Origin of the sequence: Streptacidiphilus sp. ASG 303 (assembly GCF_020991365.1) — a bacterium.
Classification (GTDB): domain Bacteria; phylum Actinomycetota; class Actinomycetes; order Streptomycetales; family Streptomycetaceae; genus Peterkaempfera.
In genome coordinates this window covers 284,343-336,915 of sequence record NZ_JAJLRA010000006.1, presented here as the reverse complement: position 1 = coordinate 336,915, position 52,573 = coordinate 284,343, and the positions used below count along the sequence as shown (strand labels likewise).

35 protein-coding genes, 1 pseudogene and 1 riboswitch (1 of these 37 running past the window's edge) are annotated in these 52,573 nt (G+C 76.0%); of the genes and pseudogenes, 3 read left to right on the top strand and 33 right to left on the bottom strand.

Annotated features, from left to right (window positions below):
• Positions 1 to 133 (top strand): annotated as a pseudogene (locus LO771_RS11790) (ATP-binding protein); the annotation flags it as partial.
• A 132-nt stretch (positions 134 to 265) separates the two neighbouring features.
• On the opposite strand, the gene cimA reads toward LO771_RS11790, so the two are convergent.
• The 11 genes from cimA to LO771_RS11735 all read right to left on the bottom strand — a co-directional run bounded on the left by cimA (position 266) and on the right by LO771_RS11735 (position 20,676).
• A complete protein-coding gene (gene cimA / locus LO771_RS11785) occupies positions 266 to 1,894 on the bottom strand; it encodes a citramalate synthase (RefSeq protein ID WP_230650939.1) in 1,629 nt (542 codons plus the stop codon).
• Between the two features lie 338 nt (positions 1,895 to 2,232).
• Complete coding sequence (locus tag LO771_RS11780; RefSeq protein WP_230650937.1) at positions 2,233 to 2,799, bottom strand: Uma2 family endonuclease; 567 nt, start codon at positions 2,797 to 2,799, stop codon at positions 2,233 to 2,235.
• A 134-nt stretch (positions 2,800 to 2,933) separates the two neighbouring features.
• Positions 2,934 to 4,052, bottom strand: a complete 1,119-nt coding sequence (locus tag LO771_RS11775) for a branched-chain amino acid aminotransferase (RefSeq protein WP_230650934.1) — start codon at positions 4,050 to 4,052, stop codon at positions 2,934 to 2,936.
• A gap of 351 nt (positions 4,053 to 4,403) precedes the next feature.
• Complete coding sequence (locus tag LO771_RS11770; protein ID WP_230650931.1) at positions 4,404 to 5,447, bottom strand: 3-isopropylmalate dehydrogenase; 1,044 nt, start codon at positions 5,445 to 5,447, stop codon at positions 4,404 to 4,406.
• Between the two features lie 108 nt (positions 5,448 to 5,555).
• Positions 5,556 to 9,434 (bottom strand): S8 family serine peptidase, encoded by a 3,879-nt coding sequence (locus LO771_RS11765; protein ID WP_230650928.1) that lies wholly within the window; start codon positions 9,432 to 9,434, stop codon positions 5,556 to 5,558.
• An 829-nt stretch (positions 9,435 to 10,263) separates the two neighbouring features.
• Positions 10,264 to 11,868 carry a phosphoglycerate dehydrogenase gene (serA, locus tag LO771_RS11760; protein ID WP_230650925.1) on the bottom strand — a complete coding sequence of 535 codons (1,605 nt, stop codon included), beginning with the start codon at positions 11,866 to 11,868 and terminating at the stop codon, positions 10,264 to 10,266.
• Between the two features lie 321 nt (positions 11,869 to 12,189).
• Entirely contained in the window at positions 12,190 to 13,188 is a 999-nt protein-coding gene (gene ilvC / locus LO771_RS11755) for a ketol-acid reductoisomerase (RefSeq protein ID WP_230650922.1), read from the bottom strand.
• 144 nt (positions 13,189 to 13,332) lie between these two features.
• Entirely contained in the window at positions 13,333 to 13,857 is a 525-nt protein-coding gene (gene ilvN / locus LO771_RS11750; RefSeq protein ID WP_230650920.1) for an acetolactate synthase small subunit, read from the bottom strand.
• Between the two features lie 47 nt (positions 13,858 to 13,904).
• Complete coding sequence (locus tag LO771_RS11745; RefSeq protein WP_230650914.1) at positions 13,905 to 15,755, bottom strand: acetolactate synthase large subunit; 1,851 nt, start codon at positions 15,753 to 15,755, stop codon at positions 13,905 to 13,907.
• A gap of 331 nt (positions 15,756 to 16,086) precedes the next feature.
• Positions 16,087 to 19,230 (bottom strand): bifunctional diguanylate cyclase/phosphodiesterase, encoded by a 3,144-nt coding sequence (locus LO771_RS11740; RefSeq protein WP_230651055.1) that lies wholly within the window; start codon positions 19,228 to 19,230, stop codon positions 16,087 to 16,089.
• A gap of 462 nt (positions 19,231 to 19,692) precedes the next feature.
• Positions 19,693 to 20,676, bottom strand: coding sequence for a 2-hydroxyacid dehydrogenase (locus LO771_RS11735; protein WP_230650912.1), 984 nt, complete (start codon positions 20,674 to 20,676; stop codon positions 19,693 to 19,695).
• Positions 20,677 to 20,840: 164 nt separating this feature from the next.
• Between LO771_RS11735 and LO771_RS11730 the strand changes: the two genes are divergently transcribed.
• Complete coding sequence (locus LO771_RS11730; protein WP_230651051.1) at positions 20,841 to 21,959, top strand: sorbosone dehydrogenase family protein; 1,119 nt, start codon at positions 20,841 to 20,843, stop codon at positions 21,957 to 21,959.
• Between the two features lie 65 nt (positions 21,960 to 22,024).
• Here LO771_RS11730 and LO771_RS11725 read toward each other — a convergent pair whose 3' ends face one another.
• The 19 genes from LO771_RS11725 to LO771_RS11635 form a co-directional block, all read right to left on the bottom strand.
• Entirely contained in the window at positions 22,025 to 25,087 is a 3,063-nt protein-coding gene (locus LO771_RS11725) for a helix-turn-helix transcriptional regulator (RefSeq protein WP_230650910.1), read from the bottom strand.
• Between the two features lie 221 nt (positions 25,088 to 25,308).
• The gene (locus tag LO771_RS11720; RefSeq protein ID WP_230650908.1) at positions 25,309 to 25,503 is read right to left on the bottom strand and encodes a hypothetical protein; all 195 of its coding nucleotides are present in this window, start codon (positions 25,501 to 25,503) and stop codon (positions 25,309 to 25,311) included.
• 383 nt (positions 25,504 to 25,886) lie between these two features.
• Positions 25,887 to 27,392, bottom strand: coding sequence for an Asp-tRNA(Asn)/Glu-tRNA(Gln) amidotransferase subunit GatB (gene gatB / locus LO771_RS11715; RefSeq protein WP_230650907.1), 1,506 nt, complete (start codon positions 27,390 to 27,392; stop codon positions 25,887 to 25,889).
• 82 nt (positions 27,393 to 27,474) lie between these two features.
• Positions 27,475 to 27,732 (bottom strand): hypothetical protein, encoded by a 258-nt coding sequence (locus LO771_RS11710; RefSeq protein WP_230650906.1) that lies wholly within the window; start codon positions 27,730 to 27,732, stop codon positions 27,475 to 27,477.
• The gene (gatA, locus tag LO771_RS11705; RefSeq protein WP_230650905.1) at positions 27,729 to 29,222 is read right to left on the bottom strand and encodes an Asp-tRNA(Asn)/Glu-tRNA(Gln) amidotransferase subunit GatA; all 1,494 of its coding nucleotides are present in this window, start codon (positions 29,220 to 29,222) and stop codon (positions 27,729 to 27,731) included. Before gatA ends, LO771_RS11710 begins: the two co-directional genes overlap by 4 nt.
• 2 nt (positions 29,223 to 29,224) lie before the next feature.
• Positions 29,225 to 29,521, bottom strand: coding sequence for an Asp-tRNA(Asn)/Glu-tRNA(Gln) amidotransferase subunit GatC (gene gatC, locus LO771_RS11700; protein WP_230650904.1), 297 nt, complete (start codon positions 29,519 to 29,521; stop codon positions 29,225 to 29,227).
• Between the two features lie 509 nt (positions 29,522 to 30,030).
• Positions 30,031 to 31,752 (bottom strand): bifunctional diguanylate cyclase/phosphodiesterase, encoded by a 1,722-nt coding sequence (locus LO771_RS11695; RefSeq protein ID WP_304944794.1) that lies wholly within the window; start codon positions 31,750 to 31,752, stop codon positions 30,031 to 30,033.
• Positions 31,753 to 32,116: 364 nt separating this feature from the next.
• Complete coding sequence (gene ligA / locus LO771_RS11690) at positions 32,117 to 34,585, bottom strand: NAD-dependent DNA ligase LigA (protein WP_230650903.1); 2,469 nt, start codon at positions 34,583 to 34,585, stop codon at positions 32,117 to 32,119.
• Positions 34,586 to 34,610: 25 nt separating this feature from the next.
• Positions 34,611 to 35,630, bottom strand: coding sequence for a methionine synthase (locus LO771_RS11685; RefSeq protein WP_308188878.1), 1,020 nt, complete (start codon positions 35,628 to 35,630; stop codon positions 34,611 to 34,613).
• Between the two features lie 194 nt (positions 35,631 to 35,824).
• Positions 35,825 to 36,514, bottom strand: coding sequence for an SDR family oxidoreductase (locus LO771_RS11680; protein WP_230650901.1), 690 nt, complete (start codon positions 36,512 to 36,514; stop codon positions 35,825 to 35,827).
• Between the two features lie 66 nt (positions 36,515 to 36,580).
• On the bottom strand, positions 36,581 to 37,123 hold the full coding sequence (locus LO771_RS11675) for a TIGR00730 family Rossman fold protein (protein ID WP_230650899.1): 543 nt from the start codon (positions 37,121 to 37,123) through the stop codon (positions 36,581 to 36,583).
• A 145-nt stretch (positions 37,124 to 37,268) separates the two neighbouring features.
• Positions 37,269 to 38,447, bottom strand: coding sequence for a tRNA 2-thiouridine(34) synthase MnmA (gene mnmA / locus LO771_RS11670; protein ID WP_304944793.1), 1,179 nt, complete (start codon positions 38,445 to 38,447; stop codon positions 37,269 to 37,271).
• Positions 38,448 to 38,472: 25 nt separating this feature from the next.
• Complete coding sequence (locus LO771_RS11665) at positions 38,473 to 39,660, bottom strand: cysteine desulfurase family protein (protein ID WP_230650897.1); 1,188 nt, start codon at positions 39,658 to 39,660, stop codon at positions 38,473 to 38,475.
• A gap of 173 nt (positions 39,661 to 39,833) precedes the next feature.
• Positions 39,834 to 40,493, bottom strand: coding sequence for a trimeric intracellular cation channel family protein (locus LO771_RS11660; protein ID WP_230650895.1), 660 nt, complete (start codon positions 40,491 to 40,493; stop codon positions 39,834 to 39,836).
• Between the two features lie 118 nt (positions 40,494 to 40,611).
• Positions 40,612 to 41,709 (bottom strand): ABC transporter ATP-binding protein, encoded by a 1,098-nt coding sequence (locus LO771_RS11655; protein ID WP_230650892.1) that lies wholly within the window; start codon positions 41,707 to 41,709, stop codon positions 40,612 to 40,614.
• A gap of 111 nt (positions 41,710 to 41,820) precedes the next feature.
• Positions 41,821 to 42,906, bottom strand: a complete 1,086-nt coding sequence (locus LO771_RS11650) for an ABC transporter ATP-binding protein (protein WP_230650889.1) — start codon at positions 42,904 to 42,906, stop codon at positions 41,821 to 41,823.
• Positions 42,903 to 43,907 carry an ABC transporter permease gene (locus tag LO771_RS11645; RefSeq protein WP_230650886.1) on the bottom strand — a complete coding sequence of 335 codons (1,005 nt, stop codon included), beginning with the start codon at positions 43,905 to 43,907 and terminating at the stop codon, positions 42,903 to 42,905. The genes LO771_RS11650 and LO771_RS11645 overlap by 4 nt, the downstream gene beginning before the upstream one ends.
• Before the next feature lie 116 nt (positions 43,908 to 44,023).
• Positions 44,024 to 45,796 (bottom strand): ABC transporter substrate-binding protein, encoded by a 1,773-nt coding sequence (locus tag LO771_RS11640; protein ID WP_230650883.1) that lies wholly within the window; start codon positions 45,794 to 45,796, stop codon positions 44,024 to 44,026.
• 110 nt (positions 45,797 to 45,906) lie between these two features.
• A complete protein-coding gene (locus tag LO771_RS11635) occupies positions 45,907 to 46,911 on the bottom strand; it encodes an ABC transporter permease (protein ID WP_230650881.1) in 1,005 nt (334 codons plus the stop codon).
• A gap of 811 nt (positions 46,912 to 47,722) precedes the next feature.
• On the opposite strand from LO771_RS11635, the gene LO771_RS11630 reads away from it, so the two are divergent.
• Positions 47,723 to 49,237: a DUF885 family protein gene (locus tag LO771_RS11630; RefSeq protein WP_230650878.1), complete on the top strand. Its 1,515-nt coding sequence runs from the start codon at positions 47,723 to 47,725 to the stop codon at positions 49,235 to 49,237.
• Positions 49,238 to 49,300: 63 nt separating this feature from the next.
• Here the strand turns inward: LO771_RS11630 and LO771_RS11625 are convergent, their stop codons facing one another.
• The 3 genes from LO771_RS11625 to LO771_RS11615 all read right to left on the bottom strand — a co-directional run bounded on the left by LO771_RS11625 (position 49,301) and on the right by LO771_RS11615 (position 52,317).
• Entirely contained in the window at positions 49,301 to 50,191 is an 891-nt protein-coding gene (locus LO771_RS11625) for an enhanced serine sensitivity protein SseB C-terminal domain-containing protein (RefSeq protein WP_230650875.1), read from the bottom strand.
• Between the two features lie 154 nt (positions 50,192 to 50,345).
• The gene (locus LO771_RS11620; protein WP_308188877.1) at positions 50,346 to 51,404 is read right to left on the bottom strand and encodes an enhanced serine sensitivity protein SseB; all 1,059 of its coding nucleotides are present in this window, start codon (positions 51,402 to 51,404) and stop codon (positions 50,346 to 50,348) included.
• A 154-nt stretch (positions 51,405 to 51,558) separates the two neighbouring features.
• The gene (locus tag LO771_RS11615; RefSeq protein WP_230650872.1) at positions 51,559 to 52,317 is read right to left on the bottom strand and encodes an AAA family ATPase; all 759 of its coding nucleotides are present in this window, start codon (positions 52,315 to 52,317) and stop codon (positions 51,559 to 51,561) included.
• A gap of 165 nt (positions 52,318 to 52,482) precedes the next feature.
• Positions 52,483 to 52,573: riboswitch (glycine riboswitch) on the top strand; it runs 27 nt beyond the window's last position.

The following is a 52,573-nucleotide window of genomic DNA, read 5'->3' as shown; positions in this document are numbered from 1 at the left end:
CGACGAGGTCCGCGAGGCCCTGCAGCTCGGCCCGGACACGCCGATCATCACCACCGACGCCCGACGCCGCGACAGCGCCAAGTCCGCGCTGATCACCCTCGTCGAGCACGCCCTCCTCGCCCGGCTGCGCTGAGCCGGACCCGGGGACGGGCACGGGGGCGGACCCCACGGGAGCCGGCGGCCTCAGGCCGCCGGCTCCCGGCCGTGTACGGGCGCCTGCCCGCTCCCGTGCGGTTCAGGCCTCCGGGGGCCGCTCCCGTGCGGTTCAGCCCCGTGCGGGCCGGTCCTGGGGCCCGGGCTGCACGCCGGCCCGCAGCAGGCCGTAGGTGTAGGCGTCGTCCAGCGCCTGCCAGGAGGCGGCGATGACGTTGGCCGCCACGCCCACCGTGGACCACTCGGCGGAGCCGTCGGAGGTCTCGACGAGCACCCGGGTCTCCGAGCCGGTGCCGTGCCGGCCCTCCAGGATGCGGACCTTGTAGTCCACCAGCTCCAGTTTGGCCAGCTGCGGGTAGATCCGCTCCAGCCCGGTGCGCAGCGCCCTGTCCAGGGCGTCCACCGGCCCGTTGCCCTCGCCGGTGGCGACGATCCGCTCGCCCTTGGCCCACAGCTTCACGGTCGCCTCGTTGACGGCGCCGCCGCCCGGGGTCTGCTCGACGATGGCCCGCCAGGACTCCACGGTGAAGAAGCGCTCGCGGCGGCCCGCGGCCTCGTCGCGGAGCAGCAGCTCGAAGGAGGCGTCGGCGGCCTCGTAGGTGTAGCCGGCGTTCTCCTGCTCCTTGATCCGGGCGACGATCCGGCCGACCAGGTCGCGGTCGGCGGAGAGGTCGTGGCCGAGCTCCTTCGCCTTGAGCTCCACCGAGGCCCGGCCGGCCATGTCGGAGACCAGCATCCGCATGGTGTTGCCGACCAGCCCGGGGTCGATGTGCTGGTACAGGTCGGGGTCGACCTTGATGGCGGAGGCGTGGAGGCCCGCCTTGTGGGCGAAGGCGGAGACGCCCACGTACGGCTGGTGGGTGGAGGGGGTGAGGTTGACGACCTCGGCGACGGCGTGCGAGATGCGGGTCGTCTCGGCGAGCCGGCCGGGGGGCAGGACCCGGCGGCCCATCTTGAGCTCCAGCGCGGCGACCACGGGGAAGAGGTTGGCGTTGCCGACCCGCTCGCCGTAGCCGTTGGCGGTGCACTGGACGTGGGTGGCGCCGGCCTCGACGGCGGCGAGGGTGTTGGCGACGGCGCAGCCGGCGTCGTCCTGGGCGTGGATGCCGAGGCGGGCGCCGGTCTCGGCGAGGACGTCGGCGACGACCTCGTGCACCCGGCTCGGCAGGGTGCCGCCGTTGGTGTCGCAGAGGACCACCACGTCGGCGCCGGCCTCGTGCGCGGCCCGGACGACGGCGAGGGCGTACTCCCGGTTGCCGCGGTGGCCGTCGAAGAAGTGCTCGCAGTCGACGAAGACGCGGCGGCCCTGGGCGCGCAGGTGGCGGACGCTGTCGCGGACCATCTCCAGGTTCTCGTCCGGGGTGGTGCGCAGGGCGAGCTCGACGTGGCGGTCGTGCGCCTTGGCCACGAGGGTGACGACGGGGGCGCCGGAGGCGACCAGGGCGGCGAGCTGCGGGTCCTCGGCGGCGGTGCCGCCCGCCCGGCGGGTGGCGCCGAAGGCGACGAGCTGGGCGTGCCGCAGGTGGAGCTCGTCGCGGGCGCGGGCGAAGAACTCGGTGTCGCGGGGGTTGGCGCCGGGCCAGCCGCCCTCGATGAAGCCGACGCCGAACTCGTCCAGGTACCGGGCGACGGCGAGCTTGTCCGCGACGGTGAGGTTGATGCCCTCGCGCTGGGCGCCGTCGCGCAGCGTGGTGTCGAAGACGTGGAAGGTGTCGTCCGGGTGGCTGCTGGCCTCGGTCATGGCCGTGGGTCTCCTGTCCGGGTGGATGCTGCTGCCGGGTCTCTCCGGCGCCGCCGTCCTCCTCGCCGCGGGCGCCGGCCGGCCTGCGGGGCCTCCTTGTGGGAGGTCCCGCGCGGCCGGTCCAAAACAAAAGACCCCTCGCGGGTGCGAGAGGTCTGCGCGCGGGTCTGGGACACGGTGGCCGCTCCGGTTCTGGTCGTCGGAGCGGTCTACTGCGGACCGGCGCGCCTGCTGCCGTTAATCACGACGAGCGGGGGCATGGCCGCAGTCTCGCACAGGACGGACGGGGCGCCCCAGTGCGTCTCGGCATGCGGACGCCGTTTCGAGATCATCGGGGGTCAGTCCAGGTCACCGGTGTCGAGGGGGAGGGAGAAGGGGGCCGGGAGCTCCAGGACGTCGCCGAGCGGGACCCAGGCGCAGCGGTGGTAGTCGCCACCGCGGGGCTCGCTGTGGAGCACGGCGCGGGACCGCTCCCGGTCCACGAGGAGGTAGAGCGGGATGCCGGCGGCGGCGTATCCGCGGCGCTTGGCGTCGCGGTCCCGCTCGGGGCGGGTGGAGGTGACCTCCAGGACCAGGAGGACGCCGTCGGGCTCGGCCCAGGAGGGGCGGCCGGCGAAGGCGCCGCGCCGGGCGAAGGTGCCGTCGGGGATGAAGCGGCCGGCCGGGAGGGACAGTCCCTTGTTGGGGGCGAAGTCGATGTCCTCGGGAGAGGAACGGTAGACCTGGCGGACGATCCGGCCGATCACCGTCTCGTGGTCGCCGTCCGGTGGCGGGGTCACGACGATCTCCCCTTCGACGAGCTCCGCGCGGAATCCCTCAGGCGTGTCCAGCGCCAGGAAGGCCGCCAGCAGGTCGTCGCCGTCGCCGCCGTGTCCTGCGGTGACGTGGTGCGGGGCCGCGGTCATGCTCTCCTCCTCCCGGCGTCAGCCGGTCCAACGAGCAGCGGGCTGGGGAGGACACCATCGTCGCACGGCGCCCCGGGCCGGGGCGCCGTGCGGGAGGGGCCGTGCGCCGGGGCGCGGCGCACGGCGGGGGCGCGTCAGCAGATGGTGTGCATCCAGCCGTGGGTGTCGGGGGTCCGGCCGGTCTGGACGGCGAGCAGCGCCTCGCGCAGCCGCATGGTGACCGGGCCGGGCTCGCCGGTGCCGACCGTCCAGTCGGCGCGGGTGGACTTCACCGAGCCCACGGGGGTGATGACGGCGGCGGTGCCGCAGGCGAAGACCTCGGTGAGGGTGCCGTCGGCGTTGCCGTCCTTCCAGTCGTCGGTGGAGATGCGGGTCTCGGCGGTCCCGTAGCCGAGGTCGGCGGCGAGGCGCAGCAGCGAGTCACGGGTGATGCCGGGCAGCAGGGAGCCGGAGAGCTCGGGGGTGACGATGCGGGCGTCGTCACCCTCCCCGTACACGAAGTACAGGTTCATGCCGCCCATCTCCTCGATCCAGCGGCGCTCGACGGCGTCCAGCCAGACGACCTGGTCGCAGCCCTTCTCGGCGGCCTGGGCCTGGGCGACCAGCGAGGCGGCGTAGTTGCCGGCGCACTTGGCGGCGCCGGTGCCGCCGGGCGCGGCGCGGACGTACTCCTCGGAGAGCCAGACCGAGACGGGCTTGACGCCGCCGGGGAAGTAGGCGCCGGCCGGGGAGGCGATCAGCATGAAGAGGTACTCGTTCGCCGGGCGGACGCCGAGGCCGACCTCGGTGGCGAACATGAAGGGGCGCAGGTAGAGGCTCTGCTCGGGCTCGGCCGGCACCCAGTCGCGGTCCTGGCGGACCAGCAGCTCGACGGCCTCGACGAAGGTCTCGACCGGCAGCTCCGGCATCGCCAGGCGGCGGGCGGACGCCTGGAAGCGCTCGGCGTTGGCGGTGGGGCGGAAGGTGGCGATGGTGCCGTCCTGCCGCCGGTAGGCCTTGAGGCCCTCGAAGATCGACTGCCCGTAGTGCAGGGTCATGTTGGCCGGGTCGATCTCCAGCGGCCCGTACGGCACCAGCTGGGCGTCGTGCCAGCCGCGGCCCTCGGTCCAGCGGATGGTCACCATGTGGTCGGTGAACACGCGGCCGAAGCCGGGGGAGGCCAGCCGGGCCTCGCGCTCCGCCGCGGGCAGCGGGTGCGCGGAGGGCTTGAGCTCGATCGTGATGGGGGCCTGGGCCAGGGGTGCCGTGGTCATGGCTGCGTGAGTCCTTCACCGTCTCGTCGTGGCGGGCCGCCGGGCGGCCCGGCGCAGGGCCGGGCGCGACCGGTGCCCAGGTTCGATGGTCGCATTCCCGGGGCCCGGTCGGACAGCCGTGGGGTGTCCGGCGGTGCGGGCGGCGGCTCTCCGCCATCGGCCGGCCGCGCGGGGCGGCGGGACGGCGGGGCGGCGGAGGGCGGGCCGCCGGGGCGCACGCCGGTCCGCGGGACACGACGGGCGGCCCGGGATGCGTACCGGGTGCCGGGGGTCAGGGGTGCTGAACCGCCGGGTCGGCAGGGCGTCCGGGCCGCCTCGTGGGTGAAGGGCGCGGGCGAGTGGACCGGCGGTTCAGCCGGCTACTCGGGCGGCGAGCGCGTCGCCGGTCTGCGCGGTGGTGCGGGCGGGGGCGCCGACGCGCCCCGCGAGGTCGGCCGCGACGGCCGCCTCGACGCGGGCCGCCTCCTCCGTGAGGCCGAGGTGCTCCAGGAGCATGGCGACGGAGAGGACGGTGGCCGTCGGGTCGGCCTTGCCCTGGCCGGCGATGTCCGGCGCGGAGCCGTGGACGGGCTCGAACATCGACGGGAAGTCGCCCGCCGGGTTGATGTTGCCGCTGGCGGCCAGGCCGATGCCGCCGGTGACGGCCGCGGCCAGGTCGGTGAGGATGTCGCCGAAGAGGTTGTCGGTGACGACGACGTCGAACCGCTCGGGCCGGGTCACCATGAAGATCGTCGCCGCGTCCACGTGCAGGTAGTCGGTGGCGACGTCGGGGAACTCGCGGCCGACCCGCTCGAAGATGCTGCTCCACAGGTGGCCGGCGTGCACCAGCACGTTGTTCTTGTGGACCAGGGTGAGCCTGCGGCGCGGGCGGGCGGCGGCGCGGCGGTAGGCGTCGCGGACGACGCGCTCGATGCCGAAGGCCGTGTTGAGGCTGACCTCGGTGGCGACCTCGTGGGGGGTGCCGGCGCGCAGGGTGCCGCCGTTGCCCGCGTAGGGGCCCTCGGTGCCCTCGCGGACCACCACGAAGTCGATCCCGGGCGAGCCCGCGAGCGGCGAGGCCACGCCCGGGAAGAGCCGGGCGGGGCGCAGGTTGACGTGGTGGTCGAAGGCGAACCGGAGCTTCAGCAGCAGGCCGCGCTCCAGCACGCCGGACGGCACCGACGGGTCGCCGACCGCGCCCAGCAGGATCGCGTCGTGGCCCTTCAGCTCCTCCAGCACGGAGTCGGGGAGGGTCTCCCCGGTGGCGTGCCAGCGGCGGGCGCCCAGGTCGTACTCGGTGGTCTCGGCCTTGGTGCCGGCGGGGAGCACCGCGCCGAGCACCTTGAGGCCCTCGGCCACGACTTCCTGGCCGATACCGTCACCGGGGATCACTGCGAGGCGGATGCTGCGAGACATGTCGGCACCCTACTCGCCCGTCCCAGGTGATGACACGGACCGTCCGCCATGTGGACGAACGATCCGGGCGGGCGGGCCGGGACGCCCGCGCCGCCAGGGGGGCGGCTCTCACCAGAGGGGCAGCGGCACCACCTGGGCGCGCCTGTCGTCGGTGTTGCCCTGGTGGACCACCAGCAGCGCACCCCCGGCCCCGAGGCCGCCCCCGCCCAGGCCGCCCGTCCCGAGACCGCCCGTCCCGAGACCGCCCGTGCCCAGGCCGTACGCCCACGGGTCGTACGCCCACGGGTCGCGGCGCACCTCCAGCAGCATCCCGGGCCCCTCCGGCACGGCCACCGCGGGGGGCCCGCCGGTGCCGGCCCGGACGTCCAGCGCCGGGTGGAGCACGTCCAGCGTCAGCGCCGGACGCCCCCCGGACAGTCCGAGCGCGTCGTAGGCACGGCGGACGTCGGGGACGCCGTCGCCCCCGGCCGGGCCCGTCCACAGGGCGTAGCGGATCAGCGCGGTGCTCTGGCGCAGGCCCGGCAGCGCGGCCAGCCGCACCGGCAGCACGACCGTGCCGCTGTCCAGCAGTCCGGGGGCGGCGCCCCACCGGGCGCCGAGCGGCTGGACGTCCAGCTCCGTGCCGGTGGCCGCGTCGAGGGTGCGGGCCACCAGCACGTCGCTGCCGGGCAGGCGGTCGGCCTCGACCACGGCGTCGGTGCGGCCGTCCCCGTCGGTGTCCAGGGAGGCCCGCACCGCGGTCCTGCCGACCGGGGTGGGGGCGGCGGCCCAGGAGACGGCGGCCAGGTAGAGGGTGCCGTCCTCCAGGGGGTCGCCGCCCCGGGCCGCCACGGCGGGGGCGTCGCTGGCGGCGCCGGCCCAGTGCAGGTCGGCGGCCCGGTCGGCGGGGTACGCGGCGCAGTCCGCGCCGCCCGCCGGCGGGCGGGGGCCGCAGTCCGGCCAGCGGGCCCCCTCCGCGCCCAGGGCGAACGCGCCGAGCAGGGACGGCGCATCCGCGGCGGCCGTGCCGGCGGTCCGGCCTGCGGCACGGGGGTCGTCGTCGATCCGCACCAGCAGGCCCGGCCGGCCCGAGCCGTCCGCGGGGAGCCGCGAGACCAGGGCGGCGGTGAGGCGGGACGCGGCGTGCGGGGCGGCGAGGACCGGCACCCGCAGCTCCGGCAGCCCGTCGCCGCCCTCCGGCGTCAGGACCAGCCTCCCGGACGCCTCCGGCCGGTAGACGCGGGCGTGCCCGGCCTGCTCCGGGTCCAGGGTGGGGTCCGGCCGCGCCTCCAGCGCGGCGGGGTCGGGGATCCGCAGGGTCACCCGGACCACGGCCGTGCCGCCCGCCGGTACGGACACCGCTGCGGGCTCCACCGCGTAGGACGCGCCCGGCACCGCGGTGGCGGCCCGGTAGCCCGTGCGGTAGGCGACGGGCCGGTCGCCGAGATTGCGCACCTCCACCTCGCGGGTGAGGGACACCGGCGCGGTGGCCGCCACCTCGCCGAAGGAGACGCCGACCGCGCCCGGCGGCACCCCGGCGCCGGAGGCCGCGGCGACCACGAGGGTGCGGACGGCCAGGTCCGCCCGGATCCGCCCGGCGCCCACGCGCTCCGGGCCGTAGACCGCGCCCGTGCCGCCCTCGCCGGTGGTCAGGTCGGCGCCCGCGGTGTCCATCAGGGCCGCCTTGACCTGCTCGGGCGTCCAGGACGGGCGGGCGGCGCGCACCAGGGCGGCGGCCCCGGCGACGTGCGGCGCGGACATCGAGGTGCCGTCCTTGCGCACGCCCCCGGAGCCGGAGCCGGCCTGCGCGGAGAGGATCGTCTCGCCGGGCGCGGTGACGTCGGGCTTGACCAGCCCCGGCAGGCCGTTGCCCCGGGAGGAGAAGCCGGCCAGCGTGTCGGCGCGCTCCGGACGGTCCTGCGCCACCGAGCCGCGCAGGGTGTTGCCGGGCGCGGCGAGCCGCACCCGGACGGGGTCGCCTGAGGCCGCGGCGGCGCGGAGCCGCTCGCCGTCGGCCCGGGCGACGATCACAGCGGGGATGCGGGTGTCGCCGGAGATCTCGCCGGTCTGGTCGCCGTCGGCGGCGAGGACCACCCCGACCGCCCCGGCGTCCGCGGCGTGGTCGGCCCGGGCGGTGGAGCCGCAGGCCCGGTCGGCGTCGCGGACCGTCCAGGCGAGCACCGCGACCCGGCCGCGCAGGCGGGCGGCGTCGGCCGGGCCGAAGGGGGCGCAGCCGTCGGCGTCGTCGGCCGGGAGGGCGAGTTCCCCGGTGACGTCGCGGGTCTCCCAGTCGGGGTACTTGCTGCTCCAGTGGGCGGGGACGACCGTCCCGGCGGCGGTGGGGTCGGGTTCGCCGGGCGCGACGGCCGGGGCGGGAGCGGCGGGGGTGGAGCCCGGAGCGGCGGGGGTGGGGCCCGGAGGTGCGGGCGCGGGCCCGGCCCCCGCGGCGCGGGGGGCGGGGGTGGGACCCGGGGGGACGGGCGCGGGTGCGGATCCGGCGGCGGGGACGGGTGCGGGCCCTGCCGGGACGGCCGGTCCGGGGACGGCCGGTCCGGGGACGGCCGGTCCGGGGACGGGCCCGGACCCCTCCGGGGCGGCCCGGGGCGGCAGGACACGGATGCCGTCCGCGTCGGTGTGGCCGTCGACCGAGGCGGCGACGGCGATCGCCCGGGAGGCGACGGCCGGGCTGGAGCCGATGCCGTAGACGTCGCCGTCGTTGCCCGCCGAGGCGACGACCACGGTCCCGGCGGCGGCGAGCCGGTCGGCGGCCACCGCGTCGCCGTCCCCGGGGTCGCCGAAGGAGCCGCCGAGGGAGAGGTTGACCACGTCGAGCCGGTCGGAGAAGTCGCCGTCCTGGTTCGGGTCGGCGGCGAGGTCGAGGGCGTGGGCGATCTCGTCGGTGGAGCCGTGGCAGCCGAAGACCCGCAGGGCGTAGAGGGAGGCGCCGGGCGCGACGCCGGGGCCGACCCGGAAGCCGGCGGGGTCGAGGCCCGGCCGGTAGGGGCCGGTGTAGGTGCGGCCGTCGCGGGTGACGCCGTACCCGGCGGCGGTGCCGGCCACGTGGGTGCCGTGGCCGTTGGCCGTGCAGTCCAGGGGGTTGGCGTCGGGGTGGGGGTCGGGCTGGTAGGGCGGCTCGGCGGGGTCGGTGTTGTAGTCGTCGCCCACCAGGTCCCGGCCGCCGACGACCTTGACGTTCGGGAAGAGGCCGGCGGGCGCGGGCCGGGATCCGTCGACGGCGCGGTACGCCTCGGGGGTGCCGGGGCCGCCGAAGTCGGCGTGCGTGTAGTCGATGCCGCTGTCGACGACGCCGATGGTGACGCCCCTGCCGGTGTTCCCGGGTACGGCGTCGGAGCCCGCCCAGACGGCGGGCGAGCCGGTGAGCGGGACGGAGTGGGTGTTGGCCCGGTACTTGCGGCTGATCGGGTGGACGGCGCGGACGCCGGGCAGGCCGCGCAGCGCGCCCAGCCGGTCGGCGGGCACGCGGACGGCGAGGCCGGAGACCACGGAGGCGGTGCGGTAGAGCACCCGGGCCCCGGGCACGGCGGCCTCCAGGGCGCGGGCGGTGCGGTCGGCGGCGGCCTCCACCGCGCGCCGCTGCCGTTCGCCGGCGCCGGCCGCGGCGCGGCGGACGTCCCCTGCGGAGCGGCGGGCGCGGCGGGCCTCGTCCCGGGCCCCGCGCCAGGCCTGCCAGCTGTCGGGGGTGTCGAGTTCGAGCAGGGCGGTCTCGGGCGGCGCGGCGGCGTCGCCCGGGGCGTCAGGCGCGGCGGACTCCGCGCGGGAGACCGGCGCGGTGCCGGGCGCCCGGGTCAGGTCGAGCAGCCCGGGTGCCGCGACCAGGACGAGCAGGGCCGCGCCGGCGGCGGCGCGCCGGACGGCGGCCCGGGGCCGGACGGCCCGGGCCGTCCGGGATCGGCCCAGGCCGGACCGGGTCGAGCCGGACCGGGCCGGTCCGGACCGGATCGGGCCCGGTCCGGGCCGGTCGGTGTCCTCGGGTCGGGGCGTGCGCAAGGTCGGCCTCCCCCGGAAGGGTCGGCTGGCCGTGCGCACCGTGCGGACGGCGATCACCCTCCCGGAGGGATCAAATTACGATCAGTCCGGAAGGCCGCCGGGCGCCCCGACCCCGGGTCGGGAGCGGTGCACTCCCACGGGTGACCGCGGCTCACCCGTCCGGTGGGAGGCCGCGGGGAACCGGTGGGACCGGCGTGCGGCGGGGCGGGTCAGTGACCGGTGGCGCCGCCGTTGTCGCGCCGGTCCAGGGCCCGCTGGAGGGCGGCCGCGGCGTTGCGCCGGGCGGTGTCGTCGCGCTTGGCGGTGGTGTCGGGGGCGGTGGTGGGCATACCGGGACTCCGTTCCGTGGCATGCGGGGGGGCGCATGGGGGTGGGTGTCTGGCCTCGGCGTCGCCGAGGGCTGCGGTACGCCGCAGGGGTGGCCTGCGCATTCGCGTACGGCGCACACGGGCGGCAGACCGGGAGGGTGGCCGGTCGCAAGGGGCCGCGGGCCGCGTGGCACTCTCACGGTACGCCGGGCCGGCGGCGGATGTCCGCCCGTTACTCGGACTTCCTACTATCTGAGACGGCGACCCGCCGCGCCCTCCCGGACCCGGCGGCACAGCCCGCCTCTCCCGGCAGGGGACGCACGTCGGCGGCCGGGAGGGAGGTGCGGGCACGGGCGCCGGCCAGGAGGCTCGTCACGCCCCAGGCGTGGGACCCCCCGCCCGCGGCGGGCGTCCCGGGCGCCGTCCGCGCGGGGCCCGGGACGCGCGTGTGCCCCGCCGCGCGGACGCGGCGGGGCACACGGGGGCGGGGCACCCGGGGCGGCGGCGCCCCGGAGGGGCGGTCAGTCCCCGAGGTCCACGGAGCGGGCGAACCGGGCGCCGATCTCGGTGGCGATCTCGGCCAGGACCTGCTGCGGGATCTCGCTGTCCACGGTGAGCGAGACCAGGGCGTCGCCGCCGGCCTCGTCGCGGGCGACCTGCATGCCGGCGATGTTGATGCCCGCGTCGCCGAGGATGCGGCCGAGGGTGCCGACCACGCCGGGCCGGTCCTCGTACTGGAAGAAGGCCATGTGGTCGGTGAGGACCACGTCCACGTCGAAGGAGTCGACGCCGACGATCTTCTGGGTCCGCTTGGGGCCGGTGAGGGTGCCGGAGACCGACACCTCCCCGCCGTCGGCGAGGGTGCCGCGCACCGTGATGACGTTGCGGTGCTCGGCCGACTCGCTGCTGGTGGTCAGCCGCACCTCGACGCCGCGCTCCTGGGCGAAGAGCGGCGCGTTGACGTACGAGACGGTCTCGTCGACGACGTCCTCGAAGACGCCCTTGAGGGCGGAGAGCTCCAGCACCTTGACGTCGTGCTGGGTGATCTCGCCGCGGACCTCGACGTCGAGGCGGACGGCGACCTCGCCGGCCAGCGCGGTGAAGATCCGGCCGAGCTTCTCGGCGAGCGGCAGGCCGGGGCGCACGTCCTCGGCGATCACGCCGCCCTGGACGTTGACGGCGTCGGGGACCAGCTCGCCGGCGAGGGCGAGGCGCACCGAGCGGGCGACGGCGATGCCGGCCTTCTCCTGGGCCTCGTCGGTGGAGGCGCCCAGGTGCGGGGTGGCCACCACGTTGTCGAACTCGAAGAGCGGGGAGTCGGTGCACGGCTCCTTGGCGAAGACGTCCAGGCCGGCGCCGGCGACCCGGCCCTCCTTCAGGGCACTGACCAGGGCGGCCTCGTCCACGATGCCGCCGCGGGCGGCGTTGACGATGCGCACGGTCGGCTTGACCTTGTGCAGCGCCTCGTCGCCGATGAGGCCGACCGTCTCCGGGGTCTTGGGGAGGTGCACGGTGATGAAGTCCGCGACCTCCAGCAGCTCGTCGAGGGAGAGCAGCTTGACGCCCATCTGGGCGGCGCGGGCGGCCTGGATGTAGGGGTCGTAGGCGACGATCCTCATGCCGAACGCGGACATCCGCTGGGCCACCAGCACGCCGATGCGGCCGAGGCCGACGACGCCCAGGGTCTTCTCGGCGAGCTCGACGCCGGTGTACTTCGACCGCTTCCACTCGCCGTTCTTCAGGGCGGTGCTGGCCGGCGGGATGTTGCGGGCGACCGAGATCAGCAGGCCGCAGGCGAGCTCGGCGGCGGTGACGATGTTGGAGGTGGGCGCGTTGACCACCATCACGCCGGCCTTGGTGGCGGCGGAGACGTCCACGTTGTCCAGGCCGACGCCGGCGCGGGCGACGACCTTGAGGCGGCGGGCGGCGGCGATCGCCTCGGCGTCCACCTTGGTGGCGCTGCGGATCAGGACCGCGTCGACGTCGGCGATGGCGGGCAGCAGCTCGGCGCGGTCGGCGCCGTTGCAGTGGCGGATCTCGAAGTCCGGGCCCAGCGCGTCGACCGTGGCGGGCGAGAGCTCTTCGGCGATGAGAACGACAGGCTTCTGGTGTGTTGCAGCGCTCACGACAGTTGTCCTTACTGTCCGGTTCTCCCCCGGCCGCGGACCGTGGGTGGCGTGTCTCGCGGGGCTGTCCCGGCGGCGGGAACAGCGGCATGGGGAACGGTGGCATGCCGCGTTGAAGACGCACGACGCTGTGGGCCTGACGCGCACTCGGAAGTGTATCGACGTACGGTGCACCGGCCCCTGCCCCCGCGGCGGAATCACCCGCACGGGAATCTACAGGCCGGACAAAAACCGGGGCTTGACGAAAGGCGGTGCGGACGGCGGTGCGGGGGTGGTGCGGCGCGGCGGCCGCCCCGGACGGGGGGCGGCCGCCGCGGGGGCTCACGCCTCCTCGTCGACCCAGCTCATCAGGGAGCGCAGCTTCTTGCCGGTGGTCTCCAGCAGGTGCTCGCTGTCGGCCTTCTTGTACTCGTTGTACTTCTTCAGGCCGCCCTTGTACTCGGCCATCCAGGTGTTGGCGAAGGTGCCGTCCTGGATCTCGCCGAGGACCTTCTTCATCTCGGCCTTGGTCGCGTCGGTGACGATGCGCGGGCCGGTGACGTAGTCGCCCCACTCGGCGGTCTCGGAGACGGACCAGCGCATCTTCTCCAGGCCGCCCTCGTACATGAGGTCGACGATGAGCTTCAGCTCGTGGAGGCACTCGAAGTAGGCGATCTCCGGCTGGTAGCCGGCCTCGACCAGGGTCTCGAAGCCCGCCTTGACCAGCGCCGAGGCGCCGCCGCACAGGACGGCCTGCTCGCCGAAGAGGTCGGTCTCGGTCTCCTCGGTGAAGGTGGTCCTGATGACGCCGGCGCGGGTGCCGCCGATGCCCTTGGCGTAGGAGAGCGCCAGGTCGAAGGCCTTGCCGGTGGCGTCCTGCTCCACGGCCGCGATGCAGGGGACGCCGCGGCCCTCCTCGTACTGGCGGCGGACCAGGTGGCCCGGGCCCTTGGGGGCGACCATGCAGACGTCGACGCCCGCCGGGGGCTTGATGAAGCCGAAGCGGATGTTGAAGCCGTGGCCGAAGAAGAGGGCGTCGCCGTCCTTGAGGTGGGGCTCGACGGACTCCTTGTAGACGTCGGCCTGGATCGGGTCCGGCACCAGGATCATGATGACGTCGGCCTCCTCGGCGGCCTGGGCCGGCGTCACCACGCGCAGGCCCTGCTCCTCAGCCCTGGCCCTGGACTTCGAGCCCTCGTGCAGGCCCACCCGCACGTCGACGCCGGAGTCGCGGAGCGACAGGGCGTGGGCGTGGCCCTGGCTGCCGTAGCCGAGGACCGCGACCTTGCGGCCCTGGATGATGGACAGGTCGGCGTCGTCGTCATAGAACAGCTCGGCCACGGGGGCACATCTCCTTGCGTGGTGGTGGTGGCACCGGTCGTGTCCTCACGGTACGCAACCGGGTGCCGTGGTGCGGGGTGTAGTCGGTGGGTGAGACGGGTCCGGACGGCTGACCTCGGGGTTCCGGCCGGGCCCGCCGGGGGCTCAGGCGGAGCGGTCGAGGGCGCGCAGCGAGCGGTCGGTGATGGAGCGGGCGCCGCGTCCGATGGCGACCATGCCGGACTGGACCAGCTCCTTGACCCCGTACGGCTCCAGCATCCGCAGCATCGCCTCCAGCTTGTCGGAGCTGCCGGTGGCCTCGATCGTGACCGCGTCGGGCGAGACGTCGACCGTCTTGGCCCGGAAGAGCTGGACGATCTCGACGACCTGCGAGCGGGTCTCGGAGTCGGCGCGGACCTTCACCAGGACCAGTTCGCGCCGCACGGAGGCGTCGGGGTCCAGCTCGACGATCTTGATCACGTTGACCAGCTTGTTGAGCTGCTTGGTGACCTGCTCGAGCGGCAGGTCCTCCACCTGGACGACGATCGTCATCCGGGAGACGTCGGGGTGCTCGGTGGGCCCGACGGCGAGCGAGTCGATGTTGAAGCCCCGGCGGGAGAAGAGCGCGGCGATGCGGGCGAGCACGCCGGGCTTGTTCTCGACCAGGACGGAGAGCGTGTGCTTGGACATGGGTCGGCTTCCTCGGTTCCTGACGTCCTGACGTCCTGACGGGGGTCTCAGTCGAGCTCGTCGCCGAAGTCGGGGCGGACGTCGCGGGCGGCCATGATCTCGTCGTTGCTGGTGCCGGCGGCGACCATCGGCCAGACCATGGCGTCCTGGTGGACGATGAAGTCGATGACGACGGGGGCGTCGTCGATCGCCATCGCCTCCTTGATGACCGCGTCCAGCTGGTCCGGCGTCTCGCAGCGCAGGCCGCGGCAGCCCATCGCCTCGGCGAGCTTCACGAAGTCGGGGACGCGGGTGCCGGCCGGCGGCGGGGCGACGCCGTCGTGGCCGGGGCCGCTGTGGAGCACGGTGTTGGAGTACCGCTGGTTGTAGAAGAGGGTCTGCCACTGGCGGACCATGCCCAGCGAGCCGTTGTTGATGACCGCGACCTTGATGGGGATGTTGTTGAGGGCGCAGGTGACCAGCTCCTGGTTGGTCATCTGGAAGCAGCCGTCGCCGTCGATCGCCCAGACCTGGGTCTCGGGGCAGCCGGCCTTGGCGCCCATCGCGGCGGGGACCGCGTAGCCCATCGTCCCGGCGCCGCCGGAGTTCAGCCAGGTGGCGGGCTTCTCGAAGCCGATGAACTGGGAGGCCCACATCTGGTGCTGGCCCACGCCCGCGGCGTAGATGGCGTCCGGGCCGACCAGCTGCCCGATCCGCTCGATGACCTGCTGCGGGGAGAGCTCGCCCTCGGGGGCGGGGGCGTAGCCCAGCGGGTAGGTGGTCTTCCAGGCGTTCAGCCGCTCCCACCAGGCGGTGTAGTCGCCGCGGCGGCCGGCCTCGTGCTCGGCCTGGACGGCGACGATCAGGTCGGCCAGCACCTCGCGGGCGTCGCCGACGATCGGGACGTCCGCGGCGCGGTTCTTGCCGATCTCGGCGGGGTCGATGTCGGCGTGGACGATCTTCGCGTGCGGGGCGAAGCTGTCCAGCTTCCCGGTGACGCGGTCGTCGAAGCGGGCGCCGAGCGCCAGGATGACGTCGGCCTTCTGCAGCGCGGTGACGGCCGGGACGGTGCCGTGCATGCCCGGCATGCCCAGGTGCTGCGGGTGGCTGTCGGGGAAGGCGCCGAGCGCCATCAGGGTGGTGGTGACCGGGGCGCCGGTCAGCTCGGCGAGGATGCGCAGCTCCGCGGTGGCGCGGGCCTTCAGGACGCCGCCGCCGACGTAGAGCACCGGCCGCTTGGCGTTCACCAGCATCCGGGCGGCCTCGCGGATCTGCTTGGCGTGCGGCCGGGTCACGGGCCGGTAGCCGGGGAGCGAGGTCTCCACCGGCCAGCGGAAGACGGTCTGCGCCTGCAGGGCGTCCTTGGCGATGTCGACCAGGACCGGGCCGGGGCGGCCGGTGGAGGCGATGTGGAAGGCCTCGGCGATCACCCGGGGGATGTCGGCGGGGTCGGTGACCAGGTAGTTGTGCTTGGTGATCGGCATGGTGATGCCGCAGATGTCCGCCTCCTGGAAGGCGTCCGTGCCGATCGAGGCGCTGGCGACCTGGCCGGTGATGGCGACCATGGGGACGGAGTCCATGTACGCGTCGGCGATCGGGGTGACCAGGTTGGTCGCGCCCGGGCCGGAGGTCGCCATGCAGACGCCGACCCGGCCGGTGGCCTGGGCGTAGCCCTCGGCGGCGTGGCCGGCGCCCTGCTCGTGGCGGACGAGGACGTGGCGGACCTTGGCGGAGTCCATCAGGGGGTCGTACGCGGGGAGGATGGCGCCGCCCGGGATGCCGAAGACGGTGTCGGCCCCCACGGCCTCCAGGGAGCGGATGAGCGACTGGGCGCCGGTCATCGTCTGGGCGGCGTGGGTGCCGGTAGCGGAGTGGGCTGCCGGGTTGTCCCCGCGGTGCGGGGCGGCCTGCTCGGTCATCTGCCTGTCTCTTCTCCGGTTGCGCCGCGGTGGAGGGTGCCCGCGGCGGTCGCTGGGCGTCGCGCGGCGGCTGTACTCCCATGGTGCGACCCATGGCGCGCGGCGTCTGCGGTGGACTGCTCATCGCTGCCCCGGAGGCCCCGGGAGGGGGTACCGGGCGGTGGTGGAACGGGTTCTGTGCAGCAAAAAACCCCTCGTGCCCAGGGCATGCGAGGGGTAGCGCGTCGGCTTCTGCGATCCGGTGCTGCTGTCCGGGTCAGCCGACGCGCCCGCCAAGTACAAGGATTCGGGTGCGCATGGTGTCGACCTTCCCCCCGAGCCGAGGGCGGTGTCAAGTAGGTGGGACGCAGGTCTCATCATGCGGACTCCTTCCGGAGGGGCGTCCGGGCAGGTCGGAGGGGTTCCGTACCGGCGGGGAGGGCTCGCGGCGGAGGTGCGCGCGCCCCTCCGGACGGGTGGACGATGCGGGCTGCTGCAGCGGTACGGGACGGAGCGCGGCCACGGGCCCGGCGGAGGTCCCGGCGGCGGGCGCGGCAGGGGGCGCGGGCACGGCGGGGCCGGGCAGCGGGAGGCGGCGGCGGAGCAGCACCCGGTGCAGCCGCCGGTCGTCGAGCGGCCCCGAGAAGAGCAGCCCCTGCGCGTGCCGGCAGCCCAGCTCGCGCAGGACGGCCGCCTGCCGGTGCGTGTCCACCCCCTCGGCCACCGTCGTCAGGCCCAGGTCGCGGGCCAGCCGGAGCACGTGGCCGGCGAGGGCGCGGGTGACGGCGGACTCCGCCGCCCCGTGGACGAGGGCGCGGTCCAGCTTGAGGATGTCCACGGGGAGGCGGCGCAGCCAGGTCAGCGGGGCGGGGCCGGTGCCGAAGCCCTCCAGCGCCAGCCGGACGCCGAGCCGGCGCAGCGCGGCCAGGCGGCGCACCAGGTCGTCCAGCTCCTCGGGCGGCTCCCCGGGGCCGCCGCCCACGCCCAGGATCAGCCGGCCGGGCGGCAGGCCGCTCTCCCGCAGGGCACGTTCGACCGTGTCGAGCAGGCCGGGGGCGTCGAGCAGGCCGGACGCGCCAGGGGCGTCCGGCCGCCGCACGGACAGCCGGACCGCCACCGGCACCGCGGCGCCCCGCTCCGGGGCGCCGCGCCAGCGGGAGGCGGCCGCGGCGACGGACTGCTGGACCAGCCAGCGGGCGAGGCTGGCGGCGCGCTCGCCGGCGTCCCCGTCCGCCTCCGCGGTGCGGACGGCGTGGGCGGCGTGGGCGGCGTGGCCGTCGACGGTGCCGGGGTCGGCGTCGGCACGGGCGGCGCGGGGCCCGGGTCCGGACCGGCCGGCACGGGACGGGAGGCGGCCGGGCGGGAGCAGGCCGGGCGGGAGGGCGCCGGACCCGGCGGCCTCCCCGGCGGACGGGTCCTCCGGGACGGCGGGCTCCGGCCCGGCCTGCCAGCGGGCCTGGGCCTCGACCGCGGCGACCTCCCCGCTCAGCAGGTCGACGACCGGCTGGTGGAGCAGGACCGGCCGGGCGCCGCGGACGCCGCCGTGCAGGCGCCGCTCCTGCTCCCGGCGGCGGACGAGGTCGGCGCGGAACCGCGGGGAGTAGACGACGACCCGGCCCTTGCCCGCCGACTTGGCCCGGTACATCGCCAGGTCGGCGTTGCGCATCAGCTCGGCGGGGAGGCTGCCGGGGGCCGCGAAGGCGATGCCGATGCTGGCCGCCACGGCGAGTTCGGCGCCGCCGATCCGGTAGGGCCGGGAGAGGGCGGCGCGCAGCCGCTCGGCGATGTCGCGGACGTGCGCCTCGCGCAGCCGGCCGGCCACCAGGGCCGCGAACTCGTCGCCGCCGAGCCTGGCCACCGTGTCCTCGGCCCGGACGGCCTCCCGCAGGCGGTGCGCGGCCTGGACGAGGAGCTCGTCGCCGACCTGGTGGCCGGCGGTGTCGTTGACCGCCTTGAAGCCGTCGAGGTCGAGGTAGAGCACGGCGACCGTCCGGCCCTCGCCCCGCACGCCGGAGAGCGCGGCCCGCACCCGGTCGGTGAAGAGCGCCCGGTTCGGCAGGTCGGTGAGCGAGTCGTGGAAGGCGTGGTGCTGGAGCTGCGCCTGGAGGCGCACGCGCTCGGTGACGTCCCGGCTGTTGAGGATCAGTCCGTCGGGGCAGTGGCTGACGGCGGACTCGACGTGGAGCCACTCCCCCGCCCCGGAGCGGATCCGGCACTCCACGCGGGCGGGCCCGGTGCCGGGCCCCCCGGCGAGGAGGCGCCGGATCTCCCAGCGGACGCGGCCGCGGTCGTCGGGGTGGACCACGTCGACCAGCGGGCCGCCCGCCAGTTCGGCCGGATCGCGCCCGTAGACGCCGAGGGCGGCCGGGCTGACGTACGAGAGCACCCCGCCCGGGCCGACGATCATGATGACGTCGCTGGAGCCCTGGACCAGGGACCGGAAGTGGGCCTCCTGCCGCGCGAGCTCCTGGGTGAGGGAGATGTTGTCCAGCAGCATGATGCCCTGGCGCACGATCAGCGCCAGCACCACCGTGCAGCCGGCGACCAGCACCACCCGGTCCATGGGGCGGCTGCCGAGGGCGTTGGTGAGGAGGGCGGCGGTGCACACCGCCGCGGCGAGGTAGGGGGTGAGGGCGCTGAGCCAGGTCGCGGCGGTGCGGCGGCCGGCCGCCGGGGGGTGCGGCGGAGCCGGGTCGGCGTCCGGCCGGGAGCGGTCGCCGGCCCAGGGCGCCCAGGCGAGGAGCAGGCTGCCCGCGAACCAGCCCGCGTCCAGGAACTCGCCCGAGTGGTAGGCGCTGCGCAGGGTGGGCGAGGTCCACAGGGCGTCGCTGACCACGGTGACGGCCAGGGCCAGCACGGCCGTGTTCACGGCCGCCCGGTTGCCCTCCCGGCCGCGGAACCGCATGCCCAGGACGACGCTGGCCAGCAGGATGTCCAGCAGCGGGTAGGCCAGGGACAGCGACATCCGCAGCGGGCTGCCCTCCTCACCCCGGGCGGTGCGGGCCAGGGCGAGGCTCCAGCCCAGGGTGAGCAGCGAGCCGGCGATCAGCCAGCCGTCCAGCAGCAGGCAGACCCAGGCGGCGGGGGTGCGGGGCCGGTGGCCGAGGACCAGCAGGCCGGCGATGGCGGGCGGCGCGAAGAGGAGGAAGGCCCCGTCCGCGACCGACGGCGACGGCACGGGGGTGTGCAGCACCACCTCGTACCAGCCCCAGGCACCGTTGCCGAGGGCGGCCATCAGGGAGGAGAACCCGAAGAGCAGCCACGCGGGGCGGGCCGGGCCGCCGGTGCGGGAGCCCCGGACCAGGCAGGACACCGCGGCGGCCAGGGCGGCCGCGGCCAGGCCGAAGTCGCCCATGACGGGGGCCAGCCGGGCCGATCCCCACCCGGTGGCCGCCCCCGCCGCGTAGGCGCAGCAGGCCGCGGCGAGCAGCAGCCGGGGGAGGCGGCCGGTGCGGACGGCGCCGACGGTCCCCCGGGTTCCGGCGGCCTTGGGCAGCACAACATCGGTGGAAGTCAACCGATATCTCCCCCTCCGGGCGTGAAGGGCCGGCTTCGCCGCGCCCCGCCCGCGCCTTCGGACGGGACGATACACCACGCCGGTCACTCAGTGGCACAGATGCACCACTGACAGTAACGCCCTGTGGCCGGGTGCATGCCCGGATCGCGACGGAGCGGCACCGTCGGGGAATCACCGCATCCGCCGCCGCCACCCGGACGGGTGACCTCTGGTCCAGGTGAGCGGGCGGCGGGCCGGGCGGGCGCGGGGCCCGGAGGGCCGGAGCGCCGGGACCGCGCGCGCCCGGGCGCGGTGCGCCCCGCCCGGGCGCGGCCGGACCGGGCGCGCCCCTGCTGCTGCGGCCGGGCCGTTGCGGGCCGGCCATCGCGGCCGGGCCGCCGCACTCCGGCAGCCGCGCTCCGGCCGCCGCACGACGGCCGCCGTGTCCCGGCGGGAGAGCGGTCAGCCCCGGTGCTCCCCGGCCCCGGGCACCGCCGCACCGGGCACTGCCGCCCCGGGGGCTGCGACCCGGTGCTCGGGGGGCTCGCCCGCCGCGTACCGGCGCAGCTGCGCGCCGAGCAGCCGCAGCGCCCGCGGGAGGAACGCCGAGCTGCTGCCGCCCACGTGGGGGCTGATCAGGACGCCGGGGGCGTGCCAGAGCGGATGCCCCGCGGGCAGCGGCTCGGGGTCGGTGACGTCGAGCGCGGCGCGCAGCCGCCCGGACTCCAGCTCGGCCAGCAGTGCGGCGGTGTCCACCACCGGCCCCCGGGCGACGTTGACCAGCAGTGCCCCGTCCCGCATCCGGGCGAGGAAGTCCCGGCCCGCCAGGCCGCGCGTCCCCTCGGTCAGGGGCACCGTCAGCACCACCACGTCGGCCTGCGGCAGCAGGTCCGGCAGGTCGGACAGCGGCCGCACCGGACCGTGCGGGGCCGTGCGGGCCCGGCGGGCCACCCGCAGGACCCGGCACTCGAACGGGCGCAGCCGCTCCTCGACCGCGGCCCCGATCGAGCCGTACCCGACGAGCAGCACCGTGCGGTCGGCGAGGGCCGGGTAGAAGCCGGCGTGCCACTGCTCGGCGTCCTGGCCCCGCACGAAGCGGGGGATGCCGCGCAGGGAGGCGAGGACCAGGGTGAGGGCCAGTTCGGCGGTGGAGGCGTCGTGCACGCCCCGGGCGTTGCAGAGCACCGCACCCGACGGCACGTGGGGCAGCACGTCGTCCACGCCGGCGGTGAGGGTCTGCACGACCTCCAGCGCCGGCAGGCGGGGCATCAGCGGCAGGGCGGCGGCGGTGCGCATGTAGGGGACGGTGAGGAAGCCGACCGTGTCCAGCACGTCCTGCGGGGGCGGCGGCTCCGTGCCGTCCCACGTGTGGACGTCCAGGTCCGGCGGCAGCCCCTCGACGGCGCCGGGGGCGTAGGGGATCAGTGCGGCGCGGGGTGCGGACATGGGTCCGAATCTATGCCCTCCCGCCGCCTGCCCCCCTCCGCTCCTTCCCGCGGGCGGCTCCCCCGCTGCCTCCCGCCGCCCGTTCCCCGCAGCGGTGGCTGCGGCGGCCGCTCCGGGGGCAGGGTGGAGGGAGGCGGAGGACCGGAGGCGGGCGCGTGCGGGGACTGCGGAGGACGGCGGCGGCGGTGGCGGTGACGGTGGCGGTCGGGCTGCTGCCCGCGGCGGGCTGCACGTCGGGGGCGGCGGGCGGACCGGGCGGGTCGCCCCCGGCCGCACAGCGGCAGACCTCCGGGACGCGGCCGCCCGCGGCCGCCGCGGTGCGGGTGGCGGGCACGGTGGCCGAGCGGCTGCCGGTGCCCTGGGGCGTCGCCTTCCTGCCGGACGGGTCCGCGCTGGTGGCGGAGCGGGGCACCGGGGAGGTCGTGCGCCTGGCGGCCGGGGGCCGCCGGTCGCCGGCCGGGCGGGTGCCGGGGGTGGCCGCCGAGGGCGAGGGCGGCCTGCTGGGCCTCGCGGTGCCCCCGCACGCCGGGGCGCGGCCGTGGGTGTACGCGTACCTCACCACCGCCGCCGACAACCGGATCGTGCGGATGCGCTGGGACGGACGGCGGCTGGGCCCGCCGCGCACCGTGCTGGCCGGCATCCCGCGGGGGACGTTCCACGACGGCGGCCGGATCGCCTTCGGACCCGACGGGTACCTGTACGCGGGGACCGGCGAGACCGGACGGCGCCCCCTCGCCCAGGACCGGGCCTCCCTGGGCGGCAAGATCCTGCGGATCACCGCCGACGGGCGGCCGGCGCCCGGCAACCCCTTCCCCGGCTCCCCCGTCTACAGCCTGGGCCACCGCAACGTGCAGGGCCTGGCCTGGGACTCCCGCGGGCGGCTGTGGGCCACCGAGTTCGGCCAGGACACCTGGGACGAGCTCAACCTGGTCCGGCCGGGCGGGAACTACGGGTGGCCCGTGGTGGAGGGCCGGGCGCACCGGGCCGGCTTCACCGACCCGGTCGTCCAGTGGCGCCCCGCCGAGGCGTCCCCCAGCGGACTGGCGTACTGGCACGGCGCGCTGTGGGTCGCGGCGCTGCGGGGCCGGCGGCTGTGGCGGGTCCCGCTGCGCGGCGACGGCACGGCCGGCACCCCGCAGGCGGAGCTGACGGGGGTGTACGGGCGGCTGCGCACGGTGGCGGCGGCCCCCGACGGCTCGCTGTGGGTGGTGACCGGCAACACCGACGGCCGCGGGGAGCCCGCCCCGCAGGACGACCGGGTGCTGCGGCTCACCGCCCCCTGACCGCGGCGGGCCCGCCCCGGCGGCTCCGTGACGGTGCGTCACGGGGCACGGGACCGCGCCGGTCCTCAGACCGCCGCGGCCGCGCCCGCGTCCTCCGGGAAGAGGCGCATCCGGTGCGCCAGCGCCGCCGCCTCGCCGCGCCCGGCGACGGCGAGCTTGCCGAGGATGTTGGACACGTGCACGCTGGCCGTCTTCGGCGAGATGTAGAGCTCCTCGGCGATCTGACGGTTGGTGCGGCCCAGGGCCAGCAGCCGCAGGACGTCCCGTTCGCGGGCGGTGAGGCCCAGGGCGGCGACGGGGTCCGCGGGTGCGGCGGGGGCGGGCGCCGCGGCGGCGGCCCCGCCGTCCAGGGGCAGGCGGGCCCGGTCCGCGAGCGACGCGGCCTCCCGCAGCAGGAACGCGTCGCCGCGGCGGCGGGCCTCGTGGGCGGCGTCGCGGAGCAGGCCGCCGGCCCGGTCGCGGTCCCCCGCCGCGGCGTGCGCCTCGGCGGCCCGCAGCAGCGCGAGGGCCAGCGGGTAGGGCCTGCCGGTGCCGCGCAGCGCCTCCACGGCGGGGAGCCACGCCGCGGGGGTGTCTCGGCCCTCGGCACGGGCGAGTTCGGCGTCGAGGAGCAGGGCCCAGCCCTCGTACAGGGGCACCGCGCGCGACAGCGGCGCGGCGGCCGCCCGGATGCGGTCCAGCATCCCGGCCCGGCCCGGGTCGGCGGCGGGCAGCCCCCGGGAGTCGGCCTCGGCCGCGGCGGCGTGGGTGAGCAGGGGCCAGGCGTAGTGGTCGCACCCGGCGGGGAGCCCGCCGTCGACGGCGGCCAGCAGCTCGGTCCGGACGTCGTCGAACCGGCCGGTGCGGGCGGCGGTCCGCAGCGCCAGGTCGGCGCCGGGCAGCAGCTTCTGCGGCTGGGGGGTCTCGATGCGGGCGCGGGCCGCGGCCAGGCGGCGGGCGGCCTCCGCCGGGTCGTCACGCAGCAGGGCCAGCTCGCCCGCGAGGCGCTCCAGGAAGTCGTCGTGGGCGGAGCCGTCCACCTCGTCCTCCCACGCGGCCAGCAGGGCGGCGGCCTCCTCCGTGCGCCCCGAGGCGATCAGGGACTCCGCGAGGTTGCCCGCCAGCAGGGCGCCGTTGTAGCGGACCATCCCGTACCGGCGGGAGAGCTCCAGGCCCTCGCGGGCGGCCTCGGCCGCCTCCTCGGACCGGCCGAGCTGCTCCAGGAGGGAGGCGAGGTTGTTGACGGCCCGGCAGTGCAGGTCCGGGTCGCCGAGGCCGGCGGCGCGGACGCGGACCTCGCGCAGGCCGGCGAGGCCGGCCTCGGGCTCCCCGAAGTCGCAGCGCAGCTTGCCCAGGGTGAGCAGGGCGTGCAGCTCCACGGCGGGGGCGCCGACCTCGCGGGCCATGGCGGCGGCGCGCTCCGCGATGCCGACGTGGGCGGGTTCGGGCCGGTCCAGCATGCCGTTGGCGGCGATCCGGCCGAGCACGTCGGCCTGGACGGCGGACGGGGGGCGCCCCTCGACGAGCGAACGGGCGCGCTCCAGCTCGGCGGCGCCGAAGGTGCCGTTGTAGGAGCGGACGGCCCGGGCGCGCTGGAGCCAGAACCAGGCGGCCCGCTCGGGCTCGGCGGCCTCGTCGACCTGGCGGAGCGCCGTCTTGACGAACCGCAGGCCGCGGTCGCGGTCCCCGGCGCGGCGGGCCGCCACGGTGGCCTCGGCGAGGACGTCCGCGAAGCGCAGCCGCCCGCAGCCCTCACCGTGGGGGGCGGGGTCGCAGCCGCACGGCGGGTAGGACTCGTCGGCGTGGTCGTAGGGCCGCAGGCCCTCCAGCACCTCCCCGGGCACGTCATCCCAGAGCTCCAGGGCGCGCTCCAGCATCCGCAGCTGCTCGGCGGAGGCGTGGCGGCGGCGGGCCTCCCGGCCGGCGTGCAGGGCGGCGGGCAGGGCGCGGGCGGCGTCGCGGGCGTGGTACCAGTAGCTGGCGAGGCGGGCGGCCCGCGCGTCGCAGGAGACGAGGTGGGGGTCGGCCTCCAGGGCCTCGGCGTAGCGGCGGTTGACGCGGCTGCGCTCGCCGGGCAGCAGGTCGTCCACGACGGCCTCGCGGACCAGGGCGTGGCGGAAGCGGTAGCCCTCGGTCTCCGGGTCGGGGACGAGGATGCTGGCGCCGACGGCGGCGCGCAGCGCCTCGATCAGGTCGTCCTCGGGCATCGCGAGGACCGCGGCGAGCAGTCCGTGCTCGACGGCGGAGCCGCCCTCGGCGGCGGTCCTGACCACGGCCTGCGCCCGCTCGGGCAGGGCCTCGACGCGGACCAGCAGGATGTCGCGGAGGGAGTCGCTGAGGCCGACGTCGCAGCCCTCGGTGGCGCAGCAGGCCAGCTCCTCCACGAAGAAGGGGTTGCCCTCGGAGCGGCGGTGGATGCGGGCGACCAGCTCGCGGTCCGGGGCGTCGGTGGCGAGGATGCCGGCGAGCTGCTGCTCGACCTCGGCACGGGCGAAGCGGGACAGCTCCAGGCGCTGCACGGTGCGCAGCCGCTCCAGTTCGGCGAGGTACGGCCGCAGGGGGTGGCGGCGGTGCAGGTCGTCGGTGCGGTAGGTGGCGACGACCACGACCCGGGCGCTGTGCAGGGTGCGGACGAGGTAGGCGAGGAGTTCGCGGGTGGAGCGGTCGGACCAGTGGAGGTCCTCGACGGCGAGGACGAGGGTGCGGTCGGCGGCGAGGCGCTCGAAGAGCCGGGCGGTGTGCTCGAAGAGCCGGGCGCGGCCGTACTCGTCGCTGGACTCGGGCGCGGCCTCGCCGAAGTCGGGCAGCAGCCGGGCGAGGCTGCCCTCGCGGCCGTCGGCGGCCTGCTCCAGCTCGCCGCCGAGCTCCCGGTGGAGCCGGCGCAGGGCGGTGGCCAGCGGCGCGTACGGCAGCCCCTCGGCGCCGACCTCCGGACAGCCGCCGAGCGCGGTGACGGCGCCCGCGGCGCGGGCGGCCGCCAGGAACTCCTCCAGCAGGCGGGTCTTGCCGACCCCGGCCTCGCCGCCGACGAGCAGGGCCTGCGGCCGGCCCGCGCCGGCGCGCCCGAGGGCCTCGGTGAGAGCGGCGAGCTCCCGGCCGCGGCCGACGAAGACGGGGCTGACGGATCTGTGCTCCACGGCGCCGAGCATGCCACACGGGTCGGACGGCGTCGCCGGGATTGCCGCGGCGACCGGGGCGGCGGCCGGCGGCGGGGCGGCGACGGGCCCGCGGCGGGGCGGAGCAGGGGCGGGGGCGGACAGGGCCGGCGACGGTGCGGGGACGGCCGGGGCGGGAAGGCCCGGGGGGAGGGCGCCCTCGGCGTCCCTCCCCCCGGTGTCCGCAGCCGCCGCTCCCGCGGCCGGCCCGCTGGTCAGCACTCGCGCAGCCGCTGCGGCGCGGCCTCCGGCGCGGCGGCGGCCCGCACGGAGCCGGCCAGGCGGCGCAGCAGTCCGGGACGGTTCCCCGACCGCTCGCGGCGGGCGGCCTGCGCCTCCAGGACCAGCCGCCGGCGGGCGGCCTGGAGCTGCAGGTCCCTGGCGCGGTAGTGCATGAACTCGTACTCCATCACGGCGGTCTGCCCCCTCGTGGGTTCCCGGGCCCGGCCGGACCGGCCGGGCTGTCGTCCTGGTACGAGACTCCTCGCCCAGGGGGGTGCGCCGCATCGGCAGGCTGCCGCATCCTCCCGGGCCCGGACGCCTTAGGGCGGGGGCGGGACGGCTCAGGACGGGGGCACGACGGCTCAGGACGGAGGCGGGACGGCTCAGGACGGAGGCGGGACGGCTCAGGACGGGGGCGGGACGGCTCAGGAGGGGGACGTGCGACGGCGCCGCCGCCCCCGGGTGCGGGGGGCGGCGGCGCCGTGGGGGCCGGAGTGCCCCAGGGACTCCGGCCGGGGTCCTCGGACCGTCGGGGTCCGGGGCGCGGTGCGGGAGGGGCGCGGTGCGGGGCTCAGCCCTCGACGCCGAGCCGCTCCAGGACGAGCTCCTTGACGCGGGCGGCGTCGGCCTGGCCCCGGGTGGCCTTCATGACCGCGCCGACCAGGGCGCCGGCGGCGGCGACCTTGCCGGAGCGGACCTTGTCGGCGACGCCCGGGTTGGCGGCGATGGCCTCGTCGACGGCGGTGCCGAGCGCCGAGTCGTCGGAGACGACGGCCAGGCCGCGCGCGGCGACGACCTCGTCGGGCCCGCCCTCGCCGTTCAGGACGCCCTCGATGACCTGGCGGGCCAGCTTGTCGTTGAGGGAGCCCTCGGCGACCAGCGCGCAGATCCGGGCCACCTGGGCCGGGGTGATGGGCTGGGCGGTGAGGTCGGTGCCGGACTCGTTGGCGCGGCGGGCCAGCTCGCCCATCCACCACTTGCGGGCCTGGTCGGCGGGGGCGCCGGCGGCGACGGTCTCCAGGATCGGCTCGATGGCGCCGGCGTTGAGGACGGACTGCATGTCCTTGTCGGACAGGCCCCACTCCTGCTGGAGCCGGCGGCGGCGCAGCCGCGGCAGCTCGGGCAGGGAGGCGCGCAGCTCCTCGACCCAGTCCCGGGCCGGCGCGACGGGCACGAGGTCCGGCTCGGGGAAGTAGCGGTAGTCCTCCGCCTCCTCCTTGACGCGGCCGGAGGTGGTCGTGCCCTCGTCCTCGTGGAAGTGGCGGGTCTCCTGGACGATGGTACCGCCCTCGGAGAGCACGGCGGCGTGCCGCTGGATCTCGAAGCGGGCGGCGCGCTCGACCGAGCGCAGCGAGTTGACGTTCTTCGTCTCGGAGCGGGTGCCGAACTTCTCCTGGCCGATCGGGCGCAGCGAGAGGTTGACGTCGCAGCGCATCTGGCCCATCTCCATGCGGGCCTCGGAGACGCCCAGCGCCCGGATGAGCTCGCGCAGCTCGGCGACGTACGCCTTGGCGACCTCGGGGGCCTTCGCGCCCGCGCCGGTGATCGGCTTGGTGACGATCTCGATCAGCGGGATGCCGGCCCGGTTGTAGTCGAGCAGGGAGTACTCGGCGCCGTGGATGCGGCCGGTGGCGCCGCCGATGTGGGAGGACTTGCCGGTGTCCTCCTCCATGTGGGCGCGCTCGATGTCGACCCGGAAGACCTCGCCGTCGACCTCGACGTCCAGGTGGCCGTCGAAGGCGATCGGCTCGTCGTACTGCGAGGTCTGGAAGTTCTTCGGCATGTCCGGGTAGAAGTAGTTCTTCCGGGCGAACCGGCACCACTCGGCGATCTCGCAGTTCAGCGCCAGGCCGATCCGGACCGCGGACTCCACGGCGGCGGCGTTGACCACCGGCAGCGCACCGGGCATGCCGAGGCAGGTCGGGCAGACCTGGGAGTTGGGCTCGGCGCCGAGGGCGGTCGAGCACCCGCAGAACATCTTGGTGGCGGTGCCCAGCTCGACGTGGACCTCCAGGCCCATCACCGGGTCGTACGACGCCAGGGCGTCCTCGAACGACACCAGGTTCACGACGCTCACAGCGTCCCCTTCTTCACGTTCACGGAAAGGTTCTGGGGGAGCCGGCCGGTGCCCCGGGGCACCGGCCGGCTCCGGCGGGGCCTCAGCCCAGCAGGACGTCGTCGTCGCCCAGCTGCTTCAGCTCGCGGATCAGCAGCGCGGTGCTGGTGACCAGCGCGACGGCGGCGACCACCGCGTTGACCAGCTTCAGGGTGTCGCTGTCCCCCCGGGCCTTCTTGACATCGCGGAGGATGCCGAGGGCGCCGAAGGCGCTGCTGCCGATGCCCAGGTACAGGCCGGGGCGGGAGTGCTTGAAACCCTTGAGCTGCGCGGCCTTGCCGCCCTTCGAGGAACTGCTCACAGTGCCGGTGCCTCCTCCAGCAGGGGGTGTCCCCACTTCTCGGTGAATGCGGCCTCGACGGCGCCGCCCACCCGGTAGAGGCGGTCGTCCGCCATCGCGGGGGCGATGATCTGCAGGCCGACCGGGAGATTGTCCTCCGGGGCCAGACCGCACGGCACGGACATGGCCGCGTTGCCGGCGAGGTTCGACGGGATGGTGCAGAGGTCCGCCAGGTACATCGCCATCGGGTCGTCGGCGCGCTCGCCGATCGGGAAGGCGGTGGTGGGGGTGGTCGGCGAGATCAGCACGTCCACGCCGGCGAAGGCCGCGTCGAAGTCGCGGGAGATCAGCGTCCGCACCTTCTGCGCCGAGCCGTAGTAGGCGTCGTAGTAGCCGGAGGACAGGGCGTAGGTGCCCAGCATGATCCGGCGCTTGACCTCGGGGCCGAAGCCCGCCTCGCGGGTGAGGGCGGTGACGTCCTCGGCGGAGCGGGTGCCGTCGTCGCCGACCCGCAGGCCGTAGCGCATCGCGTCGAAGCGGGCCAGGTTGGAGGAGGCCTCGCTCGGCGCGATCAGGTAGTAGGCGGGCAGCGCCAGGGTGAACGACGGGCAGGAGACCTCGACGACCTCGGCGCCCAGCCCGCGGAGCAGCTCCACGGCCTCGTGGAAGCGCTGCATCACGCCGGGCTGGTAGCCCTCGCCGCCGAACTCCTTGACCACGCCGACGCGCATGCCGCGGACGTCGCGCATCCGCGCCGCCTCGACCACCGGCGGGACCGGCGCGTCGATGGAGGTGGAGTCCAGCGGGTCGTGGCCGGCGATGGCCTCGTGCAGCAGCGCCGCGTCCAGCACGGTGCGGGCGCAGGGGCCGCCCTGGTCCAGGGAGGAGGAGAAGGCGACCAGGCCGTAGCGGGAGACCGCGCCGTAGGTCGGCTTCACGCCGACGGTGCCGGTGACGGCGCCGGGCTGGCGGATGGAGCCGCCGGTGTCGGTGCCGATCGCCAGCGGCGCCTCGAAGGCGGCGAGCGCGGCGGAGGAGCCGCCGCCGGAGCCGCCGGGGATGCGGGAGAGGTCCCACGGGTTGCCGGTGGGGCCGTAGGCGCTGTTCTCGGTGGAGGACCCCATGGCGAACTCGTCCATGTTGGTCTTGCCGAGGATGACGACGCCGGCCTCCTTGAGGCGGCGGGTGAGCGTCGCGTCGTACGGCGGCACCCAGCCCTCGAGGATCTTCGAGCCGCAGGTCGTGGGGACGCCCTTGGTGGTGAAGACGTCCTTGAGCGCGAGCGGGACGCCGGCCAGCGGGCCCAGCTCCTCGCCCCGGGCGCGCCTGTCGTCCACGGCGCGGGCGGCGGCGAGGGCGCCCTCGGTGTCGACGTGCAGGAAGGCGTGGACCTTCTCGTCGACGGCGGCGATGCGGTCCAGGTGCGCCTGGGCCACCTCGACGGCGGAGACGTCGCCGGAGGCGACGGCCGCGGCGGTCTCGGCGGCGGTGTACCGGGTCAGGTCGGCCATGGTCAGTCCTCCCCGAGGATCTGCGGGACGCGGAAGCGCTGCTCCTCCGACGCCGGGGCGCCGGCCAGGGCCTCGGCGGGGGTCAGCGACGGCCGCACCTCGTCGGCGCGCATGACGTTGGTCAGCGGCAGCGGGTGGGAGGTCGGCGGGACGTCCTGTCCGGCGACCTCGGAAACGCGGGCGACCGCGCCGATGATCACGTCGAGCTGCTCGGCGAAGTGGTCGAGCTCTTCGTCCTTCAGCTCAAGACGCGACAGCCGGGCGAGGTGGGCGACCTCCTCGCGCGTGATGCCAGGCATGCAGCGATCCTCAAGGGTGAGTTCTGGTGAGGCCGGTCGCGGGGAACGGCCCGGACGGCGGCCTGCGCGGCCTGTCCGTCCTCTTGCTCTGTGGACCCCATCCTATGGCCCCGCGGGGGGTCGGGCGGGCGGACACCGGACGGGCGGCCGGGGCGCGGACGCGGACGCGGGCCGCCGTGCGCGGGCCGCGGGTACCGCGGGGCGCCCCGCCGGGGCGGCGGCGGACGGCCGGGGAGGCGGGCCGCGGGCGGCGGCGGGGCGGGCCACGGCGGGCCGGCTCCGCCCGCGGCCCCGGGGACGGCGGCGGGCACGGGGGGCGGTGGGCACGGGGGGCGGTGGGCACGGGGACGGCGGCGACGGGGGCGTGATGTGCGACGCGCGAGGCGCGGCGGCAGCAGCGGGTGCCGGCGCGGACCGGGCGGGGCCGGCACCCGGTGGCGGGCACGCCGCGGGACCGAGAGGCAGGACTGCAGGGACGGGACTGCAGGGACGGGGCTACCGGGACGGGGCTACGCGGGCGGGGCCTGGGCGGCGGGGTCCGGCGGCAGCAGCGGCTCCTGGGGCAGGGCCGGTACCGGCGGCGGGGCGGCGGGGGCCACCAGCTCCGGCGCCGGCGCGGCGGTGCGCCGCACCCGCAGCCAGGCGGAGGCCTGGTCGGCGGGGAGGGCGGCGGAGACCAGCCAGCCCTGCACCGCGTCGACGCCCATGCCGTGCAGCCGCTCCCAGGTCTCGTCGTCCTCCACGCCCTCGGCGACCACGGTCAGGCCGAGCGAGTGGGCCAGCTGGACCGAGCAGCGGACCACCGCCGCGTCGTGGGCGTCGGCGACCATCCGGGAGACGAACGACCGGTCGATCTTGAGCTCGCCGACGGGGAGGCTGCGCAGCCGCACGAGGGAGGAGTGGCCGGTCCCGAAGTCGTCCAGGGACATGCCGACCCCGTAGCGGCGCAGCTCGTCCAGGGTGTCGGCGGCACGGTGCGAGTCGTCCAGCAGCATCCGCTCGGTGATCTCCAGCTGGAGGGCCTGCGGCGGCACGGCCGCGCGGGCGAGGCGGTCGGCGACGCCGGCCGCGAAGCCCGGGGTGAGCACGTCGCGGGGCGAGACGTTGACCGCGACCTGCACCTCCAGTCCCTGGGAGCGCCACTCGGCGAGCTGGTGGACGGCGGCGTCCAGGACGTAGTCGGTGAGGCGGGGCATCAGGCCGCTGGACTCGGCCAGCCCGACGAACTCCTCCGGGCTGATCCGGCCCCGGCCGGGGCGCTCCCAGCGCAGCAGCGCCTCCAGGCCGACGACACGGCCGTCGAAGGCGACCTTCGGCTGGTAGTGCAGCTCGACCTCGCCCGCCTCCAGGGCGCGCCGCAGGTCGCCGAGCAGGCCCACGCGGACGGGCGTGTCGGCATCGCGCTCCTGGTCGTACACCTCCACGCCGGTGCGGCCGCGCTGGGCGTGGCCCATGGCGACGTCCGCGCGGCGCAGCAGGGACTCGGCGTCGGGGGCGTGGTCGGGGAAGATGCAGACGCCGGCGCTGGCCTCCAGCACCACGAGCAGGCCGTCGACCCGGCTGGGGGCGGCGAGTTCGGCGATCAGGGCGCGGGCGAGGCGCTGCAGGGTGACCGCGCACCCCACGCCGGGGAGCAGGACGGCGAACTCGTCTCCCCCCATGCGGGCGACGACGGCGCGGCTGACGCCCTGCACCGGGGGCGGGAGCACCGAGAAGGGGTCGTCGGAGCGGCGGCGGCCGCGGCCGGTCCGCGGCTCGGCGGGGAGCAGGCCGCCGCTGCTGAGGGCGGCGTGCAGCCGGCGCGAGATCTGGACGAGGAGCCGGTCGCCGGCGGAGTGGCCCAGGGTGTCGTTGAGCGACCGGAAGCGGTCGAGGTCGAGCAGGATCAGCCCCACCCGGCCGGCGGGGTCGGCGGGCGGGGCGGTGCTGCCGTCGGCGATGGCGGCCCGGGCGGCCAGCAGCAGCGCCTGGCGGTTGGGCAGGCCGGTGAGCGGGTCGGTGAGCTGGTCGCGGGCGCGGTCGCGGGCGATCCGCCAGGCGGCGACGAGGACCGCGAGCGGCACCGCGAAGAGCGGCAGCAGCTCCGCCTCGTACCGGCCGACCAGCAGGGCGAGCGGTATGAGGGGCGCGGCGCCCGCGAGCAGGATGCCGAGCAGCAGTGCCGCACCCGTCAGCCCCTGGGCGGGGTGGGGGGTGTCCCCCCGGGGGTGCCGTTCCGTGCGCAGTTCCATGCGCGCTTCCTCCGTCGGTCCCCGCCCCGCCTGGCCGCCCCTCCGTGCCCGCGCTGCCGTCCGACGCCGGCCGCCGCCCGGTGCGGGGACCGCACGTCTCCCCTGCCGCGGCCCTGTCGGGCGGCACCGGCGCACGTCCGAGGGTCTCCCCGCGGTGCGAGCGGTGGGTGCCTCGCCTGATGGTCCGCGCGCGACAGCGCCGTCGCCGCGGCCCCGCTCGCGCGGGCAGGCTGCGTCCCAGGGTAAGTCCACGCCGGGAGGAGGGGCAGGGTTTCGGACATGCGAACCCGCGCCGTTGTGCGGGAGACCCCCCGGAGACCGGTCCATGCCAACGGGATCCGGCCACCGGAGGGGTGACGTCCGGTCAGTCCTGCGGCTGCCCCTCCGGAACGGGGTCCACCGAGGGGGCCGCCGCGGAGTCCTGCGCGGCGGAGTCCTGTGCGGCGGAGTCCTGCGCGGCGTCCTGCGCGGCGGAGTGCTGTGCGGCGGCGGCCTCCCGGGAGTCGCCGTCTCCGGGGGAACCCTGCGCGGCGGCGTCGCCGGAGGCGCCCCCGGCCCCGGCCTCCGCCCCGACGGGCTCCTTCTTCCTCGGGGCCCGCTTCCTCGGGGCCGCCTTCGCCGCCTCGGCCTCCTCCCCCACGGGCAGGCCGAGCCGGATGCGGGCGGCGTCGGACCCCTGCTCCAGCAGGACCGCGAAGCCGTCGTCGTCCAGGACGGGCAGGCCGAGCTCCACGGCCTTGTCGTACTTGGAGCCGGGGTTGTCGCCCACGACCACGAAGTCGGTCTTCTTCGACACCGACCCGGTGACCTTGGCCCCGCGCGACACCAGGGCCTCCTTGGCGCCGTCGCGGGTGTGGGAGGCCAGGGTGCCGGTGACCACCACGGTGAGGCCGGCCAGCAGGTCGGACCCCTCGCTCCCGGCGGCGTCCTCGGTGAAGCGGACGCCGACGCGCCGCCACTTCTCGATGATCTCCCGGTGCCAGTCCTCCGCGAACCACTGCGTGATGGAGGCGGCGATGGTCGGGCCGACGCCCTCGGTGGCGGCCAGCTCCTCCTCGCTCGCCGCCGCGATGCGGTCGAGGTCGCGGAACTCGCGGGCCAGCGCCTGGGCGGCGACCGGCCCCACGTGGCGGATGGAGAGGCCGGCGATGATCCGGGCGAGCGGCCGCTCCTTGACGGCCTGCAGGTTCTCCAGCAGGGCGGTGGCGGTCTTCTTCGGCTCGCCCTTGAGGTTGGCGAAGAAGGTGACGACCTTCTCCTCGCCGGTCTTCGGGTCCCGCTTGGGCAGGCCGGTGTCGGGGTCGCGGACCACGGCCTTGATGGGCAGCAGCTGCTCGACCGTCAGGTCGAAGAGGTCGCCCTCGTCCCGCAGCGGCGGCTCGGCGGGCTCCAGCGGCTGGGTGAGGGCGGTAGCCGCGACGTAGCCCAGCGCCTCGATGTCGAGGCACTTCCGGCTGGCCAGGTAGAAGATCCGCTCGCGCAGCTGGGCCGGGCAGGAGCGGGCGTTGGGGCAGCGCAGGTCGACGTCGCCCTCGGACATCGGCCGCAGCGGCGTGCCGCACTCGGGGCACGCGGACGGCATCACGAACTCCCGCTCGGTGCCGTCGCGCAGGTCCACCACCGGGCCGAGCACCTCGGGGATGACGTCGCCCGCCTTGCGGAGCACCACGGTGTCGCCGATCAGCACGCCCTTGGCCTTGACGACGTCCTGGTTGTGCAGGGTGGCGTACTCGACCTCCGAGCCGGCCACCGTGACCGGCTCCATCACCGCGTACGGGGTGCAGCGGCCGGTGCGGCCGACGTTGACCCGGATGTCCAGCAGCCGGGTGTTGACCTCCTCCGGCGGGTACTTCCAGGCGATGGCCCAGCGGGGCGCCCGGGAGGTGGCGCCGAGGCGGCCCTGCAGCGCCACCTCGTCGACCTTGACGACCACGCCGTCGATCTCGTGCTCCACCGAGTGCCGGTGCTCGCCGAAGTGGGCGACGAAGTCCTTGACCTCGGCGAGGGTGCGCACGACCTTGTTGTGGCGGGCCGTGGGCAGGCCCCACGCGCGCAGCATGTCGTAGGCGTGCGACTGGCGGTCGATCGCGAGGCCCCGGCGGGCGCCGATGCCGTGGACCACCATGTGCAGCGGCCGGGTCGCGGTGATCCGGGGGTCCTTCTGCCGCAGGGACCCGGAGGCGGAGTTGCGCGGGTTGGCGAAGGGCTTGTCCCCCGCCGCGACCAGCGAGGCGTTGAGCTGCTCGAACTCCTCGGTGGGGAAGTAGATCTCGCCCCGGACCTCCACCAGCTCCGGCACGGGGTGCCCGGCGTCGCCGCGCAGCCGGTCCGGGATCTCGGCGATGGTGCGGACGTTGGCCGTGACGTCCTCGCCGGTGCGGCCGTCGCCGCGGGTGGCGGCGCGCACCAGCCGGCCGTCCTCGTACACCAGGCTGATGGCGGTGCCGTCGACCTTGAGCTCGCACAGGAAGTGGTACTCCTGGTCGCCGAGCTCGCGGGCGACGCGGTCGCCCCAGGCGTCCAGCTCCTCCCCGGTGAAGGCGTTGTCCAGGCTGAGCATCCGCTCCAGGTGCGCGACCTCGGCGAACTCGTTGGAGTACGTGCCGCCGACCTTCTGCGTGGGCGAGTCGGGCGTGCGCAGCTCCGGGTAGCGCTCCTCGATGCCCTCCAGCTCCCGCATCAGGGCGTCGAACTCGGCGTCGCTGACGACGGGCGCGTCCCTGACGTAGTAGCGGAAGCGGTGCTCCTCGATCTCCTGCGCCAGCACGACGTGGCGCTCGCGGACGTCCGCCGGCGCCCCCGCCGGGTCCGCGACCCTGCCGTCACCCGCCACGCGGGCCTCCCTCACCTCGATGCGCCTACTCGGGCGTGTCCGCCAGGCTCCGGGCCGCCATGACGCTCCGTGACAGCGCGCGGCGGGCGTAGGCGGGGGAGGCCCCCGCGAGCCCGCAGCTCGGCGTCACCACGACACGGCGGGCCAGGGACTCCGGGGCGAACCCCAGCCTGCGCCACAACCTCCTGACGACAGCGACACTACCGGCAGGGTCCGACAACGGGGCGTCGGTGCCCGGCAGGACCCCGGCGAGGAGCACGGTGCCGGCCTCGACGGCCTCCCCGACCGCGTCGTCGTCACGCTCGGTCAGCAGGGACGCGTCGAGGGAGACCGCGGCGGCGCCCGCCCGGCGCAGCAGGGCGATCGGCACCCCGGGGGCGCAGCAGTGCACCGCGACGGGGGCGTCGACGGCCCCGACGACCTGGCGCAGGACGTCCTCGGCGACCTGCCGGTCCACCGCCCGCAGCCGCTGGAAGCCGCTGGCCGTGGGCACCTGTCCGGTCAGCACGGCGGGCAGCGAGGGCTCGTCGAGCTGGAGCACCACCTCGGCGCCGGGCACGCGGCGCCGCACGTCGGCGAGGTGGCGGCGCAGGCCCTCGGCGAGCGAGCCGGCCACGTCGCGGCAGGCGCCGGGGTCGGCGAGCGCCTTCTCGCCGTGCTTCAGCTCGATCGAGGCGGCGAGCGTCCACGGCCCCACGGCCTGGACCTTCAGCGGCCCGGACCGGCCCTGGGTGAACTCCTCCAGGGCGTCGAGGTCCTCGACCAGCCAGGAGTGGGCGCGCCGGGTGTCGCGGCCGGGCCGGTCGGCGAACCGCCAGCCGGACGGCTCCACCTGCGCGTACAGCTCCACCAGCAGTCCGGCGCCGCGCCCGACCATGTCGGCGCCCGGCCCGCGGGCGGGCAGCTCGGGCAGGTGCGGCAGCGCCTCCAGCTCGCCGACGACGGTCCGCACGGCCTCCCGCGCGTCGGTGCCGGGCATCGAGCCGACACCGGTGGCGGCGGCCTCCAGTTCGGGGAAGGGGTGCTCAGCGCTCTCAGTGGTCACGTCGGAAGGGTACGAGACGCGGGGCCCGCCGCCGTCCGCCCGGGCGGCCGCGTGCCGTTCCCGCAGCGGCCGGGGCCCGGGGGCCTCCCGGCAGGCCCTCCCGGGGGGCCTGGGCGGCACGGACGGCGGGGGCGGCCGCACGGCGCCGGGACGCGGCCCCGTCCCGGAGGTGCCGCCGGCCGCAGGCGCGCCCGTCAGCGGCCCGGGCGGACCGTCACGTCGGTGATCTCCGCGTCGCGCGGCAGGTCGAGGGCGGTGAGCACGGTCGCGGCCACCGACTCGGGGTCGATCCAGGCCGCGGGGTCGTAGGCCCTGCCCTCCTGGGCGTGGACCTTCTCCTGCATCGGCGTGGCGGTGCGGCCCGGGTAGACGCTGGTGACCCGCACGCCGTTGCCGTGCTCCTCCTCGCGCAGGGCGTCGGCGAGCGCCCGCAGCGCGAACTTGCTGGCCGCGTAGGCGCTCCACTGGGCGTTGGCCCGCAGCCCGGCGCCGGAGTTGACGAAGAGGACGCGGCCGCGGGCCTGCCGCAGCGAGGGCAGCAGGAGCCGGGTGACCTCGGCGGGGGCGACCGTGTTCACGGCGAGGGTCTGCTGCCAGACCTTGGGCGGCAGCTCCCCCACCGGTCCCAGCTCGACGACGCCCGCCACGTGGACCAGGGAGTCCAGCTCCACCGGGAGCTCCTGGTGGCCGAAGGCCCAGGAGAGCCGTTCGGGCTCGGCGAGGTCGCCGACGAGCGTGCGGCTGCCGGGGAACCGCTCGCGCAGCTCCTTGGCGCGCCGGGCGTCCCGCGCCAGCAGCCACAGCTCGTCGCCGCGCCCGGCCAGCCGCCGGGCGACCGCCGCGCCGATGCCGGACCCTGCCCCCGTGATCAGATGCGTTGCCATGGGCCGATTCCTACCACGGCCCGCTCCCCGCCGGTGCGCGGAGGGGGCGGGCCGGGGGCGGACGGCTCAGCCCGCCGTGGCGGCGGCGGCCTCGAGGTCGGCGAGGGCGGTGGCGGGGTCCTCGGCGAAGAGGGCCAGCTCGTCCAGCGGCAGGGGCAGGAAGCCCTCGGCGTCCATCCGCTGCAGCTGGCTGCGCAGGCCGTCGTAGAAGCCCTCGCTGTCGAGGACCACGACCGGCTTGGCGTGCAGGCCGTGCTTCTTCAGCTCCAGCACCTCGGTGAGCTCGTCGAGCGTGCCGAGGCCGCCGGCGAGCACCACGACCGCGTCGGCGCGGGCGAGCAGCGCGGCCTTGCGCTCGGCCAGGTCGCGGGTGGTCACGAGCTCGTCGGCGCCCTGGTAGGCCTTGTGGGCCAGCAGCTCGACGGAGATGCCGACCAGGCGGCCCCCGGCGGCCTTGACGCCGTCGGCGAGGACGCCCATCAGGCCGGCTTGGGAGCCGCCCCAGACGAGGGTGTGGCCGCGCTCGCCGAGCAGGGCGGCGAACTTCCGGGCCGGGGCGGTGTAGCGGTCGTCGAGGTCGGCGGCGGAGCAGAAGACGGTGATGTCCATGGTGCCTCCATGCGTATCACGCGCCCCCGCCCCCGGGCCACGGGGGTGCGGCGGCGGGGCCGGGGGGGGCGGCCGGGGCCGCCCGGCCCGCTCCGGACCCGGCCCGGCGAGGATCAGGCCCGGCGAGGGTCAGGCCCGGCGGGGGTCAGGCCCGGGCCGCGCTGCGCCGCTCGGTGGCGGCGATGGTGGCCGAGCCGACCACGCGCGTCCCCTCGTAGAGCACCACGGCCTGGCCCGGCGCGATCCCCCGGGCGGGCTCGGCGAGGCGCACCCGCAGCTCGCCGTCCACGAGCTCCGCGGTCACCGGCACCTCGCCGCCGTGGGCGCGCAGCTGGGCGGTGTACTCCCCCGGGCCGGCCGGGGCCGGGCCGCACCAGCGGGGGCGGATGCCGGTGAGCGCCACGACGTCCAGGGCCTCGGCGGGGCCGACCGTGACCCGGTTGTCGACCGGGGAGACGTCCAGGACGTAGCGGGGCTTCCCGTCGGCGGCGGGACGGCCGATCCGCAGGCCCTTGCGCTGGCCGACGGTGAAGCCGTAGGCGCCCTGGTGCTCGCCGACCTTGGTCCCGTCGGTGTCGACGATGTCGCCGGGGGAGGTGCCCAGGCGCTGCGCGAGGAAGCCCTGGGTGTCGCCGTCGGCGATGAAGCAGATGTCGTGGCTGTCGGGCTTGCGGGCGACGGCGAGGTCCCGGCGCTCGGCCTCCTCGCGGATCAGCTCCTTGGGGGTGTCGCCGAGCGGGAAGAGGGCGCGGGCGAGCTGGTCGGCGTCGAGCACGCCCAGCACGTACGACTGGTCCTTGGCGGCGTCGACGGCCCGGTGCAGCTCGCGGCCGGCGGGGCCGTCCACGACGCGGGCGTAGTGGCCGGTGCAGACGGCGTCGAAGCCGAGGGCGAGGGCCTTGTCCAGCAGCGCCGCGAACTTGATCTTCTCGTTGCAGCGCAGGCACGGGTTGGGGGTGCGCCCGGCGGCGTACTCGGCGACGAAGTCGTCGACGACGTCCTCGCGGAAGCGCTCGGCCATGTCCCAGACGTAGAAGGGGATGCCGATCACGTCGGCGGCGCGGCGGGCGTCGCGGGAGTCCTCCAGCGTGCAGCAGCCGCGGGCGCCGGTGCGGAAGGACTGCGGGTTGGCGGAGAGGGCGAGGTGGACACCGGTCACGTCGTGCCCGGCCTCGGCGGCGCGGGCGGCCGCGACCGCGGAGTCCACCCCTCCGGACATGGCCGCCAGGACCCGCAGGCGGCGCCCGCCGCCGGGGCCGGCCGGCCCGTCCGCTCCGGGCAGGGCCGCGCCGGGCCCGCTGCCCGTACCAGGAAAGTCGCTCATGATGCCCACCAGGGTACGGGCCGGTTCAGCGCCGTGCCGAGGCGAGGCCCGCGTTCCGGGCGCGCTCGACGACCGGGCCGATGGCCTCGGCCAGCGCCTCGACGTCCGCCGCGGTGCTGGTGTGGCCGAGCGAGAAGCGCAGCGAGGCCCGGGCCAGGTCCGGCTCGGCGCCGGCGGCCAGCAGCACGTGGCTGGGCTGGGGCACCCCGGCGGAGCAGGCGGATCCGGTGGAGCACTCGATGCCGCGGGCGTCCAGCAGCATCAGCAGGGCGTCGCCCTCGCAGCCGGGGAAGGAGAAGTGGGCGTTGGCGGGGAGCCGCCCGGCGGGGTCGGGGTCGCCGTTGAGCACGGCGTCGGGGACGGCCGCGCGGACCGCCGCGACCAGGGCGTCCCGCAGCGCGGCGGTCTCCTTGGCGTGGACGGCCTGCCGCTCCACCGCGATCCGGGCGGCGGCGGCGAAGCCGGCGGCGCCCGGCACGTCGAGCGTCCCGGAGCGGACGTCGCGCTCCTGCCCGCCGCCGTGCAGCAGCGGGACGGGGGTGAAGGCCCGGGAGAGGACGAGGGCGCCGATCCCGTACGGGCCGCCGATCTTGTGGCCGGTGACGGTCATCGCGTCGAGGCCGGAGTCGGCGAAGGACACCGGGACCTGGCCGAGCGCCTGCACGGCGTCGGAGTGCACCGGGATCCCGTACGCGTGGGCCGTCTCGACCAGCTCGGCGACCGGCTGCAGGGTGCCGACCTCGTTGTTGGCCCACATCACGGTGACCAGCGCGACCGTCCCGGGGCCGGTGCCGCCCTCGATCGCGGCGCGCAGCGCCTCGGGGTGCACCCGGCCGTACCGGTCGACCGGCAGGAACTCGACCTGCGCGCCCTCGTGGTCGCCGAGCCAGTGGACCGCGTCCAGGACGGCGTGGTGCTCGACCGGGCTGCAGAGCACCCTGGTCCGGGCGGGGTCGGCGTCGCGGCGGGCCCAGTACAGGCCCTTGACCGCGAGGTTGTCGGACTCGGTGCCGCCGCCGGTGAGGACGACCTCGCTCGGCCTGGCGCCCAGGGCCCGCGCCAGCGCCTCCCGGGACTCCTCGACGACGCGCCGGGCGCGCCGTCCCGCCGCGTGCAGGGACGACGCGTTGCCGGTGCTGCCGAGGTGCGCCGTCACGGCGCTGATCGCCTCGGGGAGCATCGGGGTGGTCGCCGCGTGATCGAGGTAGGGCATGGCCCGTCCATAGTAGGGCCAGCCCGGTCCGCGGGTGACCGCCGTACGCCGCCCGGCGGGCGGGCGGGCGCCGTCCTCGCAGGTCGGCGGCGGCAGGGCCCGCACGCCGCCCGCCGCGGGCCGCCCTCACCCGGCGCTCGAGGGGCCGCTCCCCACCGGTCACTCCTCGCCGGTCACTCCTCGCCGGTGCGGGCGCCGTTGCGGTGCCAGGCCCGCGGTGCGCGCCACCCGTACCGGAGCGCCAGCATCCGCAGCACGAAGGCGACCAGGGCGGCCGCGGTGCCGGTGACCGGCCCGAGCGCGTCGGCCGCGATGAGCACCGCCACGAGGACGGCGGCCGCCATCGCGGGCACCGCGTAGATCTCGCGGTCCCAGCGCAGCAGGGAGGGGACCTCGTTGGCCAGCACGTCGCGGACCACGCCGCCGCCCACCGCGGTCGCCACGCCCAGCGCCACCGAGGCGACCGCGCCCAGCCCGTAGTCGTGGGCCTTGGCGGTGCCGGTGACCGCGAAGAGGCCGAGGCCGAGGGCGTCCAGGGACTGCACGGTCCAGGTGATCCGCTCCACCTCGGGGTGGAGGAAGAAGACGACGACCGCGGCGGCGAGCGGCGTGAAGAAGTAGCCGGTGTCGGTGAAGGCCGCCGGCGGCACCGCGCCGATGATCAGGTCGCGGAGCACGCCGCCGCCCAGGGCGGTGACCTCGGCGAGCATCGCGATGCCGAAGATGTCGAGGTTCTTGCGGACGGCGAGCAGGCCGCCGGAGAGGGCGAAGACGAAGATGCCGGCGATGTCGAGGGTGTGCTGGACGTCGGGGGTGAAGAGCTGCGAGGTCACCGCTCCATGGTCCACGGTGCGCCGGAGCGGCCGGGGAGGGGACCGGGCGGGAGGGGACCGGGCGGACGGCGGACCGGGCGGGAGGCGCGTGCGCGCATCCCGCCCGGTGTCCGTGCGGTCACCCCGCGGCCGCGGCCGCCTTCTTCTCCCCGCCCTCGCTGCCGGGGGCGTTCTCGGGGAAGTGGCAGGCCACCTGGTGGCCCGAGGCCAGGGCGACCAGCGGCGGCTCCTGGGAGGCGCACTTCTCCTGCGCCTTCCAGCAGCGGGTGCGGAACCGGCAGCCGCTGGGCGGGTTGATCGGCGACGGCACGTCGCCGGTGAGCAGGATGCGCTCCCGCTTGGTCCTGCGCCGGGGGTCGGGCACCGGCACGGCCGACATCAGCGCGTTGGTGTACGGGTGCATCGGCCGGGAGTACAGGGCGTCCCGGTCGGCCAGCTCCACGACCTTGCCGAGGTACATCACGGCGACGCGGTCGGAGACGTGCCGGACCACCGACAGGTCGTGCGCGATGATCATGTAGGTGAGGCCGAGCTCCTTCTGGAGGTCGTCCAGCAGGTTGACCACCTGCGCCTGGATGGAGACGTCCAGCGCGGAGACCGGCTCGTCCGCCACGACCATCTTCGGCTTGAGCGCCAGGGCGCGGGCGATGCCGATGCGCTGCCGCTGGCCGCCGGAGAACTCGTGCGGGTAGCGGTTGTAGTGCTCCGGGCTGAGCCCGCAGAGCTCCAGCAGCTCCTGCACGGCCTTCTTCACGCCGGCCTCGGTCTGCACCTTCTGCAGCCGGAAGGGGGCGCCGACGATGGTGCCGATGGTGTGCCGCGGGTTGAGCGACGAGTACGGGTCCTGGAAGATCATCTGGATGTCGCGGCGCAGCGGCCGCATCTTCGCGGTGGACAGGTGCGTGATGTCCACGCCCTCGAACTCGATCGTCCCGGCGGTCGGCTCCATCAGCCGGGTGACCAGCCGGCCGGTGGTCGACTTGCCGCAGCCGGACTCGCCCACCACGCCCAGGGTCTCGCCGGGCGCGACGGAGAAGTCGACCCCGTCCACCGCCTGCACGGCCCCGGTCTGGCGGCGCAGCAGCCCCTTGTGGATGGGGAAGTGCTTCGTCAGCCCGGTCACCTTGAGCAGCGGCTCGCGCTCGGAGGCGGGTGCGGGTGCGGGCGCCGGTACCGCCGCCGCAGCCTCCGCAGCGGTGTCGCTCTCATCAGCCATGGTTGTTCTCGTCTCCTCGGAAGTCGGGCCGGCCGTGCGGTCCGACGTGGTGCCGCGTGTGGTGCTGGCCGGCCCCGCCGGCCCGTGGCCGGCGAGGCCGGGACCCGGCCGTCAGAGCCGGGGTGCGATCTCCTCGGCGAAGATGCGGTGCCGGGTCTCGGCGGGGAGGTGGCAGGCCGCCCGGTGCCCGGGCGCCGCCTCGACCAGCTCGGGGACCTCGCTGGTGCAGCGCCCCTCGTTCCGCTCGGCGTACGGGCAGCGCGGGTTGAAGGCGCAGCCGGACGGCAGGTTGATCAGGCTGGGCGGGCTGCCCTTGACGGGGATCAGCCGGTCCTGGAGGTCCCGGTCGATGCGCGGCATCGAGCCGAGCAGGCCCCAGGTGTAGGGGTGCTCGGGCTTGTCGAAGAGGTCGGCCGCCGGGCCCTTCTCGACGCACTTGCCGCCGTACATCACCAGGATGTCGTCGGCCAGCTCGGCCACCACGCCGAGGTCGTGGGTGATGATGATCACCGACGAGCCGAACTCCTTCTGGAGGTCGCGGATGAGGTCCAGGATCTGCGCCTGGACGGTGACGTCCAGGGCGGTGGTGGGCTCGTCCGCGATCAGCAGGGAGGGGTCGTTGGCCAGCGCCATCGCGATCATCGCGCGCTGGCGCATGCCGCCGGAGAACTCGTGCGGGTAGCTGTCCACCCGCTTGTCCGGCTGGGGGATGCCGACCCGGTCGAGCAGCTGGATCGCGTGGTCGCGGGCCTGCTGCTTCTTCGCGTCCGGGTGGTGCTGGCGGTAGCCCTCGATGATCTGGTGGCCGACCGAGTAGAAGGGGTGCATCGCGGTCAGCGGGTCCTGGAAGATCATCGCCATCTTCTGGCCGCGCAGGCGCCGCACCTCCTCGGGGGAGGCGCCGACCAGCTCCTTGCCGTCGAGCCAGATCTCCCCGCTGATCCTCGGGCCGGACTTCTTGCCGACGTTGCGGTGCAGGCCCATGACGGAGAGCGAGGTGACCGACTTGCCGGAGCCGGACTCGCCCACGATGCCCAGGGTCTTGCCGCGCTCCAGCGTGAAGCTCAGGCCGTCGACGGACTTGACCACGCCGTCGTCGGTGGGGAAGTGCACCCGCAGGTCGCGCACCGCGAGGAACTCGGAGGGCGCGTCCTTCGCGAGGTCGACGAGGGGCTCGGTGGAGGGGGTGTCGGTCATGCGAGCCTCACTCGGGGGTCGACGACCGCGTAGAGCAGGTCGACGATCAGGTTGGCCATCACGATGAAGAAGGCCGCAAACAGGGTGACACCCATGATCATGGGCAGGTCGTTCTTGGTGATGCCGTTGAGCGCGTCGTAGCCGAGGCCGTGCAGGTTGAACACGTTCTCGGTGAGGATCGCGCCGCCGAGCAGTCCGCCCAGGTCCATGCCGAACACGGTGAGGACCGGGGTCATCGTCGCGCGCATGGCGTGCTTGCCGATGACCTTGCCCTCGCGCAGGCCCTTGGCCCGGGCGGTGCGGATGTAGTCCTCGCCCAGGACGTCGAGCATGGTGGCGCGGGTGAGGCGGGCGTAGGTCGCCGCGAAGAGGAAGGCCAGCGTGATCCAGGGCAGCAGCATGTTCTGGAACCACGCCACCGGGTCGTCGGCCAGGGTCACACCGGGGTCGGACTCCGGGAGCCAGCCCAGGTTGTAGACGAAGAGGGCGGAGGTGACCAGGCCGGTGAAGTACACGGGCAGGGAGACGCCGGCGAGGGCCGTCACCATGGTCACCCGGTCCAGCACCGAGCGCTTGCGCAGCGCGGAGAGCACGCCGGTGCCGACGCCGAAGACGAGCCAGAGGGTGGCCGCGCCCGCGGCGAGCCAGGCGGTGACGGGGAAGTCGCCCGTCAGCTGGCCCCAGACGGGGGTCTGGGTCTGGGTGGAGATGCCCATGCAGGGGGCCGGGCACCAGGTGGTGTCCGGGCCGTTGTTGTACGAGCGGCCGGCGACCAGGCCCTTGAGGTACAGCCAGAACTGCTCGTAGATCGGCTTGTCCAGACCCAGCTTGACCTTGATGCCCTCGATGGCCACCGGGTTCGCGTTCTTGCCGACGTAGCGCAGGACCGGGTCGGTGTGCTGCAGCCACGGCACCAGGAAGAAGATGCCGAAGGTGATCGTGGCGACCACCAGCAGCATGACGACCACGTTCAGGAGTCGTCGGACGATGTACAGGAGCACTGCGGTCGGCTGGCCGGCGGTGGGCCGGCCGCCCCTCGTGGGGGCGGCCGGCCGGACCCGGCCCGCCTTCACCTGCCCTTCGGTCTAGCTGTGCTTACAGGTGAGGACGGCGCGGGTCACTTGCCGTCGGACAGGCCGAGGGCCGAGAAGTCGATCATCCCGAGGGGCTGGGAGAACATCACGTTGGTCAGCCGCGGGTTGTAGTAGTTGAGCGACTGCTCCACCACGCCCGGGACGTACAGCGCGAGGTCCATGACCTTGTGGTTGATCTTGGTGTAGTCGGCCGCGGCCGCGGCCGGGTCGGTCGACTTGGCGGCGTCGTCGATCCAGCCGTTGATCTCCGGGTCGTTGATCTCGGAGTAGTTGTTGTTGCCGGACTTCGAGATCAGGCGGCCGTCGATCAGGACGCTCAGGAAGCCCGAGCCGGTCGGGTAGTCGGAGCCCCAGCCGAACACGTTCAGGCCGATGTTGTGGCTGTGCATGAACGCGGGGGAGCCGACGGTGGAGGCCGACTGCGAGCCGTCGTACTGGAAGACGTTGGCGGTGATGCCGACGGCCTTCAGCGCGGCCTGGGCGGCCACGGCCTGCTTGACGTCCTTCGGGCTGGTGCTGCGGGCCGCGATCGTGGTGGAGAAGCCGTTCGGCTTGCCGCACGCGGCGAGCGCCTGCTTGGCCTTGTCGATCTGCGGCTTGCCGGCGGCCAGGTTGTACGGGTCGTAGTTGTCCGAGCCCGGGATGGACGGCGGCAGCATGCTGGTGGCGATCTTGCCGGCCCACTGGCCGCCGCGGGCGGTCTGCTGGTCGGTCGGGTTGATCGCGTACTCGACCGCCTTGCGGCAGTTGACGTTGTCGAACGGCTTGACCTTGGTCTGCAGCGAGATGTAGCGGATGGTCGCCGCGGGGGCGTCCACCGTGCTCGCCTTCAGCTTCGGGGTCCGGAGGATCTTGCCCTGGGCGGCGGTCTGCACGCCGCGCTGGCCCGCGTCGATGTCGACGGAGCCGGCCAGCAGGCGGCTGTCCAGGTCGTCCGCGTTGGAGGTCACGGTGAAGGTGACCTTGTCCGGCAGGGCCGGGCGCAGCTTGTCGGTGGAGGCGTCCCAGTTGGGGTTGCGCACCATCTCGAAGCCCTTGTTGGCCACGTAGCCCTGGATCTTGTACGGGCCGCTGGAGACCGGGTGCTTGGCGTAGGAGGCGCCGTCGTCCTTGGCACGCGGCACCGGGGCGCCGCCGCCCATGGCCAGGTGGTACAGGAAGTCGGAGTTCGGCTGGGAGAGCTTGAAGACGATGGTGCTGTCGTCCGGGGTCTGGACGGACTTCAGGCCCAGCTTGTCCTTGTCCTTGTCCTTGTACGGGCCGGGGTACTTCTGGCCCTGGTCGAGGTCGCCGATCAGGTAGATCGGGCCGTTGGGGATCACGTCCTGCGCGAAGACGCGCTCGATGCCGTACTTGACGTCCTTGGACGTGATCGGGGTGCCGTCCTCGAACTTCAGGCCCTGCTTGAGCTTGAAGGTGTAGGTCTTGCCGCCGTCGGTGATCGTCGGCATGGCCTCGGCCAGGTCGGGCTGGAGCGCGAGGCCGTCCTTGCCCGGCTTCGAGGGGTAGTTGACCAGGGTGCGGGTGTAGAAGCGCTGCAGGTCCCAGACGAAGGCGTAGTAGCCGATCGCCGGGTCGAGCGAGTCGACGTCCTGGGTGCTCCAGAGCTTGAGGGTGCCGCCCTTCTTGGTGGAAGGGTTCACGATGCTGGTCGCGGCGGCGTTGAAGGTCGACGAGCCGCCGCCCTTGCCCGAACCGCCGTCGGAGCTCTTGGAGCCGCCGCTGCACGCGGAGGTGGTGAGGGCCAGCGCCCCGACCAGGGCGGCGGCGGCGAGCGCCTTGTTACGAGTAGTCACGGTAATGTCAACCTCCGAGAGTGCCCAGTGCCCGGGGATGGGCCCTGGCCGTCTGATGGACGAGTCCCTGCTCTCCATCGGGTCCTGCGCCGCGCCGGAGCGCGGGCCGGTCAGTTCCCCTTCGGGTCGAGGGCGTCGCGCAGCCCGTCGCCGAAGAGGTTGAAGGACAGCACGGTGATGAAGATCGCCAGACCGGGGATCACCATGTAGGCCGGGTCCACCGTGTAGTACTGGACCGAGTCCGACAGCATCTGGCCCCACGAGGGCGTGGGGGGCTGGACACCCACGCCGAGGAAGCTGAGGGCCGCCTCGTTCAGGATGTTGGTCGGGATCATCAGCGTGGTGTAGACCAGGATGGGAGCGACCAGGTTGGGCAGCAGCTCCTTGAGCAGGATGTGCACCCGGCCGGCGCCCAGGCTGCGGGCGGCCTCGACGAACTCGCGCTCCCGCAGGGAGAGGGTCTGGCCGCGGACGATGCGCCCGATGTAGGGCCACCCGAAGAAGCCGATCACGAAGATCAGGACGAGGATGCGCGGCCCGCTGCCCGAGAGCCCGAACAGCTTGGTCGGGACGACCGACACCAGGGCGATCGAGAAGAGCAGCTGCGGGAAGGCCAGGAGCACGTCCATCGTGCGGCTGATGAACGAGTCCACCCAGCCGCCGAGGAAGCCGGCCGCCATGCCCAGCAGCACGCCGATCACGACGGCGAGGGCGGCGGCGCCGAAGGCGACGATCAGCGAGATCTGCGCGCCGTAGACGATGCGGCTGAAGATGTCGCGGCCGTAGGTGGGGTCGATGCCCAGCAGGTGGGTGGAGCTCATGCCGCCGAAGGCGCCCTTGGGCGTCCCGATGCCGAGCGAGGCGTCGAGCAGGTCGGTGTGGAAGATGTCCGGCTCCTGGCCGACCAGGGCGCAGAGGACGGGTGCGAGCGCGCCCACCAGCAGCAGGAGGACGACCACGATGCCGCCGCCGAGGGCGACCTTGTCCCGCTTGAGGCGTTCCCAGGCGATCCGGCCGAGGGAGCGGCCCTCGATCTGCTTGGCGGAGGCGCCCGCGAGCACGGCCTCGGGAGGCGCCTCGGCCACGGAACCGGTGGTCTCGATGGGTGCAGTCATTGTCCTGTCAGATCCCCTCGCCGGCGGTGGCCGGCACACGGTGCCCGGACGGCCGGTCCGCGCCCGGGGTGGGGCGCGGGCCGTATGCCGGTCGTGGTGCGCGGTGTTCGGCTGCGGCAGTACAGATGGTGCGTCAGGTGCGGTGGTGCGATGTGCTGGTGTGCCCGGAGGCACGGGGGCGGATGGCCCCGGTTCGACGTACTGGACCCGGTGGGGCCCTCGGTACGCACTGGCGCGAGAGGCAACCTCGGCTCACCGCGTGCGGCGCAACTCTGCTGCGTCCGAATAGCGGTGCGCCAGACCCCCGGGGCGATGTTTGCGCAACTGTGATCTGCCTGCATGCAGAGCCGAAACCAGCGAATGGATCCCTTCACACGGCTGTAACAAGGGGCTTGCGCCGCAGGCGGACGCGAGTAGACCTTCCCGCGTTCCGGAATACGGACATCTGAGTCCGCATAGCGCGACGGTCCGCCGCTCCCGGCGCGGGGTGACGGACACCGGACACGGCGGTTCGCGCACGGCGGACCCGGGCGGGGCGGCGCGGGGGCGGCACGGTGCTGCACTGACGGTCCCGCGGGGTCCCCGGGGGCCGCCGCGTCGGTACCGTCGGGTGCCATGGAGCAGCGCCTGCGCGCGGTGTGCGACCTGACGGTCCCGACGGTCCGCGAGGCGGCCGGGCGGCACGAGTACGACGGGCGGGTGCAGGACCTCTCACCGGACGGGGTGCGGGCCGGGCTGGCGGCGCTGCGGCGGGCGCGGGCCGCGGGCGCGGCGGGCCGGGGACGCCCGCGGGGAGGACGGCGACGCGGTCGTGCCCGGCTCCCTGGACGACGCGCACCTCGCCGTCTTCGAGGACGCCCTGGAGGTGCAGCTGGACACGCTCCAGCTGCACCGCCGCGACCCCTCGCTGCACCTCGCCAACCTCGAACTCGCCTGCTACGAGCGGGAGTACGCGCCGACCGAGGAGCGGGCCATCGCCCGCCGCCGCCACCTGGCCGCCTGGCCGGACGCCGTGGACGCCGCCATCGCCTCCCTGGACCGGCTCTCCGCCCCCGTCGCGGCCGCCCTGCTGGGCGCGGTGCGCGGCCTGGCCGCCGGCCTGCACCCCGGTCACGGCAACCGCCGCAGCCGCAGCCGCGGCAGCGGCCAGGGCCGCGGACCGGGCTCCGGCCGGGGTGCGGGGGCGCCCGGGGGCGCGCCGGACGAGGACGCGCCGGACGGCGCGCCGGCGCCCGGCGCCCCGGCGGCCGACCCGCCGGCGCCCGACCCGCTGGTGACCGACGCGCTGGCGGCCCACGCCCGGCTGGTGGCCCACGTGGCGCGGGCGGCCCGCGGGGGCGACCCCGGCTTCGCCCTCGGCGGCGGCGCCCTGGCCCTGCTGATGGGCAGCCAGGAGGGCGTCCGGGTGGACCTCGGACGCCTCGCGGAGCGCGCCGAGGCCGAGCGGGACCGGATGCGGGAGCTGCTCGCCGAGGCCTGCCGGGCGCTCGACCCGCGGCGCACCCCGGCGGAGCTCGTCCCGGAGCTGCTGGCCGACCACCCCGGCGCGGACGGGGTGGTCCCCGAGGCCGCCCGGCTCGCCGGGGAGCTGCTCGCCTTCACCCGCGAGCGCGGCCTGGCCCCGCACACCGACGGGGTCTGCCGGGTGGGCCCGGCGCCGGAGTCGCGCCGCTGGTCCACGGCGATGATGACCTGGGCGGCGCCCGGCGAGCCGGACGCGCCGTCCTGGTACCACGTCACCCCGCCGGACCCGTCCTGGCCCGCGGCGGAGGCCGAGGAGTGGCTCGCCGTCCTCTCCCGCACGACGCTGCCCGCGGTCACGGCGCACGAGGTGGCGCCCGGGCACTTCGCCCACGCACGGTCGCTGCGGCGGGCCGCGACGCCGGTGCGCCGCACCCTGTTCTCGCCGGCCTTCTGCGAGGGGTGGGCGCACTACGCCGAGGAGGTCTGCCTGGAGGAGGGGTTCCGGGCGGGCGACGCCCGGTTCGCCGCCGGGGTCGCCCTGGAGGGGCTGGTCCGGGCCACCCGGCTGGCCTGCGCGATCGGGCTGCACACCGGGGCCATGGACGTCGGGGAGGCCGTCCGGCGCTTCGCGGCCGACGCCCACCTGCCGCGGACGGCGGCGGCGGCGGAGGCCCGGCGCGGGACGGCCGACCCCTGCTACGGCCGGTACACCTGGGGCAAGCTGGAGGTCCGGGCGCTGCGGGAGCGCACCCGGTCCGCCGCGGGCGCGCGGTTCACCCTGCGGGGGTTCCACGCGGCGCTGCTGGAGCGGGGCAGTCCGCCGCTGGGCCTGCTGCCGGCGGGGGCCCTGCGGCTGCCCTGACCGCGGGGCGCCGCCGGGGCGGGCCGGGCGCCGCCCCGGCGGGTCGTCGCGGAGGGGCCGCGGTCAGCGCGGCGGGTGGCCGGGCCACTGCTGCGGCTGCGGCTGCGGCTGGTGCGGGTAGCCGTACTGCTGCCCCTGCGGCGGGTAGCCGTAGCCCGGCGCCGGCTGCGGCGGGGCGGCGCCCGCCAGCTCGCGGTCGAAGAACGGCCGGGCGAAGGCGGCCATCCACATCGCCACCGGGTCGTACTCGTCCGCCATCGCCACGGTCGACACCGCGAGCCCCGCCGGGGCGACCGCGATCGAGCGCTGCATCATGCCGCGCACCGCGTCGACCGCCTGCGGGCCGGTGTCGTACAGGTCCAGGCCGATCGCCAGGTACGGCTCGCCGACCGCGGGCCGCACCCAGGCGCGGCGCAGCGTGCGGACCACCGGGGTCGCGTACGCCTGCTGGGTCAGCAGGGCGTAGTAGTGCGGCGCCTGGACCTGGGGCTCGCTCAGCGACAGCGGGCCGGCCGGCAGCCGGTCCAGCCCGGCCGCGACGCGCCGCAGGTCCGCCCAGGGCACGCCGACGCCGCCGCCCGGGGCGTGCGGGTCCAGCCACAGGCCCCAGCGGTCCCGGTACAGGGAGGCCGCGACCTCGCGCCCGGAGACCTGCTCGTGGGCGCGGGTCCAGCCGCTGGCCGCGAGCTGCTCGGGCGAGGTCGCGCACGGCACGTAGCGGTGGCCGCCGACCTCCATGTTCCCGTACTGGGCGTCCGGGCTGCCGGGCGTGCCCTGCCAGAGCAGCATCCACACCTGCCCGTCGGCGATCGCGTGCAGCAGCGCCTCGTACGCGTCGTAGCGGCCCGGCGCCACCTCGCGCAGTGCCCGCTCGACCGCCCCCGGGGCCGCCCACTGCCCGTGCGCGCCCCCGCCTGCCGCTCCCGCGCTCAACTCCGCCCTCACCTTCTGCATGCGTCGGCAGCACCCTACGGCGCCCGGCACCCGGGCGTCATGCCGCCCGGGGCCGGGGCGTGTCCCGGACACGGGCGCGGGGCGCGGGGCACGGGTGCGCGTCCCGGCGGGCCCGGGTGCGGGGCGCGGGTGCGGGGCACGCGTCCCGGCGGGCTCAGGCGCGGACGAAGAAGGGGGCGACCTGCTGCGCCATCCACTCGCCGACCGGGTCCCGGGCGATGTCGAGCAGCACGATGCTGACCTGCCAGGGCAGCGGCGCCACGCCCAGGGCGCGGCCGAGCGCCTCGGTGGCCGCCGCCTTGTCCCCGGGCTCCCAGGCCGTGAGCTCGACGCCGACGAAGAGCACCGGGTCGGAGCCCTCCACCGAGGCGAGCGCCCGGCGGGCGCTCAGCACCACCGGCACGGCGGCGAGCTCGGCGGCGGCAGCGGCGAGGAAGTCCACCGGCTCCTCGTGCATGCCGGGCTCGCGCAGCGCCACCCGCGACCCCGGGGCGGGCTCGGCGGCCCAGCGGTCGTCGCGCGGGCCGCGGCAGAGCTCGTGGACGCCCTCGGGCGGCACCGGGACCCCCACGGGCGCGTCCGGGTTGACCGCGATGCCCACCCCCACCGGCAGGCCGCGGGCGAACTCCCACATCGGCGCGACCGCGAACGGCAGGTTCCCGGCGGTCCGGAGGAAGGTCTCCTCGGAGCTGAAGACCGGGACGTAGGGCGCGCCGGCCAGCTCGACGGCCGGCAGGTCCAGTCCGACGCCGTCGGCGGGGGCGGCGCCGGAGGGCAGCGGCACCCAGACGTGGCTGCGGGCCAGCACCTCGAACAGCCGGGGGGTGGCCCCCGGGTCGCCGATCGCCGCCGAGAGGACCTGCTCCAGCTCGTTGGCGGGCCAGCCGGACTGCCGGTCCCGGGGCGGGTGCCCGGCGGCCTGCTGCGGGTCCGCGTACCCGCCCTCGGCGTGGTGGCCGTCGGAGTACCGGCCCTCGGCGTACTGGCCCTCGGCGTACTGGCCCTCGGCGTACTGGCCGCCGGGGTACTGCCCCTGCGCGTCCTGGCCGCCGGCGTACCCGCCGTACGCCGGGTCCGCCGGGTCCGGGTGCCCGACCGGGGCGTACCCGGGCTGCGCCCAGCCGCCCGTCAGGGGGTCGGCCGCCGTGTGGTCGGCCGGCGTGTGCTCGGCCGGTGTGTACCCGAGGGGGGTGCCGTCCGCCGGAAAGCCCATCTGCCCTGAACCGCCGTTCTCGCCTCGCCTGTACCGGGGCGTGCCCGCGCCGGTACAGGGCACGATAGCCGCCCGGCCCCCGGCGGAGGACGCCCCTCACCGCAGGACCCGTGCCGCAGGACGGAAGGGCGCGGGGTCCCGGCCGCGGACCCGGTCACGGGGCCCCCCGCACCGCCCCGGACCGCCCGCCCCTGGACCGGTCCTCCTCGGGCAGGTCCTCCGCCGGCCGCCTCCCCGCGGGCATCTCCTCCGCCGGCCGCCTCCCCGCGGGCAGCCCGCCCCCGGCCCGCTCCCCGCCGAACCGGACCAGCGACGGCGGTCCCGCCCCCGCCCGGTCTAGCAGCACCACCGACACCGCCCCGCCCGGCAGGCGGCCCCCCGGGGCCGCCCGCTCCACCTCCGCCAGCAGCCGCCGCCACCCGGCCAGGTGGCGGGCGAAGGCCGCGGCGGACACGGCCCGGCCGCGCGCCCGCTGGCCGCCCGAGGCCTGCTCCGGGTCGACGTCCAGCAGGAGCAGGTGCAGGCCCCGGCCCTGCCGCCGCGCCCGGCAGCCCAGCCAGCCCCGCACCCAGCCGCGCTCCCCGCAGTCGTGCACCACCACCGGACCGCCGTCGCGCACCGCTCCGCGCAGCCGCCAGTAGTGGACGGCCCGCACCAGCGGCCGGTAGACCGCGTACGGGAGCCGGTCCGGCAGCCGCCGGGCGAAGTCCGCCCGCACGTCGTGGGAGTCGATCCGCCGGACGCCGGGCGGGACGGCCCGCCCGATCAGGGTGCTCTTGCCGCTGCCGGGCAGGCCGGAGACCACGAGCAGGTCCCCCGCCGGGTAGTGCAGCTCCCGGCCGGCCCCGCGGCCGCGCAGGTCCTGGACCCCCTGCGGCCGCAGCACCCCCGCGGTCGCGCGTGCCTCGTCCACACCGGCCCTCCCGTCTCCGGCCGTGCGGGGTCGCACGGGCCCGGGAACACCAAGAAAGAGTAAAGGCCGGGGCGGGGCAAAGGGGAGCGAACAGGCGCGGAGCCGCCCTCGCGCCGCCCGGTCCGCCGTGTCATGATGGGCGCGCCCAACTCCATACCGGCCGTTCGAACCCGCGCGGGAGAGTCCGGCCGCCCGACCGCCCGCACCCCGGGCCGGGCGGCACCGGCGCCGAAGGAGCAAGTCCTCCCCGGAATCT

Bases quoted from the DNA above. Each gene is read 5' to 3' on its own strand.
- LO771_RS11680 (WP_230650901.1), bottom strand. From the start codon at position 36,514: ATGGCAACGCATCTGATCACGGGGGCAGGGTCCGGCATCGGCGCGGCG.
- mnmA (WP_304944793.1), bottom strand. From the start codon at position 38,447: ATGAGCGACTTTCCTGGTACGGGCAGCGGGCCCGGCGCGGCCCTGCCC.
- LO771_RS11780 (WP_230650937.1), bottom strand. From the start codon at position 2,799: ATGACCGCGGCCCCGCACCACGTCACCGCAGGACACGGCGGCGACGGC.
- LO771_RS11725 (WP_230650910.1), bottom strand. From the start codon at position 25,087: ATGCTCGGCGCCGTGGAGCACAGATCCGTCAGCCCCGTCTTCGTCGGC.
- LO771_RS11625 (WP_230650875.1), bottom strand. From the start codon at position 50,191: ATGCAGAAGGTGAGGGCGGAGTTGAGCGCGGGAGCGGCAGGCGGGGGC.
- LO771_RS11770 (WP_230650931.1), bottom strand. From the start codon at position 5,447: ATGTCTCGCAGCATCCGCCTCGCAGTGATCCCCGGTGACGGTATCGGC.
- LO771_RS11665 (WP_230650897.1), bottom strand. From the start codon at position 39,660: ATGCCCTACCTCGATCACGCGGCGACCACCCCGATGCTCCCCGAGGCG.
- LO771_RS11675 (WP_230650899.1), bottom strand. From the start codon at position 37,123: ATGGACATCACCGTCTTCTGCTCCGCCGCCGACCTCGACGACCGCTAC.
- LO771_RS11650 (WP_230650889.1), bottom strand. From the start codon at position 42,906: ATGACCGACACCCCCTCCACCGAGCCCCTCGTCGACCTCGCGAAGGAC.
- LO771_RS11635 (WP_230650881.1), bottom strand. From the start codon at position 46,911: ATGACTGCACCCATCGAGACCACCGGTTCCGTGGCCGAGGCGCCTCCC.
- gatC (WP_230650904.1), bottom strand. From the start codon at position 29,521: ATGCCTGGCATCACGCGCGAGGAGGTCGCCCACCTCGCCCGGCTGTCG.
- LO771_RS11655 (WP_230650892.1), bottom strand. From the start codon at position 41,709: ATGGCTGATGAGAGCGACACCGCTGCGGAGGCTGCGGCGGCGGTACCG.
- LO771_RS11745 (WP_230650914.1), bottom strand. From the start codon at position 15,755: ATGACCGAGCAGGCCGCCCCGCACCGCGGGGACAACCCGGCAGCCCAC.
- LO771_RS11720 (WP_230650908.1), bottom strand. From the start codon at position 25,503: ATGGAGTACGAGTTCATGCACTACCGCGCCAGGGACCTGCAGCTCCAG.
- LO771_RS11695 (WP_304944794.1), bottom strand. From the start codon at position 31,752: ATGGAACTGCGCACGGAACGGCACCCCCGGGGGGACACCCCCCACCCC.
- gatA (WP_230650905.1), bottom strand. From the start codon at position 29,222: ATGGCCGACCTGACCCGGTACACCGCCGCCGAGACCGCCGCGGCCGTC.
- cimA (WP_230650939.1), bottom strand. From the start codon at position 1,894: ATGACCGAGGCCAGCAGCCACCCGGACGACACCTTCCACGTCTTCGAC.
- ilvN (WP_230650920.1), bottom strand. From the start codon at position 13,857: ATGTCCAAGCACACGCTCTCCGTCCTGGTCGAGAACAAGCCCGGCGTG.
- LO771_RS11620 (WP_308188877.1), bottom strand. From the start codon at position 51,404: ATGGGCTTTCCGGCGGACGGCACCCCCCTCGGGTACACACCGGCCGAG.
- LO771_RS11775 (WP_230650934.1), bottom strand. From the start codon at position 4,052: ATGACCACGGCACCCCTGGCCCAGGCCCCCATCACGATCGAGCTCAAG.
- LO771_RS11735 (WP_230650912.1), bottom strand. From the start codon at position 20,676: ATGTCCGCACCCCGCGCCGCACTGATCCCCTACGCCCCCGGCGCCGTC.